This window comes from Stutzerimonas degradans, assembly GCF_024448505.1.
Classification (GTDB): domain Bacteria; phylum Pseudomonadota; class Gammaproteobacteria; order Pseudomonadales; family Pseudomonadaceae; genus Stutzerimonas; species Stutzerimonas degradans.
Window position 1 is genome coordinate 55802 of sequence record NZ_JAMOHV010000011.1, and the last position, 57463, is coordinate 113264.

The 57463-nt window shown below is 66.2% G+C and carries 50 protein-coding genes (1 of these 50 only partly in view); 33 read left to right on the forward strand and 17 right to left on the reverse strand.

Translation table 11 applies throughout. The features are described 5' to 3' along the window. From NAV27_RS14450 to NAV27_RS14465, 4 genes are all read left to right on the forward strand, one after another. On the forward strand, positions 1 to 1005 hold the 3' portion of the coding sequence (locus tag NAV27_RS14450; protein ID WP_102828756.1) for an OprD family porin. The gene continues 252 nt to the left of window position 1, outside the view; the window shows 1005 of its 1257 coding nt (coding positions 253-1257); its start codon lies off the left edge, out of view; its stop codon occupies positions 1003 to 1005. A gap of 162 nt (positions 1006 to 1167) precedes the next feature. After that, positions 1168 to 2883, forward strand: a complete 1716-nt coding sequence (locus NAV27_RS14455) for a proline--tRNA ligase (RefSeq protein WP_008567666.1) — start codon at positions 1168 to 1170, stop codon at positions 2881 to 2883. Between the two features lie 9 nt (positions 2884 to 2892). After that, positions 2893 to 3843, forward strand: a complete 951-nt coding sequence (locus tag NAV27_RS14460) for a hypothetical protein (protein WP_008567667.1) — start codon at positions 2893 to 2895, stop codon at positions 3841 to 3843. Positions 3844 to 3847: 4 nt separating this feature from the next. Further along, positions 3848 to 4420 (forward strand): lytic transglycosylase domain-containing protein, encoded by a 573-nt coding sequence (locus tag NAV27_RS14465; RefSeq protein WP_008567668.1) that lies wholly within the window; start codon positions 3848 to 3850, stop codon positions 4418 to 4420. 11 nt (positions 4421 to 4431) lie between these two features. Here the strand turns inward: NAV27_RS14465 and NAV27_RS14470 are convergent, their stop codons facing one another. Continuing rightward, complete coding sequence (locus NAV27_RS14470) at positions 4432 to 4863, reverse strand: TlpA family protein disulfide reductase (RefSeq protein ID WP_102828958.1); 432 nt, start codon at positions 4861 to 4863, stop codon at positions 4432 to 4434. Between the two features lie 256 nt (positions 4864 to 5119). Here NAV27_RS14470 and NAV27_RS14475 point away from each other — a divergent pair, with 256 nt between their 5' ends. After that, positions 5120 to 5512, forward strand: a complete 393-nt coding sequence (locus tag NAV27_RS14475; protein ID WP_102828755.1) for a hypothetical protein — start codon at positions 5120 to 5122, stop codon at positions 5510 to 5512. A 2-nt stretch (positions 5513 to 5514) separates the two neighbouring features. Here the strand turns inward: NAV27_RS14475 and NAV27_RS14480 are convergent, their stop codons facing one another. Next, the gene (locus tag NAV27_RS14480; protein WP_102828754.1) at positions 5515 to 5697 is read right to left on the reverse strand and encodes a hypothetical protein; all 183 of its coding nucleotides are present in this window, start codon (positions 5695 to 5697) and stop codon (positions 5515 to 5517) included. 143 nt (positions 5698 to 5840) lie between these two features. After that, the gene (locus NAV27_RS14485; protein ID WP_008567672.1) at positions 5841 to 7073 is read right to left on the reverse strand and encodes a virulence factor BrkB family protein; all 1233 of its coding nucleotides are present in this window, start codon (positions 7071 to 7073) and stop codon (positions 5841 to 5843) included. A gap of 86 nt (positions 7074 to 7159) precedes the next feature. Here NAV27_RS14485 and arsC point away from each other — a divergent pair, with 86 nt between their 5' ends. The 9 genes from arsC (at position 7160) to guaD (ending at position 17315) form a co-directional block, all read left to right on the forward strand. Next, positions 7160 to 7513 (forward strand): arsenate reductase (glutaredoxin), encoded by a 354-nt coding sequence (gene arsC, locus NAV27_RS14490; protein WP_102828957.1) that lies wholly within the window; start codon positions 7160 to 7162, stop codon positions 7511 to 7513. Then, entirely contained in the window at positions 7510 to 8115 is a 606-nt protein-coding gene (gene wrbA / locus NAV27_RS14495) for an NAD(P)H:quinone oxidoreductase (protein ID WP_102828753.1), read from the forward strand. Before arsC ends, wrbA begins: the two co-directional genes overlap by 4 nt. Further along, positions 8108 to 8518: a DUF2069 domain-containing protein gene (locus NAV27_RS14500; protein ID WP_003290101.1), complete on the forward strand. Its 411-nt coding sequence runs from the start codon at positions 8108 to 8110 to the stop codon at positions 8516 to 8518. Before wrbA ends, NAV27_RS14500 begins: the two co-directional genes overlap by 8 nt. A 90-nt stretch (positions 8519 to 8608) precedes the next feature. Then, positions 8609 to 9289 (forward strand): SDR family oxidoreductase, encoded by a 681-nt coding sequence (locus tag NAV27_RS14505; RefSeq protein ID WP_008567678.1) that lies wholly within the window; start codon positions 8609 to 8611, stop codon positions 9287 to 9289. Positions 9290 to 9475: 186 nt separating this feature from the next. Continuing rightward, positions 9476 to 10831 (forward strand): 8-oxoguanine deaminase, encoded by a 1356-nt coding sequence (locus tag NAV27_RS14510; RefSeq protein ID WP_102828752.1) that lies wholly within the window; start codon positions 9476 to 9478, stop codon positions 10829 to 10831. 266 nt (positions 10832 to 11097) lie between these two features. Beyond that, the gene (gene xdhA, locus NAV27_RS14515) at positions 11098 to 12546 is read left to right on the forward strand and encodes a xanthine dehydrogenase small subunit (protein ID WP_102828751.1); all 1449 of its coding nucleotides are present in this window, start codon (positions 11098 to 11100) and stop codon (positions 12544 to 12546) included. After that, on the forward strand, positions 12539 to 14938 hold the full coding sequence (xdhB, locus tag NAV27_RS14520) for a xanthine dehydrogenase molybdopterin binding subunit (RefSeq protein ID WP_102828750.1): 2400 nt from the start codon (positions 12539 to 12541) through the stop codon (positions 14936 to 14938). The genes xdhA and xdhB overlap by 8 nt, the downstream gene beginning before the upstream one ends. A gap of 114 nt (positions 14939 to 15052) precedes the next feature. Then, on the forward strand, positions 15053 to 15904 hold the full coding sequence (xdhC, locus tag NAV27_RS14525; RefSeq protein ID WP_102828749.1) for a xanthine dehydrogenase accessory protein XdhC: 852 nt from the start codon (positions 15053 to 15055) through the stop codon (positions 15902 to 15904). Positions 15905 to 16010: 106 nt separating this feature from the next. Further along, on the forward strand, positions 16011 to 17315 hold the full coding sequence (gene guaD / locus NAV27_RS14530; protein ID WP_102828956.1) for a guanine deaminase: 1305 nt from the start codon (positions 16011 to 16013) through the stop codon (positions 17313 to 17315). Positions 17316 to 17441: 126 nt separating this feature from the next. Here the strand turns inward: guaD and putP are convergent, their stop codons facing one another. The 3 genes from putP to NAV27_RS14545 all read right to left on the reverse strand — a co-directional run bounded on the left by putP (position 17442) and on the right by NAV27_RS14545 (position 23357). Continuing rightward, positions 17442 to 18926: a sodium/proline symporter PutP gene (gene putP / locus NAV27_RS14535; protein WP_102828748.1), complete on the reverse strand. Its 1485-nt coding sequence runs from the start codon at positions 18924 to 18926 to the stop codon at positions 17442 to 17444. A gap of 252 nt (positions 18927 to 19178) precedes the next feature. Continuing rightward, positions 19179 to 22340 (reverse strand): bifunctional proline dehydrogenase/L-glutamate gamma-semialdehyde dehydrogenase PutA, encoded by a 3162-nt coding sequence (gene putA / locus NAV27_RS14540; RefSeq protein ID WP_102828747.1) that lies wholly within the window; start codon positions 22338 to 22340, stop codon positions 19179 to 19181. Between the two features lie 261 nt (positions 22341 to 22601). Continuing rightward, the gene (locus NAV27_RS14545; protein ID WP_003290113.1) at positions 22602 to 23357 is read right to left on the reverse strand and encodes an AraC family transcriptional regulator; all 756 of its coding nucleotides are present in this window, start codon (positions 23355 to 23357) and stop codon (positions 22602 to 22604) included. Positions 23358 to 23558: 201 nt separating this feature from the next. Here NAV27_RS14545 and lon point away from each other — a divergent pair, with 201 nt between their 5' ends. Further along, positions 23559 to 25946 (forward strand): endopeptidase La, encoded by a 2388-nt coding sequence (lon, locus tag NAV27_RS14550; RefSeq protein WP_102828746.1) that lies wholly within the window; start codon positions 23559 to 23561, stop codon positions 25944 to 25946. Positions 25947 to 26011: 65 nt separating this feature from the next. On the opposite strand, the gene NAV27_RS14555 is transcribed toward lon, so the two are convergent. The 4 genes from NAV27_RS14555 to NAV27_RS14570 all read right to left on the reverse strand — a co-directional run bounded on the left by NAV27_RS14555 (position 26012) and on the right by NAV27_RS14570 (position 29449). Beyond that, on the reverse strand, positions 26012 to 26464 hold the full coding sequence (locus NAV27_RS14555; RefSeq protein WP_102828745.1) for a PA2169 family four-helix-bundle protein: 453 nt from the start codon (positions 26462 to 26464) through the stop codon (positions 26012 to 26014). 85 nt (positions 26465 to 26549) lie between these two features. After that, positions 26550 to 27347, reverse strand: coding sequence for an exodeoxyribonuclease III (gene xth, locus NAV27_RS14560; protein ID WP_102828744.1), 798 nt, complete (start codon positions 27345 to 27347; stop codon positions 26550 to 26552). A 63-nt stretch (positions 27348 to 27410) separates the two neighbouring features. Further along, a complete protein-coding gene (locus NAV27_RS14565; RefSeq protein ID WP_102828743.1) occupies positions 27411 to 28778 on the reverse strand; it encodes a heavy metal sensor histidine kinase in 1368 nt (455 codons plus the stop codon). Further along, positions 28775 to 29449 (reverse strand): heavy metal response regulator transcription factor, encoded by a 675-nt coding sequence (locus NAV27_RS14570; RefSeq protein ID WP_102828742.1) that lies wholly within the window; start codon positions 29447 to 29449, stop codon positions 28775 to 28777. The genes NAV27_RS14565 and NAV27_RS14570 overlap by 4 nt, the downstream gene beginning before the upstream one ends. 141 nt (positions 29450 to 29590) lie before the next feature. On the opposite strand from NAV27_RS14570, the gene NAV27_RS14575 reads away from it, so the two are divergent. Both NAV27_RS14575 and uraH read left to right on the forward strand, forming a co-directional pair. Further along, a complete protein-coding gene (locus NAV27_RS14575) occupies positions 29591 to 30079 on the forward strand; it encodes a GlcG/HbpS family heme-binding protein (protein ID WP_054095004.1) in 489 nt (162 codons plus the stop codon). An 18-nt stretch (positions 30080 to 30097) separates the two neighbouring features. Then, on the forward strand, positions 30098 to 30508 hold the full coding sequence (gene uraH / locus NAV27_RS14580) for a hydroxyisourate hydrolase (protein WP_043297546.1): 411 nt from the start codon (positions 30098 to 30100) through the stop codon (positions 30506 to 30508). Positions 30509 to 30513: 5 nt separating this feature from the next. On the opposite strand, the gene NAV27_RS14585 is transcribed toward uraH, so the two are convergent. After that, complete coding sequence (locus NAV27_RS14585) at positions 30514 to 31422, reverse strand: LysR family transcriptional regulator (RefSeq protein ID WP_008567695.1); 909 nt, start codon at positions 31420 to 31422, stop codon at positions 30514 to 30516. A 315-nt stretch (positions 31423 to 31737) separates the two neighbouring features. Here NAV27_RS14585 and gcl point away from each other — a divergent pair, with 315 nt between their 5' ends. From gcl to NAV27_RS14615, 6 genes are all read left to right on the forward strand, one after another. Continuing rightward, entirely contained in the window at positions 31738 to 33519 is a 1782-nt protein-coding gene (gcl, locus tag NAV27_RS14590; RefSeq protein WP_102828741.1) for a glyoxylate carboligase, read from the forward strand. A gap of 179 nt (positions 33520 to 33698) precedes the next feature. After that, a complete protein-coding gene (gene hyi, locus NAV27_RS14595) occupies positions 33699 to 34481 on the forward strand; it encodes a hydroxypyruvate isomerase (protein ID WP_102828740.1) in 783 nt (260 codons plus the stop codon). 26 nt (positions 34482 to 34507) lie between these two features. Next, on the forward strand, positions 34508 to 35395 hold the full coding sequence (locus tag NAV27_RS14600; protein ID WP_008567699.1) for a 2-hydroxy-3-oxopropionate reductase: 888 nt from the start codon (positions 34508 to 34510) through the stop codon (positions 35393 to 35395). 333 nt (positions 35396 to 35728) lie between these two features. Next, a complete protein-coding gene (locus tag NAV27_RS14605; protein WP_102828739.1) occupies positions 35729 to 37000 on the forward strand; it encodes a glycerate kinase type-2 family protein in 1272 nt (423 codons plus the stop codon). A gap of 23 nt (positions 37001 to 37023) precedes the next feature. Continuing rightward, positions 37024 to 38439, forward strand: a complete 1416-nt coding sequence (pyk, locus tag NAV27_RS14610; protein ID WP_102828738.1) for a pyruvate kinase — start codon at positions 37024 to 37026, stop codon at positions 38437 to 38439. 95 nt (positions 38440 to 38534) lie between these two features. Beyond that, a complete protein-coding gene (locus NAV27_RS14615) occupies positions 38535 to 39401 on the forward strand; it encodes an urea transporter (RefSeq protein ID WP_102828737.1) in 867 nt (288 codons plus the stop codon). A gap of 2 nt (positions 39402 to 39403) precedes the next feature. Here NAV27_RS14615 and NAV27_RS14620 read toward each other — a convergent pair whose 3' ends face one another. After that, positions 39404 to 39628, reverse strand: a complete 225-nt coding sequence (locus NAV27_RS14620) for a DUF2188 domain-containing protein (RefSeq protein ID WP_102828736.1) — start codon at positions 39626 to 39628, stop codon at positions 39404 to 39406. A gap of 256 nt (positions 39629 to 39884) precedes the next feature. Between NAV27_RS14620 and hmpA the strand changes: the two genes are divergently transcribed. The 4 genes from hmpA (at position 39885) to pncB (ending at position 43234) form a co-directional block, all read left to right on the forward strand. Beyond that, complete coding sequence (gene hmpA / locus NAV27_RS14625) at positions 39885 to 41063, forward strand: NO-inducible flavohemoprotein (RefSeq protein WP_102828735.1); 1179 nt, start codon at positions 39885 to 39887, stop codon at positions 41061 to 41063. Positions 41064 to 41119: 56 nt separating this feature from the next. Then, positions 41120 to 41353, forward strand: coding sequence for a hypothetical protein (locus NAV27_RS14630; RefSeq protein ID WP_102828734.1), 234 nt, complete (start codon positions 41120 to 41122; stop codon positions 41351 to 41353). Positions 41354 to 41561: 208 nt separating this feature from the next. Then, positions 41562 to 41732 carry a con-10 family general stress protein gene (locus tag NAV27_RS14635; RefSeq protein ID WP_003290130.1) on the forward strand — a complete coding sequence of 57 codons (171 nt, stop codon included), beginning with the start codon at positions 41562 to 41564 and terminating at the stop codon, positions 41730 to 41732. Positions 41733 to 42022: 290 nt separating this feature from the next. Next, positions 42023 to 43234 (forward strand): nicotinate phosphoribosyltransferase, encoded by a 1212-nt coding sequence (pncB, locus tag NAV27_RS14640; protein ID WP_102828733.1) that lies wholly within the window; start codon positions 42023 to 42025, stop codon positions 43232 to 43234. Here the strand turns inward: pncB and NAV27_RS14645 are convergent. Beyond that, on the reverse strand, positions 43231 to 44427 hold the full coding sequence (locus NAV27_RS14645) for a GGDEF domain-containing protein (protein ID WP_102828732.1): 1197 nt from the start codon (positions 44425 to 44427) through the stop codon (positions 43231 to 43233). The genes pncB and NAV27_RS14645 overlap by 4 nt on opposite strands. Before the next feature lie 305 nt (positions 44428 to 44732). Between NAV27_RS14645 and NAV27_RS14650 the strand changes: the two genes are divergently transcribed. After that, positions 44733 to 46640: an autotransporter domain-containing SGNH/GDSL hydrolase family protein gene (locus NAV27_RS14650; protein WP_102828731.1), complete on the forward strand. Its 1908-nt coding sequence runs from the start codon at positions 44733 to 44735 to the stop codon at positions 46638 to 46640. A gap of 39 nt (positions 46641 to 46679) precedes the next feature. Here the strand turns inward: NAV27_RS14650 and NAV27_RS14655 are convergent, their stop codons facing one another. Then, complete coding sequence (locus tag NAV27_RS14655; protein ID WP_102828730.1) at positions 46680 to 47558, reverse strand: ATPase; 879 nt, start codon at positions 47556 to 47558, stop codon at positions 46680 to 46682. Between the two features lie 454 nt (positions 47559 to 48012). After that, on the reverse strand, positions 48013 to 48903 hold the full coding sequence (locus tag NAV27_RS14660; RefSeq protein ID WP_043297528.1) for a LysR family transcriptional regulator ArgP: 891 nt from the start codon (positions 48901 to 48903) through the stop codon (positions 48013 to 48015). A gap of 92 nt (positions 48904 to 48995) precedes the next feature. On the opposite strand from NAV27_RS14660, the gene NAV27_RS14665 reads away from it, so the two are divergent. From NAV27_RS14665 to NAV27_RS14675, 3 genes are all read left to right on the forward strand, one after another. Then, complete coding sequence (locus tag NAV27_RS14665) at positions 48996 to 49607, forward strand: LysE/ArgO family amino acid transporter (protein WP_077683765.1); 612 nt, start codon at positions 48996 to 48998, stop codon at positions 49605 to 49607. 355 nt (positions 49608 to 49962) lie between these two features. Next, the gene (locus NAV27_RS14670) at positions 49963 to 50544 is read left to right on the forward strand and encodes a superoxide dismutase (protein WP_102828729.1); all 582 of its coding nucleotides are present in this window, start codon (positions 49963 to 49965) and stop codon (positions 50542 to 50544) included. 279 nt (positions 50545 to 50823) lie between these two features. After that, the gene (locus NAV27_RS14675; RefSeq protein WP_102828728.1) at positions 50824 to 52881 is read left to right on the forward strand and encodes a putative bifunctional diguanylate cyclase/phosphodiesterase; all 2058 of its coding nucleotides are present in this window, start codon (positions 50824 to 50826) and stop codon (positions 52879 to 52881) included. A gap of 4 nt (positions 52882 to 52885) precedes the next feature. On the opposite strand, the gene NAV27_RS14680 is transcribed toward NAV27_RS14675, so the two are convergent. Beyond that, positions 52886 to 53779: a GIDE domain-containing protein gene (locus NAV27_RS14680; protein WP_102828727.1), complete on the reverse strand. Its 894-nt coding sequence runs from the start codon at positions 53777 to 53779 to the stop codon at positions 52886 to 52888. Positions 53780 to 53784: 5 nt separating this feature from the next. Then, positions 53785 to 54357, reverse strand: a complete 573-nt coding sequence (locus NAV27_RS14685) for a LemA family protein (RefSeq protein WP_008567718.1) — start codon at positions 54355 to 54357, stop codon at positions 53785 to 53787. Positions 54358 to 54552: 195 nt separating this feature from the next. Here NAV27_RS14685 and NAV27_RS14690 point away from each other — a divergent pair, with 195 nt between their 5' ends. Beyond that, a complete protein-coding gene (locus NAV27_RS14690) occupies positions 54553 to 55890 on the forward strand; it encodes an imelysin family protein (RefSeq protein WP_102828726.1) in 1338 nt (445 codons plus the stop codon). Between the two features lie 156 nt (positions 55891 to 56046). Beyond that, positions 56047 to 57462 (forward strand): di-heme oxidoreductase family protein, encoded by a 1416-nt coding sequence (locus NAV27_RS14695; protein ID WP_102828725.1) that lies wholly within the window; start codon positions 56047 to 56049, stop codon positions 57460 to 57462. Position 57463 lies beyond the last annotated feature (1 nt).

Below are 57463 nucleotides of genomic sequence, written 5' to 3' on the forward strand. Positions count from 1 at the left end.
TACGGCATTCTTGGTGTTCGTTTGGACGGTGGCCGCGGCCATACCTACGGCGCCATGTTCGAGCGCGACTCTAATGGCGACCCTGAACGCGACCTGTCCCAGGCTGGCGCCGCGGTAAAACTGCAGTTCTCCAATACCGTGATCAAGTACGGCAACCAGTTCCCGTCGCTGCCGGTTCTCGCCTATGACGATTCCCGTCTGCTGCCCGAGTCCTTCACCGGCACACTGATCACCAGTAACGAGATTGAAGGCCTGGAACTGAACGCCGGCCGCTTCACTGCCGATAGTGCAATGCAGTCCTCGAGCCGCGATTCGCTCAACTACCTCGACCTGACGCTCAAGAGCATCGATGTTGTCGGCGGAACCTATGCGTTCACCGACAACCTGAGCGCCTCGCTCTACTACGCCGACAACGAAGATATCGCCAAGAAGAAGTACGCTAACGTTAATTACGTAATGCCTCTGACGGCCGATCAATCGCTTGCCTTCGACTTCAACATCTACGACAACAAGTACGACAAGCGGGCTTTTGGCGAGACACAGGACACCACGATCTGGAGCCTGTCGGCCAAGTACTCTGTTGGCTCGCATGCCTTTATCCTCGCCCACCAGCGCGTGACCGGCGACGGCAACTACGAGTACGACATCGGCGATGGCGGCAGCTCTATCTGGGTAGCCAACTCCTACTATTCCGACTTCAACTCCAAGGACGAGCGCTCCTGGCAAGCCAGCTACGAGCTGGACTTCAGCGATTACGGTGTTCCGGGGCTGTTCTGGAAAACTGCGTATGTCTACGGCGACAACGTCGATACCGGCACCGGCGAAGGCAAGGAAACCGAGTTCTTCAACCAGGTCCAGTACGTAGTCCAGAGCGGCCCGGCGAAGGATCTGTCGCTGAAACTACGCAACTCCATCTACCGCTCCAACAGCGACATGCGTAACTACTACAGCGAGGACCTGAACGAGATCCGCGCATTCATCGAATACCCGCTGAGCATCCTGTAACCCAGGCGCCCAGAGGTATCGATGCAAAGACAGAGCCCGGCACATGCCGGGCTCTGTCGTTTCGTCATCCTGTCAAGCGCCTCTCCGCATTCTGTACGCCGCTCCCCGCGCGCCTTACAATGCCGGGCCAAATTCCAGCCTCTGCAAGGACATAACGGCCACATGCGCACCAGTCAGTTCCTGCTCTCGACCCTCAAAGAAACCCCATCCGATGCCGTGGTGATCAGTCACCAGCTGATGCTGCGCGCCGGGATGATCCGCAAGCTGGCTTCTGGGCTCTACACCTGGATGCCGATGGGACTGCGCGCGCTGCGCAAGGCCGAGGCCATCGTGCGTGACGAGATGAACAAGGCCGGAGCCCTGGAAGTGCTGATGCCGGCGATCCAGCCAGCCGAGCTGTGGCAGGAATCCGGGCGCTGGGAGCAGTACGGCCCCGAGCTGCTGCGCCTCAAGGATCGTCATGGGCGCGAGTTCTGCGTCGGCCCGACTCACGAAGAAGTCATCACCGACCTGGCGCGCAACGAGCTGAACAGCTACAAGCAGCTGCCGATCAACTTCTTCCAGATCCAGACCAAGTTCCGCGACGAGATCCGCCCACGCTTCGGCCTGATGCGTGGCCGCGAATTCCTGATGAAGGACGCCTACTCCTTCCACCTGAGCCAGGAATCGCTGCAGGAAACGTACGACCGTATGCACCAAGCATACTGCAACATCTTCACCCGTCTGGGCCTGAACTTCCGCCCGGTGCAGGCCGATACCGGCTCCATCGGCGGCACGGGCTCGCACGAGTTCCACGTGCTGGCCGAATCCGGCGAAGACGATATCGCCTTCAGCGACACCTCCGACTACGCCGCCAACATCGAGAAGGCTGAGGCCATCCCGCGCGAGAGCGAGCGCGCCGCACCCACCGAAGAGCTGCGGCTGGTCGACACGCCGAATGCCAAGACCATCGCCGAGCTGGTCGAGCAGTTCGGCCTGGCCATCGAGAAGACCGTCAAGACACTGGTCGTGCATGGTCTCGAGAAGGGCCAGCTGATCGCCCTGATCGTGCGTGGCGATCACGAACTCAACGAGATCAAGGCCGCGAACCTGGCGCAGGTCGCCAGCCCGCTGGTATTCGCCTCGGAAGCCGAGATCCGCGCCGCCATCGGTGCCGGCCCCGGCTCGCTGGGCCCGCTGAACCTGCCGATTCCGTGCGTCATCGACCGTTCGGTCGCGCTGATGAGCGACTTCGGCGCTGGCGCCAACGTCGACGACAAGCACCACTTCGGTCTGAACTGGGAGCGCGATCTGCCGCTGCCGGAGGTCGCCGACCTGCGCAACGTGGTTGCCGGCGACCCGAGCCCGGATGGCCACGGCACCTTAGTGATCAAGCGCGGCATCGAGGTCGGCCACATCTTCCAGCTGGGCACCAAGTACAGCGAGGCCATGAGCTGCCAGGTGATGGGCGAGAACGGCAAGCCGGCCACGCTGATCATGGGCTGCTACGGCATCGGCGTGTCCCGCGTCGTCGCTGCGGCCATCGAGCAGAACTACGACGATCGCGGCATTCGCTGGCCGGACGCCCTGGCGCCGTTCCAGATCGCTCTCGTGCCGATGAAGTATGAGAACGAAGCCGTGCGCGAGGCGACCGACAAGCTCTACGCCGAGCTGACTGCCGCCGGTTACGAGGTGCTGCTCGACGACCGTGACAAGAAGACCAGTCCGGGCGTCAAATTCGCCGACATGGAGCTGATCGGCATTCCGCATCGCATCGTCATCGGCGATCGCGGCCTGGCCGACGGCACCCTGGAGTACAAGCACCGTCGCGATGCCGAACCGCAGGCGGTCGCTGCCGCTGACATCCTGTCTTTCATCAATTCGCGTGTCGCACGCTGATCGGAAACCATGCTCAACCGACGTGTTGTAGTTTCAACCGGCGCCGCGCTCTGCGCGGCGCTACTGCTTGGCGGCTGCGCCAACCATCTGCCGCAGCGCAGCGAGCACGAGGCCAGGACCGAGCGCAAACCGCTCGACCACAGCCTGCGCATCGAGGTCGGCGAGCCGCCGGTGCTGGAGTTGCCGCAACGGCGCGTCCGCATCCAGGAACAGCGGACCTTCGAGGTTACCGATTTCGAGGTCACCCGCCGTTACGATCGCTACACGCCCTACCAAGCCTGGCGCGAGCTGTACGAGATACCGCTCGGGGCGGTCGCCGTGGTAGCCGGCATCGGCGCCAACGTGGTCAACGTCGTACTGTTGGGCAACGTGCCGGAAAGCGCAACGCGCGGCTGGATCAGCTACGGTTTCGCCGGCCTCAACCCTTTCCTCAACGTTGAGTCCAACGGGCGCTCGCAGCAGAACCTCGCCAGCCTCGACGAACAGCGCCGCGATTCCCGCCTGGAATACACCAGCCTGCCCTGGGCCGAACGCCCGGTGCGGGTCAGCGCAGGCGAACAGCTCCACGAGCTGAACACCGACCGCAACGGCGTGTTGCACCTCAACCTGCTCGACGGACCGTTTGCCGAGCAGGACATCGGTCCCATCGGCAAGCTGCTGCTGAGCGTCGAGGATGAGCAGGACGGCACGCGCGCCGACGCCGTATTGCTGGTCAGCCACAACTTGCGCGGCAAGCTGCTGGAAGCCCACGACCTGATCTTCGACGATCTCGAAGGTGACGACGTGGCGCAGTGGGTTCACCGCGTCAAACGCCTGTCCGAGCTGGGGCTGGAGGAAGAAGCCAGCGAGCTGGAGCAGAGCCTGATCGAGCTGACGCGGCATGATCCCGAACTGCAGCAGGAGTTTCTCCAGCGCCTGATGCAGGACGCCGGGCGCACCGCCTCATCGGTGGACAACTGACACCATGCCGTGGCGCTGCTGGCTACTGTCGGCGCTGCTGCTCCTGGCATGTCCGCTCCAGGCCAGCATCCGCCAGGCTCCGGAACCCGAACTGCGCGAACTGATGCAGCGCACGGTCGACGAGGCGGACAGCTTTCAGGACCGCTTCGAGGCCGAGGTCTGGCTGCTCGACATGTCCACCCGTCTCAAGCGCTACATCGCCGACACCGAGGAACGCCTCACCCTGCTGCGCCTGGTACATCGCGAGGCGACCAAGGCCGGGCTGCGTCCCGATCTGGTCATGGCGCTGATCCACGCCGAGAGCCGCTTCGATCGCTTCGCGATTTCCAGCGTCGGCGCTCAGGGCATGATGCAGGTGATGCCGTTCTGGAAAGCCGAACTCGGGCGCCCGCAGGACAACCTCACCGACAACGCCACCAACCTGCGCTACGGCTGCACGATCCTCAGCTACTACCTGCGCAAGGAGAAGGGCGACATCAGCCGTGCGCTCGCCCGCTACAACGGCAGCCTCGGCCAGCAGCGCTACCCGGCGAAAGTGATCGGCTTCTGGCAGGACTTCTGGTACGTGCGCCCCTGAGCGCCGGCGCTCTACTGGTCGCGCAGTTGCTCGAGTCGGGCCAACAGCTTGTCAGCAGTCTGCTCGCCAACCAGTTGCTCGCGCACCTTACCCGTCTCGTCGACCAGATAGGTCACCGGCAGTACCGCGCTGCGTGACAGCTGCAGCCGCTCGGCCGGATCCTCGCTGAGCACGCGAAAGCGGATTCCCAGCGCCTCGGCCGCTTGCGCCAGCTCTTCACCACGCAGCTCGTCGAAGTTGACGCCAAGCACGTGCAGATCCGTACGGGACTCGGCCAGACGATTCAGCTCGGGAATTTCGGTACGACACGGGCCGCACCACTCCGCCCAGTAGTTGATCAGCAGCCAGCGTCCCTGCAATTGCTCAGCAGCCACCAGTTGCCCGTGCTGATCCACACCCCAGTCCTGCTCGCAGCCGCTGATCAGCAGGCTGCCCAGCAGCATCAACAACAGGCCTCTGAACTTGCCCACGTCGGTACCCCGCCAGATGTTCGATGCCGCTAGCCTGACCCAAGCAACTGCCGCAAGGCAACCACGCGCGCCGCCTTTATGTCGGCTCAGCTGAGCGCTGCCAGCGAACCGACGTCTTCGCCGAACTGGGAGCCTAGTCACGCCTGGCGTCGGCAACGTGCACAGTTTTGCCGCCAGGGTGCCGCCTATAATTTCGCACCTACCATCCTCCCCTGCCTGCAGCGAAGCCATGTCCCAGACCCATGACAAACTGATCGGCCCTGTCCCCTCTCACATCGTCGACCAGGCGCCTCTCGCGCTCACGGCCTACGAGGGTCGCGTCGCCGAATTCAACATCGCCAGCTGGCTGCAGCTGCACGGGCAGGCCGGATTGGGCGTTTCGCTGGTGATGAAATACCGCGATGGTCAACAGCGGCGCGAAGCCGCCGTGGATCACGGGCGTACCGATGGCAACGGCAGGATTTTGCTGTCCGGCGTCGCGCGTCTGACGGTCAGAAGCCGGATCGAAGATCTGCAGGTGTACCTGCGCACCGGCGTGGTGATCGAGCAAATGAAGGTCGAGGAACTCTTCGTGCAGGCCGCGGAACGGATCGAAGCACCCGCACAGCTAGTACAGGCGTAGATTCAGCGAGCCAGCTTTTCCGCAGCAGGCGACTCCCGCTCGACGGGCTCGTCCTGCTGGCACAGGGGCACGAGCGATTCGGGCCAGCGGCTGAAGGTCAGTCCAGTCAGACGGTTGAGCGACTGCAGCGCCACCTCCGGAGCCCGTTGGTGCAGATGGATGACAGTATTGCGTTCGGTCTTCACGGCCTCTTCCTTCCTTCGCCTCGGTGCAAGCCTCAGCTAGAAACGTGCCAGCCTGGCCCTGCCTTGCTCCACCGCCGCGCATTCGCACCGCTCAACACCACCGGGATGCCAAAGTGCCATGGCACGAAGGCGGAATCGCTCAGCTACTGACCGTTTTTGTCACCACCGACGCTCAGCCAGTCGGCCAGACTGCCGCCAAACAGATTGAGCTGCTCCTGCTGCAGCAGTTCCAGCGAGCGCCGCAGCGTCGGATACCAGGCTTCCGACAACGTCTCGGGCAGCCGCTCCAGCCCGGACAACGGCCACGGGTTGTGGCGCAGCAACTGGTCGAGGCTGTAATGACTGAGGTCGCGACACAGCACCCAACCGCCCGAACCTGTGCGGCAGACCAACTGTTCGCGCTCGAAGAATTCCAGTAGCTCGTCCCACTCGTCTTCGGGCAGGTGCCAGCCGGCGCGGTGCATGTCACGCAGCGCAAGCTCGCGCCCTTCCTGCTGGCGGTCGTAGAGCAAGCGCAGCAGCACCAGCATCACCAGCAGGCGCGGCAGGCGGCGACGGCGCCACTGTTGCGACGAGGACAGGCCGCAAACCAGCTCGGCGCCGAACAGCACGATCATCCACGACAGATAGATCCACAGCAGGAACAGCGGCACCGCCGCGAAGGCACCGTAGATCAGCTGGTAACTCGGAAAATAGCTGACATACAGGCCGAACAGTTGCTTGGCCGCCTCGAACAACACCGCGGCGAACAGCCCGCCCGCCAGCGCATGGCGCAGCGGCACCCGGGTGTTCGGTACTGCCGCATAGAGCAAGGTGAAGGCCAGAATGCTGAGTACCAGCGGCATCGCCTTCAGCAGCGTGCCCGCGCCGAGCAACGCATGCGGCCCGGAGATAAATGTCAGCGAGGCGAGGTAGGTACTGGTCGCAAACCCCGCACCGAGCAGCAACGGGCCGAGGCTGAGAATCGCCCAGTACAGCAGGAAGCTCGACACCCCGCGCCGCGGCTGGCGCACGCGCCAGATGGTGTTGAACGCCTTCTCGATGGTCAGCAGCATCATCAGCGCGGTGACCATCAGGAAACCGACCCCGAACCAGGTCAGCTGGCGTGCCTGGCTGGTGAACGCGATCAGGTACTCCTGAATCGTCGCTCCGGTGGAGGGAATGAAGTTCTTGAAGATATACAGCTGGATCTGTTCGCCGACGCCCTGGAACGCCGGAATCGCCGAAAGCATGGCGAAGGTGACGGTCATCATCGGCACCACTGCGAACAGCGTGGTGTAGGTCAGCGCCGCCGCGCTGTTCGGGCCGCGGTCGGCGAGGAAACGCTGCACCAGAAAGCGACAGAACTCCACCAGATTGTCGATGCGCTGCTGCATCCCCGCTCCTTAGCCAACCGGTCGTTTCGAACCGTCCCCCCGGGAGGGTTAGAATGGCCGCCTTCATCGGCGAGGCGCAACCCAAAATGACCGAACTTACCCTCTATCACAACCCGCGCTGCTCGAAATCGCGCGGCGCGCTGGAACTGCTCGAAGCCCGCGGACTCGAGCCGCACATCGTGCGCTACCTGGAAAACCCGCCCAGCGCCACCGAACTGCAGGCCCTGCTGGCCAAGCTCGGACTGAGCGCGCGGCAACTGCTGCGCAGCGGCGAAGAGGAATACCAGAGCCTCGGCCTGGCCGACCCGAACCTCAGCGATGCGCAGCTGATCGAGGCGATGGTCGCTCATCCGCGGCTGATCGAGCGACCGATCCTCATCGCCGGCGACAAGGCGGTAGTCGGACGCCCACCGGAACGCGTGCTGGAGATCCTGCCGTGAGTGCGTCTTACATCCTGGTGCTCTATTACAGCCGCCACGGCGCCACCGCCGAGATGGCCCGGCAGATCGCCCGCGGTATCGAGATGGCCGGACTCGAGGCGCGCCTGCGCACGGTGCCGGCGGTATCCAGCGAATGCGAGGCGGTGGCGCCGAGCATTCCGCAGGATGGCGCGCTCTACGCCACGCTGGACGACCTGAAGCACTGCGCCGGCGTGGCGCTTGGCAGTCCGACGCGTTTCGGCAACATGGCCGCCCCGCTCAAGTACTTCCTCGACGGCACCAGCAGCCTGTGGCTAACCGGCGAGCTGGTCGGCAAACCCGCTGCGGTATTCACCTCCACCGCCAGCCTGCACGGCGGCCAGGAGAGCACACTGCTGTCGATGCTGCTGCCGCTGCTGCATCACGGCATGCTGGTTCTGGGCCTGCCCTACAGCGAGAACGCCCTGCTGGAAACCCGTGGCGGCGGCACGCCGTATGGCGCCAGTCACCATGCCGGCGCCGACGGCAAGCGGGCCCTCGATATGCATGAAACCGCCCTTTGCCGCGCACTCGGCCAGCGCCTGGCGCAGACCGCGCAGCGTCTGGAGGCAGCCCGTGGCTAAAGCACGCAAGCCCCTGCCGTCCCTCGATTGGCTGGCGCCACGATTGAAGTTCGCCCGCGTCGCCAGTCTTGCCAGCTTTGTCGCCCTCGCAGTACTGCTGACGACCTGGAACCTCGTCTTCGCCGACCTGCACGGTGCGCGCACCTGGGTGGTGATCGGCATTCAGCTGGTCCCGCTGCTGCTGGTAGCACCGGGCATGATCCTCGGCAGTCCACGGGCGCACGCCTGGACCTGCTTCATCGTCAATATCTACTTCCTCCAGGGTGTGCTGGCGGCGATCGATCCGAATCGCATGCTCTACGGCTGGCTGGAGGCACTGCTCAGTCTGGTGTTGTTCACCTCAGCGCTGCTGTACACGCGCTGGGCCTACCAGTACCAGCGCAAGCTGGCCGGCGAACACTGACAGGCTGCGGTGGGCGGGTGCCGCATGGCACTCGCCATCGGCGCGGCGGCGCGCCAGACTGCAAATTCCCTCAATCGCCCGGAGCATTCCATGAGCAGAACCATTCTCATCGTCGGCGCCTCGCGCGGCCTCGGTCTCGGCCTGGCGCGGCAGTTCTCCAGCCAGGGCTGGCAGGTGATCGCCACCGTGCGCGACCCGGCACGCGCCGATGCGCTCAAGGCGCTCGCCGGCGTGCGGATCGAAGCGCTGGAGCTGGATGATGCCGACAGTCTCGAACGACTGGCGCAGCGCCTGGCGGGCACGCAGCTCGATGTGCTCTACGTCAATGCCGGTATCGCCGGTCCGCAGGACAAACCCGCGACCGCGGCCAGCCAGATGGAAGTCGGCCAGCTGTTCTTCACCAATGCGGTCGCACCGGTGCGCCTGGCCGAGCGGCTGCTGCCGCTGGTGGAGCAGAAACAGGGCGTCATCGTCTTCATGAGTTCCATCCTCGGCAGCGTCGAAACCGGCCCCGGCATGGGCATGCCGCTGTATGGCGCCAGCAAGGCCGCACTCAACCACCTGACGCGTTCCTTCGTCGCCGGCCTGGGCGAAAGCACGCTGACGGTGCTGTCGATGCATCCGGGCTGGGTGAAGACCGACATGGGCGGCAGCGAGGCGCCGCTGGATGTCGAGACCAGCACGCGCGGCATGACCGAGCAGGTAATCCGCGCCATCGGCCAGGGCGGTCATCGCTACCTCGACTTCCAGGGCAATCCGCTACCCTGGTGATTCGCTCGCGACCGGGCGTGCTCCGGTCGCAGCCTCCCCTACCCTGGCACCGACGGTCGACAAGCCCGTACACCGCGGCTATCGTTCGCCCCCGGATGCTCGCCACGGCGACACCCCCCTGGATCAGCAGACAGGGCATAACTGAGCTGGCTACTCTGAACTCAACCCTTCAGGAGAAAGCCGGCCATGCCTGCTGACCGTATCTGGATCAAGAATCCCCTCGCCCTGTTCACCGCCAACGATAGCCACGCCCCCGGCGGACTGGTGATCGAAAATGGCGTCATCGTCGAAATGCTCGCCGCCGGGGCCTCGCCGGCGCAGCCAGTGAGCGAGACCTTCGATGCCCGCGAGCACGTCGTGCTGCCGGGGCTGGTCAACACCCATCACCACTTCTACCAGACGCTCACCCGTGCCTGGGGGCCGGTGGTCAACGAGCCGCTGTTCAACTGGCTGCTGACGCTCTACCCGGTCTGGGCCCGGCTCACGCCGCGGGCGCTGGAGCTGGCAAGCAAGGTGGCGCTGGCCGAACTGCTGCTGTCGGGCTGCACCACCGCCGCCGACCACCACTACCTGTTCCCGGCGGGGCTCGAGGAGGCGATCGACATCCAGGTCGAGGCCGTGCGCGAGCTGGGCATGCGCGCCATGCTGACGCGCGGCTCGATGAACCTGTCCAAGGAGAACGGCGGCCTGCCGTGCAAGAGCGTGGTGCAGGATGCCGAAACGATCCTCGCCGACAGCGAGCGACTGATCGAGCACTACCACGAGCGCGGCGACGGTGCGCAGATCCAGATCGCCCTGGCGCCCTGCTCGCCGTTCTCGGTGACCACCGACATCATGCGCACCTGCGCCGAGCTGGCCGAAGCGCGCGACGTGCGCCTGCACACCCACCTGGCCGAAACGCTGGACGAGCAGGAGTTCTGCGCGCAGCGCTTCGGCATGCGCACCGTCGACTACCTGCAGAGCGTCGGCTGGCTCGGCCCGCGGACCTGGCTGGCGCACGGCATCCATTTCAATCAGGTGGAAATCCATCGTCTGGGCACGGCCGGCGTCGGCATCTGCCATTGCCCGAGCTCGAACATGCGCCTGGCCTCGGGCATCTGCCACACGCTGGAGCTGGAGGACAAGGGCGCGATCATCGGCCTGGGCGTCGACGGCTCTGCCTCGAACGATGCCTCAAACATGATGCTCGAGGCGCGCCAGGCGCTGTTCATCCAGCGCTTGCGCTACGGCGCCGAGAAGATCACGCCAGAGAAGGTTCTCGGCTGGGCGACCCGCGGTTCAGCGCGGCTGCTCGGACGCAGCGACATCGGCGAGCTGGCGGTCGGCAAACAGGCCGACCTCGCGCTGTTCAAGCTCGACGAACTGCGCTTCTCCGGCAGCCACGATCCCATCGCCGCGCTGCTCCTGTGCGCCGCCGACCGCGCCGACCGGGTGATGGTCGGCGGCCGCTGGCGGGTGATCGAGGGGCAGATCGAAGGTCTGGATGTCGCCGGGTTGATCGCCGATCACCGCCAGGCGGCGCGCCAGCTGATCGCCGGCTGAGCACGCCCTCCGCAACCGGGACGACGTCTGCACGGCGTCGCTCGCGGTTGCGGACCTGCCGTCAAAAGCCGCCACCGACGTGGCGCAGACGGCTTTACTTTCTATTAGTAACGCTCGTTCACTGCCGTATGGCTGTTGGCTGCCAGGTGCGCTCGTCCGTCACATTGACTTTCCAGTCAATTTTTCTTGACCGAGAAGTCAGTTAATACTAATTTTTCGCTCCAGGCGCTATCCGAGAGCCAAGAACAAGAAAGCGGAGGTCTACCTTGATCCAGTTTCTGCTCAACCGCGAGCTGCGCAGCGAGCGCACGCTCGACCCCAACACCACGGTGCTGCAGTACCTGCGCGAGCACCGTGGCAAGACCGGCACCAAGGAGGGCTGCGCCTCTGGCGACTGTGGCGCCTGCACCGTGGTGGTCGGCGAACTGGTCGGTGAACGCCTGCGCTACCGCACCCTCAATTCCTGCCTGACCTTCGTTTCCGCGCTGCACAGCAAGCAGCTGATCAGTGTCGAAGACCTCAAGCACCAGGGCCGACTGCACAGCGTGCAGCGGGCGATGGTCGACTGCCACGGCTCGCAGTGCGGCTTCTGTACGCCAGGCTTCGTCATGAGCCTGTTCGCCCTGCAGAAGAACGCCGCCGGAGTGAACGAATACGACCCGCACCAGACCCACGAGGCGCTGGCCGGCAACCTTTGCCGCTGCACCGGCTACCGACCGATCCTCGCCGCCGCCGAGCAGGCCTGCACCCATCCCGAGGCGGATCAGTTCGACGCTGAAGAAGCCGCAACCATCGCCCAGCTCAAGACCATCGCCCCGCGTGAAATGGCCGAACTCAGCGATGGCGACAAGCGTTGCCTGTCGCCGCTGACCGTCGCCGAGCTGGCCGAAGTCTACGCCGCCAACCCGGACGCCCGGCTGGTTGCCGGCGGCACCGATCTGGCGCTGGAAGTCACCCAGTTCCATCGCGCGCTGCCGCTGCTGATCCACGTCGGCCAGGTCGCCGAGATGAAGCAGGTGCTGATCACCGACCGCCATATCGAGATCGGCGCCGCCGCACCGCTGACCGACTGCTACGCCGCGCTGGCCGCCGACTACCCGGACTTCGGCGAGCTGCTGCAGCGCTTCGCCTCGCTGCAGATCCGCAATCAGGGCACGCTGGGCGGCAACATCGGCAACGCCTCGCCCATCGGCGATTCGCCGCCGCTGCTGCTCGCCCTCGGCGCCGAGATCGTCCTGCGCCACGGCACCAGCAGCCGCACCCTGCCGCTGCAGGATTTCTTCATCGACTACAAGGTCACCGCGCGTCAGCCCGGCGAGCTCATCGAGAAGGTGCTGGTGCCGCGCGCGTCACCGCAGCGGCTGTTCCGCGCCTACAAGGTTTCCAAGCGCCTGGACGACGACATTTCCGCCGTCTGCGCCGCCTTCGATCTGCAGATCAGCGACGGCGTGATCGCCGATGCCCGCGTCGCCTTCGGCGGCATGGCGGCGATTCCCAAACGCGCCGCGGCCTGCGAAGCGACGCTCAAGGGCGCGCCGTGGCATCAGCAGACCGTGGAGGCGGCCTGCGATGCGCTGGCCGAGGACTTCACCCCGCTGACCGACTTCCGTGCCAGCCGCGAGTACCGCCTGCTGGTGGCGCAGAACCTGCTGCGCAAATGTTTCCTCGAACAACAAGCGTCCAAGACCGAGACGAGGGTGACCGCATATGTCTAACCACAGCCTTGCCAAGACTCAGGAAGAACTCATCGCCCTGTTCAAGCAGGACCTGGTCACCGGCGTCGGTCGCAGCGTCAAGCACGACAGCGCGCCCAAGCACGTCTCCGGCGAAGCGGTGTACGTCGACGACCGCCTGGAGTTTCCCAATCAGCTGCACGTCTATGCACGCATGAGCGACCGCGCCCATGCCCGCATCGTGCGCATCGACACTGCGCCCTGCTATGCCTTTCCCGGCGTGGCCATCGCCATTACCGCCGAGGACGTGCCCGGTCAGCTGGACATCGGCCCGGTGGTCGCCGGCGACCCGCTGCTGGCCGACGGCAAGGTGGAGTACATCGGCCAGCCGGTGATCGCCGTGGCTGCCGACAGCCTGGAAACCGCGCGCAAGGCGGCCATGGCCGCAATCATCGAATACGAGGATCTGGAGCCGGTGCTCGACGTGGTCGAGGCGCTGCGCAAGAAGCACTTCGTACTGGATAGTCACACCCACCAGCGCGGCGACTCCGCCAGCGCCCTGGCCAGCGCACCGCGCCGGCTGCAGGGCACGCTGCACATCGGCGGTCAGGAGCACTTCTACCTGGAGACGCAGATTTCCTCGGTGATGCCCACCGAGGATGGCGGCATGATCGTCTACACCTCGACGCAGAACCCCACCGAGGTGCAGAAGCTGGTGGCCGAAGTGCTCGGCGTGCCGATGAACAAGATCGTCATCGACATGCGCCGCATGGGCGGCGGCTTCGGCGGCAAGGAAACCCAGGCCTCGATGCCGGCCTGCCTGTGCGCGGTGATCGCGCACCTCACCGGTCGGCCGACCAAGATGCGCCTGCCGCGCATGGAAGACATGACCATGACCGGCAAGCGCCACCCGTTCTACGTCGAATACGACGTCGGCTTCGACGACGACGGCCTGCTGCACGGCATCCAGATCGATCTGGCCGGCAACTGCGGCTACTCGCCGGACCTCTCCGGCTCGATCGTCGACCGCGCCATGTTCCACTCCGACAATGCCTACTACTTGGGCGACGCCACCATCCACGGCCATCGCTGCAAGACCAACCTCGCCTCGAACACCGCCTACCGCGGCTTCGGCGGCCCGCAAGGGATGGTCGCCATCGAGGAGATCATGGACGCCATCGCCCGCGAGCTGGGCAAGGACCCGCTCGACGTGCGCAAGCGCAACTACTACGGCAAGACCGAACGCAACGTTACGCCCTATTACCAGACCGTCGAGCACAACATGCTCGAGGAGATGACCGCCGAGCTGGAGGCCAGCAGCGAGTACACCCGCCGCCGCGAAGAGATCCGCGCGTTCAATGCCACAAGCCCGATCCTCAAGAAGGGCCTGGCGCTGACCCCGGTGAAGTTCGGAATCAGCTTCACCGCGAGCTTCCTCAACCAGGCCGGCGCGCTGGTGCACGTCTACACCGACGGCAGCATCCACCTGAACCACGGCGGCACCGAGATGGGCCAGGGCCTCAACACCAAGGTCGCGCAGGTGGTGGCCGAGGTGTTCCAGGTCGACATCGAGCGCATCCAGATCACCGCCACCAACACCGACAAGGTGCCCAACACCTCGCCGACGGCGGCCTCCAGTGGTGCCGACCTCAACGGCAAGGCGGCGCAGAACGCGGCGCTGACCATCAAGCAGCGGCTGGTCGAATTCGCCGCGCGACACTGGAACGTCACCGAGGAAGACGTCGAATTCCGCAACGGCCAGGTGCGCATCCGCGACCAGTACGTCTCGTTCGAGGAGCTGATCCAGCAGGCCTACTTCGGTCAGGTTTCGCTGTCGTCCACCGGCTTCTACCGCACGCCGAAGATCTACTACGACCGCAGCCAGGCGCGCGGCCGGCCGTTCTACTACTTCGCCTACGGTGCGGCCTGCTCGGAAGTGATCGTCGATACGCTGACCGGCGAGTACAAGATGCTGCGCAGCGACATCCTGCATGACGTCGGCGCCTCGCTGAACCCGGCCATCGACATCGGCCAGGTCGAAGGCGGCTTCGTCCAGGGCATGGGCTGGCTGACCATGGAAGAGCTGGTCTGGAACGACAAGGGCAAGCTGATGACCAACGGCCCGGCCAGCTACAAGATCCCGGCGGTCGCCGACATGCCGCTGGACCTGCGCGTCAAGCTGGTGGAGAACCGCAAGAACCCCGAGGACACGGTGTTCCACTCCAAGGCCGTCGGCGAGCCTCCGTTCATGCTCGGCATCTCGGTCTGGTGCGCGATCAAGGACGCCGTGGCGAGCCTGGCCGACTACAAGGCGCAACCCAGGATCGACGCGCCGGCGACGCCCGAGCGTGTGCTCTGGGGCGTGGAACAGATGCGCAAGTTGAAGCAACAGGCGGTGTCCCTACCGGAGCCCGCCGTGGAAACCGCGCACTGACCCGTTGGGTGGACAACGCTCCGTTTGTCCACCACGGTCGCAATACGAATGTTCCGGTGGAGACGCTCCGCGGTGTTCCACGGGGCGGCCACCCGCACCACGAAGGACAGAACCATGAGCAACACGGTCTGGATCGAAGCCCTCGCCGAGCTGCAACAAAAAGGCGAACCCTGCGTGCTGGTCACCATCGTCGAGGAGCGCGGTTCGACACCGCGCAATGCCGGCTCGAAGATGGTGGTCACCAACGAGCGGCTGTACGACACCATCGGCGGCGGTCACCTGGAATACCGCGTACAGCAGATCGCCCGCGAGATGCTGCAAAGCCGCAGTCGCGAGACGCGCCTGGAGCGCTTCGCCCTCGGCGCCAGTCTTGGCCAGTGCTGCGGCGGCGCGGCGGTCGTGCTGTTCGAACCGATGGGGCAGCCGCAGGCGCACATTGCCGTGTTCGGTGCCGGGCATGTCGGCCGCGCGCTGGTGCCGCTGCTGGCCAGCCTGCCGTGCAAGGTGCGCTGGATCGACTCGCGCGAGAACGAATTCCCCGCCGAAATTCCGCGCGGTGTGGAGAAGGTGGTCAACGACGATGTGGTCGAGGAAGTCGACGACATGCCTCCCGGCAGCTATTTCATCGTCATGACGCATAATCACCAACTCGATCTGGAGCTGACCGCGGCCATCCTCGAACGCAACGATTTCACCTACTACGGGCTGATCGGCTCGCAGAGCAAGCGCGCCAAGTTCGAGCATCGCCTGCGCGACCGCGGCTTCCAGCCGGAAACCGTGCAACGCATGCGCTGCCCGATGGGTATCGCCGAGGTTAAGGGCAAGCTGCCGGTGGAGATCGCCGTGTCCATCGCCGGCGAGGTGATCGCCACCTACAACGCGCATTTCGGTGAAAAGCGCGGCGAGAAGCGCGAAGGCGGCGAAAAACCCATCCCCATGCTGGTCCCGGCCTCGCGCCGCGGCTGAATCCACAAACGCCACCGGCGGCAGCGGACTTGCGCGTGAACAGGCTGGCGCCCGTCACGTCAGGACGCTGCCGCGCGTGCAGAAGAACGACAGCGAAGAGAACACCATGTCCCGCACCCAAGCCTACCGTGCCGCCCTGCTCCACTGCCTCGCCGACCCACGCGAAGTGGGCATCGAGCAATCCCACGAATACTTCGAGGACGGCCTGCTGGTCGTCGAGGACGGCAAGGTCGCGCGCATCGGCGCCGCCAGCGAACTGCTGCCAGCGCTGCCGGCGGGCAGCGAAGTCGTCGAGTACCCGAACGCGCTGATCACCCCGGGCTTCATCGACACCCACATCCACTACCCGCAGACCGGCATGATCGCCTCCTACGGCGAGCAGCTGCTGGACTGGCTCGAGACCTACACCTTCCCCACCGAGCGCGCGTTTGCCGACCCGGCTCACGCCGGCGAGGTCGCCGAGGTCTTCCTGAACGAACTGCTGCGCAACGGCACCACCACCGCGCTGGTGTTCGGCAGCGTGCACAAGCAGTCGGTGGACGCCTTCTTCGCGGCCTGCGAGAAGCGCAACCTGCGGATGATCGCCGGCAAGGTGCTGATGGACCGCAACGCCCCGGACTACCTGACCGACACCGCTGAAAGCGGCTACGCCGACAGCCGCGAGCTGATCGAGCGCTGGCATGGCAAGGGCCGCCTGCACTACGCCGTCACCCCGCGCTTCGCGCCGACTAGCACGCCGCAGCAACTGGCACTGGCCGGCCAGCTGTTCAAGGAATACCCGAACCTCTACATGCACACCCACCTATCCGAGAACCGCAAGGAGATCGAATGGGTGCGCGAGCTGTTCCCGGCGCGCAAGGGCTACCTGGACGTCTACGACCACCACGGCCTGATCGGCGCACGCTCGGTGTTCGCCCACGGCGTGCACCTGTGCGACGACGAGTGCCGGCGCCTGGGCGAAACCGGCTCGGCAGTGGCGTTCTGCCCGACGTCCAACCTGTTCCTCGGCAGCGGCCTGTTCGATCTGGAAAAGGTCGAGGGCTTCGGCGTGCGCGTCGGCCTGGGCACCGATGTCGGCGCCGGCACCAGCTTCTCGCAGCTGCAGTCGCTGAACGAGGCCTACAAGGTGATGCAGCTGCAGGGCAAGAAGCTCGATCCGTTCAAGTCCCTGTATCTCGCCACCCTCGGCGGCGCGCGGGCACTGTATCTGGACGACCAGATCGGCAACCTGCAACCGGGCAAGGACGCCGACTTCGTGGTGCTCGATTATCAGGCCACGCCGCTGATCGACTACCGCCTGCGCCAGGCCAAGACGCTGGAAGAAAAACTCTTCGCCCTGATGATGCTCGGCGACGACCGCGCCGTGAAGGCAACCTACGCCGCCGGCGTTTCGGTGCACCGCAAAGCCTGAAGCGAAAAAGCCGCTCTGCATTGCGCAAGAGCGGCCATTTATCCGTGGTGGAAAACGCGCATAGCGATTTTCCACCAGCACGCGCCAGAAGATGGATGGCTGCGGCCATCCACCCTACCGGCTCACTCAACCGGCGTGGTAATCCGCGTCGGCTTCCTCGAAGCGCTTGACGATGCTCGGCGCAGGCTCGGCGCCCATCAGGCTGACCACGAAGATGGCCAGGCTGGCGAGGATGAAGCCGGGGATGATTTCGTACAGTCCCAGACCGATGAATTCCTTCCACACCACCACGGTAATGGCGCCGACCAGCATGCCGACCAGCGCGCCGTTACGGGTCATGCGCTTCCACAGCAGCGAGATCAGCACCACCGGGCCGAACGCCGCGCCGAAGCCGGCCCACGCGTAGGACACCAGGCCCAGCACCTTGCTGTCCGGGTTGGAGGCGATGCCGATGGCGATCAGCGCGATCAGCAGCACCATGGCGCGGCCGACCCAGACCAACTCGGTCTGCGAGGCGTTCTTGCGCAACATCGCCTTGTAGAAGTCCTGGGTCAGCGCGCTGGAGCTGACCAGCAGCTGTGCGCTCAGCGTGCTCATCACCGCCGCCAGCACGCCGGACAGAATCAGGCCGGCGACCCACGGGTTGAACAGAATCTTCACCAGTTCGAGGAACACCCGCTCACCGTTCTCGCTCACCGGTCCGGCCAGCTCCGGGTGCCCGGCGAAGTAGGCGATACCGAAGAAGCCCACCGCCACCGCGCCGCCCAGGCACAGAATCATCCAGGCCATGCCGATGCGACGGGCGTTGGGGATGGTCTTGACCGAGTCGGCGGCCATGAAGCGCACCAGAATGTGCGGCTGGCCGAAGTAGCCCAGGCCCCAGGCCAGCAGCGAGATGATCGCGACGAAGCTGAGCCCGCGGAACATGTCGAAGTTGGCCGGATTCTGCGCCTCGATGGTGGCCATCACGCTGCCCATGTCGCCCAGCGCCAGGATGACGAACAGCGGCGTGACCAGCAGCGCGAAGATCATCAGCGTGGCCTGCACGGTGTCGGTCCAGCTCACCGCGAGGAAGCCGCCGATGAACACATAGAGAATGGTCGCCGCCGCCCCGATCCACAGCGCCAGGTCATAGGGCACGCCGAAGGTGGACTCGAACAGCCGGGCACCGGCCACCACGCCGGAGGCGCAGTAGATGGTGAAGAACACCAGGATCACCAGCGCCGAGAAGATGCGCAGCAGGCGGCTGGTGTCCTCGAAGCGGTGGGTGAAGTAGTCCGGCAGGGTCAGCGCGTTGTGGTTGTGCTCGGTGTGCACGCGCAGCCGCCCGGCGACGAACAGCCAGTTGAGCCAGGCGCCGATGATCAGGCCGATGGCGATCCAGCTCTCCGACAGGCCGGCGACGAAGATCGCCCCCGGCAGGCCCATCAGCAGCCAGCCGCTCATGTCCGAGGCGCCAGCCGACAAGGCGGTGACGAAACTGCCGAGGCTGCGGCCGCCGAGGATGTAGTCGTCGAAGTTCTTGGTGGCGCGATAGGCGACGAAACCGATGAAGATCATCGCCGCGATGTAGACCACGAACGTGATCAGGGTGGGTGTACTGGCGCTCATTGTGTATCCCTCGTTAGTTGTTGTCCGGCGCACCGCGAGCAGCTCGCGTCGCGCCCTTGGCAGAGGGCGATGGCACTGGCGCCATCACCTGCGACAGGTCCGAAACCGGCCCGTCAGTGGCGGAAGAGCGTCCGCCATCTGTCCGTTATTGTTGTGCCCCGGCTGCCAAAGCCGCCGAGGGTACCGCTGGTGCCCGTCACATGGAAAATCGCCGTGCGGTTTGCGGCGGCGATTGCCATGCGCTCACCGTACTCAGTCGTCGCCGAGCGACAGCAGCGAGGCGTTACCGCCCACCGCCGTGGTGTTGGTCGAAGTGGTGCGCTCGTTGGTGAAACGCAGCAGGTAGCTCGGCCCGCCGGCCTTCGGCCCGGTGCCGGACAGCCCGCAGCCGCCGAAGGGCTGTACGCCGACCACCGCGCCGATCTGGTTGCGGTTGACGTAGACGTTGCCGACCCGCGCCAGCTGCTCGATGCGTTCGGCGGTTTCCTCGTTGCGGCTGTGCACGCCGAGGGTCAGGCCGTAGCCGGTGCCGTTGATCGCCGCGACGACCTTTTCCAGATCGGCGGCATCGTAGCGCACGACATGCAGAACCGGGCCGAAATGCTCTTTCTTGAGCTGTTCGATGCCCTCGATCTCGAAGGCCACCGGCGCTACGAAATGGCCGTTGAGGCCAGCCGGCAGGGTCGCTTCGGCGATCAGCCGCCCTTCGTTCTTCAGCTGCTGGATATGCGCCAGCAGGCCGTCGCGCGCCTCCTCATCGATCACCGGGCCGATATCGTTTTCGCGCAGATGGGTGGGGCCGACCTTCAGCTCGGCCATCGCGCCCTTGAGCAGCTCGATGACGCGGTCGGCGATATCGCGCTGCACGTAGAGCACGCGCAGGGCCGAGCAGCGCTGGCCGGCGCTGGTGAAGGCGGAGCTGACGGCATCCTTGATCACCTGCTCGGGCAGCGCGGTGGAGTCGACGATCATCGCGTTCTGTCCGCCGGTTTCGGCGATCAGCGTGGCGATCGGGCCTTCCTTTTCGGCCAGCTGGCGATTGATGATCCGCGCGGTGTCGGTGGAGCCGGTGAAGCACACGCCGACCACCCGCGGATCGCGGCAGAACACGCCGCCCAGCGTGGCGCCGTCGCCCGGCAGCAGCGCGATGGCGTCCTTCGGCAGGCCGGCCTCGAACATCAGCTCCAGCGCGCGCGCGGCGATCAGGCTGGTCTGCTCGGCCGGCTTGGCCAGCACGGTGTTGCCGGCGATCAGCGCCGCGCTGATCTGGCCGAGGTAGATGGCCAGCGGGAAGTTCCACGGGCTGACGCAGACGAACACGCCGCGGCCTTCATGGAACAGCTCGTTGCGCTCGCCAGTCGGGCCTTTCAGCTCTTCGCGGCCCAGTTTCAGGCGCGCCTGCTGCGCGTAGTAGCGGCAGAAATCCACCGCCTCGCGCACTTCGTCGATGCCGTCCTGTAGCGACTTGCCGGCTTCCACGGTGCACAGTGCCATCAGCTCGGCGCGGTTGCGCTCCAGCAGCTCGGCCAGGCGTTCGAGGATCGCCGCGCGGCTGTCCACCGGCGTCGCGTTCCAGGTCGGCCAGTAGGCCGCCAGCGCGTCGATGGCCTGGCGCGCCTGCTCGGCGCTGGCGAACTGCGCCGTGCCGACGACCTTGTTCAGGTCGTAGGGGCAACGCACTTCGCTGGCGCTACCGCCCAGACGCTGGCCGCCGATCACCGGCATGGCCTGCCACTGGCGGTCGAGGAAGGGTTGGTAGGCGCTGGCCAGTTCGTTCCATTGTTGTTGGATATTCATGTTGATCCCTTGGGAGTTCTTGCGATTGCCATACAGGGCCGGGGGCAGCGGAATGCGCGGGTTGCCGAGCGCCGCAAACTGGCGCAGCTGGCTCACCGGGTGATCGATCAGCGAATCCACCGGCACGCGCGGGTCGACCAGCTGGTGGACGAACGAGGAGTTGGCACCGTTCTCCAGCAGGCGCCGCACCAGATAGGGCAGCAGGTCCTTGTGCGCACCGACCGGCGCGTAGATGCGCACGTTCTTGCGGTACTTTTCGATCACCGTGTCGTACAGCGCATCGCCCATGCCGTGCAGGCGCTGGAACTCGAACTCGCGCGGCGTGGCGGTCTGCTCGGCCATCGCCAGGATGCAGCTGACGGTGTGTGCGTTGTGGCTGGCGAACTGCGGGTAGATCACGCCGCGGGTGTGCTCCGACAGCAGGTAGCGCGCGCAGGCGAGGTACGAGGTGTCGGTACCTTCCTTGCGGGTGAACACCGGGTAGCCCTCCAGGCCCTGCACCTGGCACTGCTTGATCTCGCTGTCCCAGTAGGCGCCCTTGACCAACCGCAGCGGGATGCGCGCGCCCAGCTCGCGGCCGAGCAGGGTCAGCCACACCAGCACCGGCAGGCAGCGCTTGGAATAGGCCTGGATCACCAGACCGAACTCACCCCAGCCGGCGATGGCCGGATCGCGCAGGAGTTTTTCGTACAGTTCCAGCGACAGTTCGAGGCGGTCGGCCTCCTCGGCGTCGATGGTGATGCCGACGTCGCGCTGGCGCGCCAGCACAGCCAGCTCACGGACGTTGGCGAACAGCTCGCTGAGTACGCGCTCGCGCTGGGCGACTTCGTAACGCGGATGCAGCGCCGACAGCTTGATCGACACCGACGGTCGCGGGCCGGGGCCGACCTGCGGCTCGGCGCCGACGGTTTCCACGGCGCGGCGGTAATCGGCCATGTACTTGGCCGCGTCCTCGGCGGTCAGCGCCGCCTCGCCGAGCATGTCGAAGGAATAGGTGTAGCCCTTCTCACGCTCGGGCCGGCCGTTCTTCAGCGCTTCGGCGATGGTGCGGCCGAGCACGAACTGCTTGCCCATCAGCTTCATCGCCTGGTTCATCGCGGCACGGATCACCGGCTCGCCGGAGCGCTTGAGCAGGCGGCCGATGACATTTTTCGGGCGGCCGTCGGCGGTGTCCGGATCGACCACCTTGCCGGTCATCACCAACCCCCAGGCGGCGAAGTTGACCAGTACGTTGTCGCTCTGGCCGAGGTGGCGCTCCCACTCGGCGGCATTGAGCTTGTCGCGGATCAGCGCGTCGGCGGTGGCAGCGTCCGGCACGCGCAGCAGCGCTTCGGCCAGGCACATCAGCATCAGCCCTTCCTGAGTGTCCAGGCTGTACTGGCGCAGCAGCGCATCGAGCGTGTCGACGGCATTCTCGCGGCCGCGCACGGTCTCGATCAGCGTGCGCGCGCGCTCACGAATGGCGGCGATGCCCGCCTCGCCGGGATCGGCCAGCTGCAACAGTTCGGTGAGATAGCCCGCTTCGTCGACGCTGTAGTTGGCGCTGATGGTGGGAAAGAATTCTGCGGCTTTCTGGCTGGCGAAGGCGCCATCCAGCACGTGACCGGCCTTGAACATCGCGCCGCTCCTCTGAGGGTGTGTCTGCTTATTAGGTGTAGTTCACGGCCCGGCCCTCGGCGCGATACACGACGATGGGTCGGGGCGGAGACGGAATGTAGGGGCAGCGCCGGCGCGACTTCTTGCAGGAAACTACGGAAGTTTTACGAAACGCTACGATTGCGGCGCGCTGAAACCGCAGCGTCACGAAGGCGCCGCACACTGGCGCGCGCTTCGCCAGCGGCCAGGCCGCAAGGGCGCAAAGCGGGCGCGGCGTGGGGATCAGTCGTCGGTCTGGCGCAGCTTGCGCGGGGTCAGGCCGAGGTAGCGGCGCGTCGCGGTGGTCAGTGCGCTCTGGCTGGAAAAACCGCACTCCTCGGCGATGCGCACCAGCGGCAGTGGCGATTCACGCAGCAGCCGCGCGGCGCGGTCGAGACGGCTCTTGAGCAGATACTGGTGCGGCGTGAGGCCGACGCTGTCCTTGAACTGCACGTGGAAGTGGCTGGGGCTCAGGCAGGCCACCTGCGCCAGCTCGGCCACCGTGATGCGTCGCGCCAGGTTGTCCTGGATGTGCGCATCCAGCCGCTGCAAATCCAGCGGCCCGCTCGGGCGCTGCGGCGCTTCGCCGAACAGGCGCAGGTGCAGCGCGCGCAGCAGCACGCCGCCAAGCGCACGTGCCAGCAACGGATCGCTGCCATAGCGCGCCAGCTCGGCACCGGCGTAAGCCAGGAGATTCTGGAAATCGGCATCCAGCGCCGGGTAGCGCGGCGCCTCGAACAGCCGGGCGAGCAACGCGGGGTCATCTAGGCAGGCGTCCTGCTCGTCCAGATCGATGATCAGCATGCGGTTGTCGCCCATGCCGGCAAAGCCGTGATCGGCGTCGCCCGGCACCAGGCAGGCGCGCATCCGGCAGACCTCGCCGCCCGAACCATCCACCTCGAATTCGGCGCGGCCCGCCAGCGACAGCACCAGCTGGTGATAGTCGTGGGCGTGCTGGTGAATCTGGTCATCCAGGCGAAGCAAACGGGCGTTGAGCATGACGAGTACCTGAAGCGGGCGCCGATGCGCCGGGCGCCGTTGCGTCGGGCGCCCGGCGCGCTCGTTCGCGACCGCAAGGTGACGCAAACGGCATGCGGCACTCTACCCGAAGCCGGCGGACGCCGCCCAGCCCCGGCCGGCGGGATTGAAATCGGCCGGACGGCCACCATGTATCCCGCAAGTAATCGCAACGGGTGCCGCATGAACGACGACGTCAATCAGGATCATCTCGAGCAGGAATTCATTTCCTCCAACGGTCTGGTGCTGCCGGACCAGCAGCAGCCGGACAAGCTCTACATCATTCCGGTGCATAACCGGCCGTTCTTCCCGGCGCAGGTGCTGCCGGTGATCGTCAACGAAGACCCCTGGGCCGAGACCCTGGCGCGCGTGGCCAAGACGCCGCACCAGCGCGTGGCGCTGTTCTTCGTCGACTCGCCGGTGCTGGATATGGCCACCTTCGACCCCGCCAGCCTGCCCGAGCACGGCACCATGGTGCGCGTGCACCACGCCACCCAGGAGGGCGGCAAGCTGCAGTTCGTCGCCCAGGGTCTGGCGCGCGTACGCATCCGTGGCTGGCTGCGGCGCAAGCCGCCGTATCTGGTGGAGGTCGACTACCCCAAGAGCGACGCCGACCCGCGTGACGAGGTGAAGGCCTACGGCATGGCACTGATCAACGCTATCAAGGAGCTGCTGCCGCTCAACCCGCTGTACAGCGAAGAGCTGAAGAACTACCTCAACCGCTTCAGCCCCAACGACCCGTCGCCCTTGACCGACTTCGCCGCCGCGCTGACCACCGCGCCCGGCACGGAATTGCAGGAGGTGCTCGACTGCGTGCCGGTGCTCAAGCGCATGGAGAAGGTGCTGCCGCTGCTGCGCCGCGAGGTCGAGGTGGCGAAGCTGCAGAAGGAGCTGACCGGCGAGGTGAATCGCAAGATCGGCGAGCGCCAGCGCGAGTTCTTCCTCAAGGAACAGCTGAAGATCATCCAGCGCGAGCTGGGCATCACCAAGGACGACAAGAGCGCCGACGCTGACGAGTTCCGCGCCCGCCTGGAAGGCAAAGTGGTGCCGCCAGCCGCGCAGAAGCGCATCGACGAGGAGCTGAACAAGCTGTCGATCCTCGAAACCGGTTCGCCGGAATACGCCGTCACCCGCAACTACCTGGACTGGGCCACCGCGCTGCCCTGGGGCGTGCACGGTCAGGACAAGCTCGACCTCAAGCGTGCGCGCAAGGTGCTCGACAAGCACCACGCCGGCATGGACGACATCAAGCAGCGGATCATCGAGTTTCTCGCCGTCGGCGCCTTCAAGGGCGAGATCGCCGGCTCCATCGTGCTGCTGGTCGGCCCGCCGGGCGTGGGCAAGACCAGCATCGGCAAGTCCATCGCCGAGTCGCTGGGGCGGCCGTTCTATCGTTTCTCGGTCGGCGGCATGCGCGACGAGGCAGAGATCAAGGGCCACCGCCGCACCTACATCGGCGCCCTGCCCGGCAAGCTGGTGCAGGCGCTGAAGGAAGTCGAGGTGATGAACCCGGTGATCATGCTCGACGAGATCGACAAGCTCGGTGCCAGCTACCAGGGCGACCCGGCCTCGGCGCTGCTGGAAACGCTGGACCCAGAGCAGAACGTCGAATTCCTCGACCACTACCTGGACCTGCGCCTGGACCTGTCCAAGGTGCTGTTCGTCTGCACGGCCAACACGCTGGATTCGATCCCCGGCCCGCTGCTCGACCGCATGGAGGTGATCCGCCTGTCCGGCTACATCGCCGAGGAAAAGCTGGCGATCGCCAAGCGCCACCTGTGGCCCAAGCTACTGGACAAGACCGGCGTGCCGAAAGAGCGCCTGGCCATCAGCGACAGCGCCCTCAAGGCGGTGATCGAGGGTTATGCGCGCGAGGCGGGCGTGCGCCAGCTGGAGAAACAGCTCGGCAAGGTGGTGCGCAAGGCGGTGGTCCAGCTGCTGGAAGACCCGCAGGCCACGCTGAAGATCGTCCCGAAGGACCTTGAGCATTACCTCGGCAAGCCGGTGTTCCGCAGCGAGCAGGTGCTTTCCGGCGTCGGCGTGATCACCGGGCTGGCCTGGACCAGCATGGGCGGCGCCACCCTGCCGATCGAGGCGACGCGCATCCATACGCTCAATCGCGGCTTCAAGCTCACCGGCCAGCTCGGCGAGGTGATGAAGGAATCGGCGGAGATCGCCTACAGCTACGTCAGCTCGCACCTCAAGCAGTTCAAGGGCGATCCGACGTTCTTCGACCAGGCCTTCGTGCACCTGCACGTACCCGAAGGTGCGACGCCCAAGGACGGCCCCAGCGCCGGCATCACCATGGCCAGCGCGCTGCTGTCGCTGGCGCGTAACCAGCCACCGAAGAAAGGCGTGGCGATGACCGGCGAGCTGACGTTGACCGGGCAGGTGCTGCCCATCGGCGGTGTGCGCGAGAAGGTGATTGCCGCGCGGCGGCAGAAGATCTTCGAGCTGATCCTGCCGGAAGCCAACCGTGGCGACTTCGAGGAACTGCCGGACTATCTGAGGGAAGGTCTGACGGTGCACTTCGCCCGGCGTTTCGCCGATGTGGCGAAGGTGCTGTTCTGAGCTGAGAAAGGCCTGCGGGCAGGGAAAACCGGAAGCTCGCACGGAGCTTCCGGCTCGGGCGTCGCTTAGCTGCGCGCGCGCGCGGCGTCGCGCAGCGCCTTGACCTGGTCGTGATTGCGCAGCACGCCCTGGTACTGGCGCTCCACCACCAGCCGTACCTCGGCCGGCAGGTCCTTCTCCAGCGCCTTGCGATAGCTCTTCACCGCGACGTCTTCGCCGCGCTCGCATTCATTGAGGATCGCCTCGTCGTCCTTGCCGGTGATCATCGACTTGAGATCGACCCAGCGCCGGTGCATGTCGGCCGCCATGCTGGTGGTGGTTTCCGGGTCGCCGCCCAGCGAGCGCACCATCTGCTGCAGTTCCGCCGCGGCCGTGGCGCAGTCGCGGGCGCGCTGGCTCATGGTGCTCTTGAGCTGCGGATCGCGCAGATCCTCGGCACACTCCATGAAGCCCTTTTCGCCGTCCTTGCTGGTTTCGATCAGGTCGTTGAGCACCGAAATCGTGTCTTTCGTATCCATTTCTCTCTCCTCGGGATCGACTGAAATGGCCGGAACGCGCGCTGCCCGGCCTCAGTAGGGTCGACTGCCGGGCCGGAAAAAAGGTTCAGCCGGACCGCCCGGAGGCATCCAGCAGCACCCACGCGGGCGCATGGTCGCTGGCGTGTTCCTGCCCGCGAACCCAGCGATCCACGCCGGCGTCGCGCAAGCGCGGCGCGAGGTCCGGGCTGAGCAGCAGGTGGTCGATGCGCAGGCCGGAGTTCTTCTGCCAGTGCTGGCGAAAGTAGTCCCAGAAGGTGAACACCGGTTCATCGGGGTAGCGCGCGCGTAGCGCATCGGTCCAGCCTTGCGCCAGCAGCCGCGCGTAGCAGTCGCGGCTTTCCGGCTGCAGTAACGCGTCCTTGCGCCAGGAGCGCGGGTTGTAGATGTCGGCGTCGGTCGGCACCACGTTGTAGTCGCCGGCCAGCACCACCGGGTGGCCGCTGGCGAGCAATCCGGCGGCGTGCTCGATCAGCCGCTCGAACCAGGCCAGCTTGTAGTCGAACTTCGGCCCGGGCTGCGGATTGCCGTTGGGCAGGTAGAGGCAGGCGACGATCACACCGTGCACCGCCGCTTCGAGGTAGCGGCTGTGGCTGTCGTCCGGGTCACCCGGCAGGCTGCGGCGGATTTCCAGCGGCTCGGCGCCGCGCGCAAGGATCGCCACGCCGTTCCAGGATTTCTGCCCGTGCCAGATCGCGCCATAGCCGGCGGCGCGGATGTCGTCGAGGGGAAAGTCGGCGTCCTGCGCCTTGAGTTCCTGCAGGCAGACCACGTCGGGCTGCTCGCGCGCGAGCCATTCCAGCAGGTTGGGCAGCCGCGCGCGGATGCCGTTGATGTTGAAGGTGGCGATTTTCAGCTGATCCACGGCGGGCCTCGTCGTCATGCGTGCAGTCTTCACCTTAGCTGTGACCGCACCGCACGCCAGGCGTCATTGCCCGCCAGCATCCAGCGCCGGAAAACGCAGCGTGAACCGCGTGGCCTGCGCATCGCTGTGCACCTGCACTTCGCCGCCATGCAGCTGCATGATCGAACGCACGATGGCCAGCCCCAGCCCCCCGGAATCGCCGGGCTCGGCGCGCGCTGGATCGCAGCGGTAGAAGCGGTCGAACAGCCGCGGCCAGTGCGCCTCGGCGATCGGCGCACCCTGATTGACCACGCTGACGCAGCGCCAGCCATCCTCGTGGCCGCTGAGGATGCGCACCGCGCTGCCGGCATCGGCATAGCGCAGCGCGTTGGCGATCAGGTTGGCCAGCGCGCGACGCACCAGCTCGGCATCGGCCATCAGCGTGCCTTCGCTCTCGTCGAGCAGCTGGATGCCGCGTTCCTCGGCGACCCCTTCGAAGTACTCGCACAGCTGCCCGACCAGCTCCGGCAGCGCCAGCGGGTGGCGCTCGATCATCGTCGCCGGCTGCTCGGCGCGGGCGAGGAACAGCATGTTGTCGATCATCCGCGCCAGCCGTTCGTACTCTTCCTGGCTGGACTCCAGCAGCGCCCGGTACGCCTCCTCGCTGCGCGGCCGGCTCAGGTGCTGCTGGGTCTGCCCCATGAGGTTACCCAGCGGCGTGCGCATCTCGTGGGCGAGGTCCTCGCTGAAGCGCGACAGCCGTGCGAAGCCCTGCTCCAGCCGCGCCAGCATCTGGTTCAGCGCGGCGCGCAGCGGCTCCAGCTCGGCCGGCATGGCATCGCCTTCGAGGCGGCGATGCAGGTTCTGCACGTCGATGCGCAACGCCTGTTCGGTGAGCCGGCGTACCGGACGTAGCGCACGCCGGCTGATCGCCCAGCCGAGCAGCGAGGCCAGCAGCGCGCCGACGCCCAGCGCCAGCCAGAGCCGCAGCCAGTAGGCGGCGAGCATCTGTTCGCGCTCGGCCAGCAGGCGCCCGGCCACCAGCGTCAGGCCGGCTTCGCCCGGCAGCCGGCGCCAGGCCAGCCGCGCCGCGCCGATATCCCGCAACAACGGCTGGTCGCTACCGGCCAGCGGCGGCAGCGCCAGCCGCGGCGGGTTGATCTCGATCAGCGCGCGGCCCTGGGCGTCGAGCAGCCAGAGCAGGCTGTCGCGATTGCCCAGCATGTTTTCGTACAGCTGCGGGCGCTGGCGCAGCGCGTCGACGCTGGCGCTGTCGTCCAGCAGCGCCTGCATGCGCTCCAGCCGGCCGAGCAGCGCCTGGTCGTCGCGCCAGACGATCTCGCGCTCCAGCGAGCGGTACAGGTACAGGCCGATGGCACCGAGCAGCACCCCTGCGACCAGCGCGAAGGCCAGCGCCAGGCGCAGACTCAGCGAGCGTGGCAGCCGGCTCATAGCGTCGGGTCCAGCACATAACCCATGCCGCGCACGGTGTGGATCAGCTTGTGCGGATAGGGATCGTCGACCTTGGCACGCAGGCGGCGGATCGCCACGTCCACCACATTGGTGTCGCTGTCGAAGTTCATCTGCCAGACCTGCGAGGCGATCTGCGCGCGCGAGAGCACCTCGCCCTGACGGCTGAGCAGCAGGTGCAGCAGGGCGAACTCCTTGTTGGTCAGGTTGATGCGCTCGCCCTGACGGGTGACGCGGCGGCGCAGCAGGTCCAGCTCCAGGTCGGCGACGTGGAACTGCTCGACTTCCCGCGGCGGGCCGCGACGCAGCAGCGTGCGCACCCGCGCCAGCAGCTCGGCGTAGGAAAAGGGTTTGATCAGGTAGTCGTCGGCGCCCAGCTCCAGCCCGCGCACTCGGTCTTCCACCGCGTCGCGCGCGGTGAGGAACAGCACCGGCGTGTGCGCCGAGCGCTGGCGAACCACCTGCACCAGCTGCCAGCCATCGAGCCCCGGCAGCATGACGTCGAGGATGACCAGATCGAAGGCCTCCTCCTCGATCAGGTATTTGCCGTCGATGCCGTTGCGCGCGACCTCCACGCGATAGCCGGACTCTTCCAGCCCGCGCTTGAGGTAATCGGCCGTCTTGGCCTCGTCTTCCACCACCAGAATTCGCATCGGCTCGCCTCGTTGAATGCGCCTAGGTTAGGCAGTCGCCGCAGGGCGAGCCATTACAAAAGCGTAATGCGTCGGCAACGTTTCTGACGGTCGCCGGGCGGCAGCATGCGCTCCGACGCTCAACCACCCAAGGAACCCGCCATGCGTATCGCCGCCACCCTGTCATTGCTGACTCTGGCCTTCGGCGCCCACGCCGCCCCGCCGGCACCGCTCAGCCAGCACAACGTCTCGCTGGCCCTGGCCGACGGTCTGATTCAGCAGACCCTGGATGCCTGCCACGCACAGAACCGCACCGCGGTGGTCGCCGTGGTCGATCGCGGCGGCAACCTCGTCGCCCTGCGCCGCGACGACAACGTCGGCCCGCACAACACCCTCGCCGCCCAGCGCAAGGCCTACACCGCGCTGTCGAGCAAGACGCCGACCCGCCTGTTCGCCGAGCGCGCCGCCGCTACGCCGGATGCGGCCAACCTCAACACCCTGGACGAACTGCTGCTGCTCGGCGGTGGCGTGCCGCTGAAGGTCGGCGACGAGGTGATCGGTGCCATCGGCGTGGCCGGCGCCGGCGGTGCCAAGAACGACGAGGCCTGCGCCGTGGCCGCCATCGAAAAACTGCTGCCCTCCTCCCACTGAAGAAAAGGAAAAAACACCATGAAAGCACTACGTTCAATCGCCGCCGGCTTGATGCTCAGCGGCCTGTCCGGTCTCACTCTGGCCGCCGGCAACCCGCTCAGCGTGCATGTGCTCAATCTGGAAAACGGCCTGCCGTCACCGGACGTGCGCGTCACTCTGGAGCAGCGTCAGGGTGACACCTGGAAATCGCTCAACAGCGCCGAGACCAACGCGCAGGGTCGGATCACCGCGCTGTATCCCGAAGGCAAGGCGCTGGAGAAAGGCACCTACCGCGTCACCTTCAAGACCGGCGACTGGTTCGCCGCACACAACGCCAGCACCTTTTTCCCGGAAGTTCCGGTGATCTTCGAAGCCGATGGCAGCGTCGAGCACTATCACATCCCGCTGCTGCTCAGCCCCTACGGCTTCTCCACCTACCGCGGCAACTGAGCCGATCAGCGCGTTTCCCAGTAGCCGGGGGCGTTGTAGATGCCTTTCAGGTAATCGATGAAGAAACGCACCTTGGCCGGCAGGTAGCGCTGCTGCGGATACACCGCCTGGATGTCGTAGGCCGGCAGCGCGTACTCGTCGAGTACCGTGACCAGCTCGCCGCGCTTGAGCTCGGCCTGGATTTCCCAGGTCGAGCGCCAGCCGATGCCCAGGCCTTGCTTGACCCAGTCGAACAGCAGTTCGCCGTCGTTGCAGTCGAGATTGCCGGATACGCGGATCGCCACCTGCTTGCCGTCGCGCAGGAAGGTCCAGCCACGCTGCTGGCCGCCCTGCAAATTGAAGGCCAGGCAATTGTGCCGCGTCAGGTCTTCCAGCACCCGCGGCACGCCCTGGCGATCGAAATAGTACGGCGCGCCACAGACCACGCGGCGGTTGGGGTACAGCTTGACCGCCACGTAGTTGGGGTCGGTGACCTCGCCGATGCGGATGCCCATGTCGTAACCGTGGCGCACCAGATCGACCACGCTGTCGGTGAAGTTGAACGACAGCTGCAGGTCCGGGTAGCGCGCCTGGAATGCCGGCGCGTGCGGGCCGATATGCCGACGACCGAACGCTGCCGGCGCCGACACCACCAGATGCCCACGTACCGAGTTGCGATCATGGCTGATGCTGGCGTCCACCTCGTCGAAGTCCCTCAGCAACCCGCGTGCACGCTCCAGGTACTGCTCGCCCAGATCGGTCAGCGACAGGCCGCGCGTCGAGCGGTGCATCAGCTTCACGCCCAGATGACGCTCCAGCGCATCCAGCCGCCGCCCCATCACCACCGGCGTGACGTTTTCCTTGTGCGCAGCGGCGGCGAAGCTGCCGCAGTCGGCGACCAGCACAAAGCTGCGCAGGCTCGTATAACGGTCCATTCGATACTCCTGATATCGACAGAACTGAAGTCTCGGCCAATTCCGCCATGGAATCCAGGCCGGCATGCTTGGGCCACCTACAAAAACTATCGAACAAAAATAAGGCCACGATCTAGCGAGCTAGAGACCTGCAAGGCGCAACGACCAACGGGAGTAACAGCCGTAGGCTGGCCCGACGGGTGAGCACCAGCGAATCAAAGCAGGCGAGGAAGCGGAGTTTGCTGGTGCAAATGAGCATTCCGAGCCTGGTTTTAACGCAGCAGGGCCGACGCGCAGCAGATCGTGAACAGATTCCAAGAATCAGGAGGAAGACCAATGGCCCGCATGAGAGCAATCGACGCCGCCGTCGCGGTACTGCGCAAGGAGGGCATCGACACCGCCTTCGGCATTCCCGGCGCGGCGATCAACCCGCTGTATTCCGCCCTGCGTGCCGATGGCGGCATTCGCCACATTCTTGCCCGCCACGTCGAGGGCGCCTCGCACATGGCCGAGGGCTACACCCGCACCAAGGCCGGCAACATCGGCGTGTGCATCGGCACCTCGGGGCCGGCCGGCACCGACATGATCACCGGCCTCTACTCGGCCTGGGCCGACTCCATCCCGATCCTCTGCATCACCGGCCAGGCGCCGCGTGCCCGCCTGTACAAAGAAGATTTCCAGGCCGTGGACATCGAGTCCATCGCCAAGCCGGTTACCAAGTGGGCGGTGACCGTGCGCGAGCCGGCGCTGGTGCCGCGCGTGTTCCAGCAGGCCTTCCACGTAATGCGCTCGGGTCGTCCGGGGCCGGTACTGATCGACCTGCCGTTCGACGTACAGATGGCCGAGATCGAATTCGACGTCGATACCTACGAGCCGCTCTCGGTCTACAAGCCGGCGGCAACCCGCAAGCAGATCGAGAAAGCCATCGACATGCTCTGCGCCGCCGAGCGCCCGCTGATCGTCGCCGGTGGCGGCATCTACAACGCCGGCGCCGAAGCCTTGCTGGTGGAGTTCGCCGAGACGGTCGGCGTGCCGGTGATCCCGACGCTGATGGGCTGGGGCTCGATCCCCGATGACCATCCGCTGATGGCCGGCATGTGCGGGCTGCAGACCAGCCATCGCTACGGCAACGCGAACATGCTGGCGTCCGACTTCGTGCTCGGCATCGGCAACCGCTGGGCCAACCGCCACACCGGCTCGATCGACGTCTACACCAAGGACCGCAAGTTCGTGCACGTGGATATCGAACCGACCCAGATCGGCCGGGTGTTCTCGCCGGACTACGGCATCACCTCGGATGCCGGCGCCGCACTGAAGCTGTTCGTCGAAGTGGCGAAAGAGCGCAAGGCCGCCGGCGAGCTGCCGGACCGCAACGCCTGGGCCGCCGACTGCATGGAGCGCAAGCGCACCATGCTGCGCAAGACGCACTTCGACAGCGTGCCGATGAAGCCGCAGCGCGTGTACCAGTGCATGAACAACGCGTTCGGCAAGGACGCCTGCTACGTCAGCACCATCGGTCTGTCGCAGATCGCCGCCGCGCAGTTCCTGCACGTCTACAAGCCGCGCCACTGGATCAACTGCGGCCAGGCCGGCCCGCTCGGCTGGACCATTCCGGCGGCGCTCGGTGTGGTTGCCGCGGACCCGGCGCGCAAGGTGGTGGCGCTGTCGGGCGACTACGACTTCCAGTTCATGATCGAGGAGCTGGCCGTGGGTGCGCAGTTCAAGCTGCCGTACATCCACATCCTGGTGAACAACGCCTACCTCGGGCTGATCCGCCAGGCGCAGCGCGGCTTCGACATGGATTACTGCGTGCAGCTGGGCTTCGAGAACATCAATGCCGACCAGAGCGGCATGGAAGGCTACGGCGTCGATCACGTCGCGGTGGTCGAGGGCCTGGGCTGCAAGGCGCTGCGCGTGTTCAAGCAGGAAGACCTGCGCCCGGCCATCGAGCAGGCCCAGGCCTGGATGGCCGAGCACCAGGTGCCGGTGGTGATCGAGGTGATCCTCGAGCGGGTGACCAACATCGCCATGGGCACCGAGATCGACGCCATCAACGAGTTCGAGCCGCTGGCCGAAGGCCGCGAGGACGCGCCGACCGCGGTTGGATTGCTGGACTGAAGCTATGCACCACGGTGGATAAGCCGCAAGCGGCGTTATCCACCCTACGCCACGCCAGCACAGTGCAACCGTAGGGTGGATATCGCGAAGCATATCCACGCAAGGCAACACCCAGGGCGGTCACCACACCGCCGCCATGCAGAACCGAATTTGATCCCTACAGATCAGGAGAGAGAACCATGCCCCGCTTTGCCGCCAACCTGTCGATGCTGTTCACCGAACAGGACTTCCTCGAACGCTTCGAGGCCGCCGCCAAGGCCGGTTTTACCGGCGTTGAATACCTGTTCCCCTACGACTATGCGGCCGATGAGATCAAGGCCCGGCTGGACGCCAACGGCCTGACCCAGGTGCTGTTCAACCTGCCGGCCGGCGACTGGGCCGGTGGCGAGCGCGGCATCGCCATCCTGCCGGAGCGGGTCGAGGAATTCCGCGCCGGCGTCGATCAGGCCATCGCCTACGCCAAGGTGCTGGGCAATACCCAGGTCAACTGCCTGGCCGGTATCGCGCCGAAGAATGCCGACCTCGGCAAGCTGGAGATCACCCTCATCGAGAACCTGCGCTACGCCGCCGAGAAGCTCGAAGAGGCCGGTGTCCGCCTGGTGATGGAGATGATCAACACCCGCGACATCCCGCGTTTCTTCCTCAACAACACCTCGCAGGCGCTGGAGATTCGCGACAAGGTCGGCCACCCCAACCTGTTCCTGCAGTACGACATCTATCACATGCAGATCATGGAAGGTGACCTGGCCCGGACCATGGAAAGCAACCTGGCGGCGATCAACCACGTACAGCTGGCCGACAACCCCGGCCGCAACGAGCCGGGCACCGGCGAGATCAACTACCGCTTTCTGTTCGAACACCTGGACCGCATCGGCTACCAGGGCTGGGTGGGCTGCGAGTACAAGCCGGCCACCACCACCGAAGCCGGCCTCGGCTGGATGAAAGCGCATAACGCGATCTGACCCGAACGAATTGAAGGAGAACTCTCATGGCTAAAATCGGATTCATCGGCACCGGCATCATGGGTCTGCCCATGGCACTCAACCTGCAGAAAGCCGGTCACGACATCTTCATTTCCACTCACCACGACGCCGCTCCGGCCGCGCTGGTCGAAGGCGGCGCCGTCGCCCTGGCCAACCCCAAGGAAGTCGCCCAGGAAGCCGAGTTCATCATCGTCATGGTGCCGGACACCCCGCATGTCGAGGACGTGCTGTTCCGCGAGAACGGCGTCGCCGAAGGCGTCGGCGCCGGCAAGGTGGTGATCGACATGAGTTCGATCTCGCCGACCGCCACCAAGCAGTTCGCCGAGAAGATCAAGGCCACCGGCGCCGCCTACCTCGACGCCCCGGTCTCCGGCGGTGAAGTGGGCGCCAAGGCGGCCACCCTGTCGATCATGGTCGGCGGCTGCCCGAATGCCTTCGAGCGCGCCCTGCCGCTGTTCCAGGCGATGGGCAAGAACATCACCCGCGTCGGCGGCAACGGCGACGGCCAGACCGCCAAGGTGGCCAACCAGATCATCGTCGCGCTGAACATCCAGGCGGTGGCCGAGGCGCTGCTGTTCGCTGCCAAGAACGGCGCCGACCCAGCCAAGGTGCGCGAAGCGCTGATGGGCGGTTTCGCCGGCTCGAAGATTCTCGAAGTGCACGGCGAGCGCATGATCAAGGGCACCTTCGACCCGGGCTTCCGCATCAGCCTGCACCAGAAGGACCTCAACCTGGCGCTCAACGGCGCGCGTGAACTGGGTCTGAACCTGCCCAATACCGCCAACGCCCAGCAGGTGTTCAGCACCTGCGCGGCCATCGGCGGCAGCGGCTGGGACCACTCGGCGCTGATCAAGGGGCTGGAGCACATGGCCAACTTCTCGATCCGCAAGTAATCAAGCAGCTCCCGAGCCCGCTGCGTCGGGCCATGCGGTACCCACCTTCAGGACAGACAGAACCCCGGGTGGTGGGCCACCGCAGCGTCAGACGAAGCGGCGCTTCGAGAGTTGAACCACGGCGTCGCGGGGCCGGAATCACAGTGTCCCCCCACGACCTCACCTCGCGCCGCCGCGGTTCAACCGCCGTCTTCGGACGGCAACCCTTTCGATTCGCCCGGCAGAAGGAGTCACGGCCCGACCGCCGGGCGGGTCGATTCCAACCCTCAGTGCTTGCCTTATCGAGCCTTGAGGACTGGAATCGGCGCAGACCCAAATAAAAGGAGCCCGCATATGCCCATCGCCCCGCACACCCTGCTGCGCCAACTGTTCGACAGTGCCATCGACGCCGCCCATCCGCGCCAGGTGCTGGCCGATCAACTGCCGGAGGATCGCAGCGGCCGCGCCATCGTCATCGGCGCCGGCAAGGCCGCCGCGGCCATGGCCGAAGCCATCGAACAGGTCTGGGAAGGCGAGATTTCCGGACTGGTGGTGACCCGCTACGAGCACGGCGCCAACTGCCGCAAGATCGAGGTGGTGGAAGCCGCGCACCCGGTGCCGGACGACGCCGGCGAGCGCGTCGCCCGTCGCGTGCTGGAGCTGGTCAGCAATCTCGAGGAAAGCGACCGGGTGATCTTCCTGCTCTCCGGCGGCGGCTCCTCGCTGCTGGCGCTGCCGGCCGAAGGCATCTCGCTGGCCGACAAGCAGGCGATCAACAAGGCGCTGTTGCGCTCCGGCGCGCACATCGGCGAGATGAACTGCGTACGCAAGCACCTCTCGGCGATCAAGGGCGGCCGCCTGGCCCGCGCCTGCTGGCCGGCCAGCGTGTACACCTACGCGATTTCCGACGTGCCCGGCGACGAGGCCACGGTGATCGCCTCCGGGCCGACCGTGGCCGACCCGACCACCTCGGCGCAGGCGCTGGAAATCCTCGCGCGCTACCACATCGAGGTGCCGGCCAACGTGCGCGCCTGGCTCGAGGACCCGCGCTCGGAGACGCTCAAGCCGGGCGACCCGATGCTCTCGCGCAGCCACTTCCAGCTGATCGCCACGCCGCAGCAGTCGCTTGACGCCGCCGCCGAGGTGGCACGCGCCGCGGGTATCACCCCGCTGATCCTCGGCGACCTGGAGGGCGAAGCGCGCGAGGTGGCGAAGGTGCATGCCGGCATCGCCCGTCAGGTGGTGCTGCACGGCCAGCCGATCGCCGCGCCCTGCGTGATTCTCTCCGGTGGGGAAACCACGGTGACCGTGCGCGGCAACGGCCGTGGCGGACGCAACGCCGAGTTCCTGCTCGGCCTCACCGAAGCGCTGCAGGGCCTGCCGAACGTTTACGCGCTGGCCGGCGACACCGACGGCATCGACGGCTCGGAAGACAACGCCGGCGCGCTGATGACCCCGGACAGCTTCGCCCGCGCCGAGGCCCTCGGCCTGCGCGCCGCCGATGCGCTGGCCAACAACGACGGCTACGGCTACTTCGCCGCGCTGGACAGCCTGATCGTCACCGGGCCGACGCGCACCAACGTCAACGATTTCCGCGCCATCCTCATTCTGCCGCCCACTGCCTAGCGGCCCACAGGGAGTATCCGCTCATGACGCCCGACAAGAAGGTCAAGATTCTCGCCACCCTCGGCCCCGCCACGCGCAGCATCGACGACGTGCGCGCCCTGGTGGACGCCGGGGTGAACCTGTTCCGTCTGAACTTCAGCCACGGCGAGCATGCCGACCACGCCGAGCGTTTTCACTGGATTCGCCAGGTCGAGCGCGAGCAGAACCAGGCCATCGGCATCCTCATGGACCTGCAGGGTCCGAAGCTGCGCGTCGGTCGCTTCGCCGGCGGCCGCGTGCAGCTCGAGCGCGGGCAGAAATTCCGCCTGGACCTGGACGAGACGCCGGGCGACCAGCACCGCGTGATGCTGCCGCACCCGGAAATCATCGCCGCGCTGGAACCCGGCATGACCCTGCTGATCGACGACGGCCGCCTGCGCCTGACCGTGCTGTCCAAGCACAACGACGTCATCGAGACCCGCGTGATGGCCGGCGGCGAGCTGTCCGACCGCAAGGGCGTCAATGTGCCGGAGGCGGTATTGGAACTCTCGCCGCTGACCGCCAAGGACCGTCGCGACCTGGCCTTCGGCCTGGAACTGGGCGTGGACTGGGTGGCGCTGTCGTTCGTGCAGCGCCCGCAGGACATCCACGAGGCGCGCGAACTGATCGGCGAGCGTGCGTTCCTCATGGCGAAGATCGAGAAGCCCTCGGCCGTGCAGCACCTGCGCGAGATCGCCCGGTTGTCGGACGCCATCATGGTGGCGCGTGGCGACCTCGGCGTGGAGGTGCCCGCGGAGAATGTGCCGCGCATCCAGAAGAACATCGTGCGCATTTGCCGCCAGCTCGGCCGCCCGGTGGTGGTGGCCACGCAGATGCTGGAATCCATGCGTTTCGCCCCGGCGCCGACCCGTGCCGAAGTCACCGACGTGGCCAACGCGGTGGCCGAGGGCGCCGATGCGGTGATGCTGTCGGCGGAAACCGCCTCCGGCGATTACCCGCTGGAAGCGGTAAGCATGATGAGCAAGATCATCCGTCAGGTGGAAAGCGGCCCGGACTTCCAGGCGCAGCTCGACGTGCACCGGCCGAGCGCCGAGGCCACGCTGTCGGATGCGATCAGCTGCGCGATCCGCCGCATCAGCGGCATCCTGCCGGTCGCGGTGCTGGTCAACTACACCGAGTCCGGCGCCTCCAGCCTGCGCGCCTCGCGCGAGCGGCCGGCGACGCCGATCCTCAGCCTGACGCCGAACCTGGCCACGGCGCGCAAGCTGACCGTCGCCTGGGGCGTGTACTCGCTGATCGAGGCGCCGCTGCGCGACATGGAGCAGGTCTGCGCCCAGGCGCTGGAGCTGGCCCGCGCCCGCGGAATGGCCGGCAGCGGCGATACCGTGCTGGTCACCGCCGGCGTACCGCTGGGCAAGCCGGGCACCACCAATTCGCTGCGTATCGAAACGCTCGCCTGACCGCCTGTCTGCACCCGGCGCAGCGCGCCGGCCTGGGGGCCGGCGCCGCGTCGCTGTAGCATGCACGCCCGCACCAATCCCCCGTCAGGCTTCCGATGCTCCGCCTCCCGCGCCATGTCAGCGCCGTGCTCAACGGCTTCAGCCAGATCTTTCTGCAGGCCCATCCGCTCTGTGGACTGCTGATCGCGCTCGCCATCGCGCTGCACACGCCGGCGCTGCTGGCCGGCGCGCTGGCCGGGGCGCTCGCCGGTACCTTCGGCGCCGCCGCGCTGGGGCGTTCGCGCGCCGATATCGACTGCGGGCTGTACGGCTACAACAGCGCGCTGCTGGGCGTGCTGATCGTGCTGCAACTGGGGCTTTCGGCGTTTTCGCTGGGGTTGATCGCATGCGCTGCGCTGCTCATCGACCCGCTGCAGACGCGCCTGCTCGCCGGCCTGCGCGAGCGCCAGTGGCTGCCCGGATTCACCCTACCCTTCGTGCTGCTCGGCTGGCTTGTGCTGACGCTGCTGCCGGCACCCACTGGCACGCCAGCGTCAGTCGCGCCGATCGATGCGCAGGCGCTGGCGTTCGCCATCGCCACCGGCATCGGCCAGGTGATCTTCCTCGACCAGCCGCTGGCCGGGTTGCTGGTGCTGGTGGCGGTCTGGCTAGCCGATCGACGCGCCGCGCGCTGGCTGCTCGCCGGCTCCGCCGCCGGTCTGGGCATCGACCTGCTGTTTGGCGCTGCGCACGGACCGATCCTCGCGGGCCTGGCCGGCTACAACCCGGCGCTGGCCGCGCTGGCGGTAAGCCAGGTGCAGCGCTCGGCGTGGGCACCGCTGCTGGCAATCGTCGCCGCTGTGCTGGCGCGACTGGCCTTCGATCGGTTGGGCCTGCCGCCGCTGACGATGCCGTTCATCCTCGCCTGCTGGCTGGTGGCGCTGGCGGCGCGACGGGTTCGCCGGCAACCCGAGAACGCCTAGCCTCAGCCGCCGGTCGCGCGCGGATTCTGCTCCTGCGGGTAATGGCGCTCCTCTTCCACTTCGCCGTCGCTGCCGTGGACCTTCACCGTCGCCGTGCGCAGTTTCATGTAGTCACGGGCCTGCTCGAGCGCCGCTTCGCGGCTGGCAGTTTCGATCAGCACGCGTGGGTCGCCTTCCTCGCGCAGCAGCCAGCGATTGGCTTCCCGGGTGATGTGGTAAGTCTCCATGTCGATCTCCCTTGCAGTGGTGGTGGGCTCTTTCCATAGGGCATATGCCGGGCGCGAGGGTTCGCTCCAGGGTTATCTCGACCCTAATGGTGATAAAAACCCTCTAACGCCGAGGTTTTTTGTACCTTCCAGGCATTACAAACCTTGATTTCAGTCAATTCCAGAGCTGGAACGATTGTTGAAAGAACCTAGGTAGAACGTCGCGCCTTTGCCTTAGGCAACGGACGCAGCGACTTTCCCACCAGAGGAGTATTCGATGCTTTGCGCTGAACAAATTGCCCTGATCAAAGCCACCGTGCCGCTGCTGGAAAGCGGCGGGGAGGCACTGACCACGCATTTCTACCACCTGATGCTGAACGAGCACCCGGAGGTGCGCCCGCTGTTCAACCAGGCCCACCAGGCCAGCGGCGAGCAGCCGCGCGCGCTGGCCAACGGCGTGCTGATGTATGCCCGCCACATCGACCGGCTGGAGGCGCTCGGCCCGCTGGTCGGCCAGATCATCAACAAGCACGTGGCGCTGCAGGTGCTGCCCGAGCATTACCCGATTGTCGGCGGCTGCCTGCTGCGCGCCATTCGCGAAGTACTCGGTGCGGAGATCGCCACCGATGCGGTGATCGATGCCTGGGCCGCCGCCTATCAGCAGCTGGCTGACATCCTCATCGGCAACGAGGAGCAGCTCTACCAGGCCAAGGCCGAGGCACCCGGTGGCTGGCGTGGCGCGCGGCGTTTCCGCATCGCCCGCAAGGTCGCCGAGAGCGAAGAAATCAGCTCGTTCCACCTGCAGCCCGAGGACGGCGGCGCGCTGATGGACTTCCTGCCCGGCCAGTACATCGGCCTGCGCCTGCAGATCGACGGCGAGGAAGTGCGCCGCAACTATTCGCTGTCGGCGGCCAGCAACGGCCGCGAGTACCGCATCAGCGTCAAGCGCGAGCCCGGCGGCGTAGTCTCCAACGCCCTGCATGCGCTGGAGGAAGGCGCGGTAGTGGAGCTGTTCGCCCCGGCTGGCGACTTCACCCTGCAACCCGGCGACAAGCCGTTGGTACTGATCAGCGGTGGCGTCGGCATCACCCCGACCCTCGCCATGCTCGAACAGGCACTGGCCACCTCGCGCCCAGTGCACTTCATCCACTGCGCGCGCAACGCCGGCGTGCATGCGTTTCGTCGCACCGTGGACGCCCTGGCCGAGCGGCATTCGCAGCTGCGGCACTTCTACTGCTATGACGAACACGAAGGCGAAGCCGCCGCGCCCGACGCCGTCGGCCTGCTCACCGAGGACCGCCTGGCCGCGTGGCTGCCGGCGGACCGCGATGTGGACGCCTACTTCCTCGGCCCCAAGCCCTTCATGGCGGCAGTCAAGCGCCAGCTGAAAGCACTCGGCGTACCGGAGCGGCAGACCCGCTACGAGTTCTTCGGCCCGGCCAGCGCCCTCGAATGAACCCACCGAGCCCGCGTATGCGCGGGCTCCCTCTCCTGCCTTGACGGAGGTGAACCATGTTTCAACGCACCTGGGACCCGCAACACCTGCTCCATCTGGCCAACGCGCTGATGTTCGGCGGCGTGCTGCTCCTGCTGCTGGGCGTCAGCGGCGCCTATCTGTTCGACCAGTGGCTGAGCCTGCCGCTGGTGGTCACCTGCCACGCGCTGGTGATCCTCGGCCCCACCGCCCTGAAGATCGGTTACGTCATGCGCCTGCTCGCCCAGCGACAACTCGCCCTGGCCGCCTGACGCGGCGAAGTTCCCTTTTAATTGCAACTACCGTTTCGTTGTAATTGCACGGCGCCATACGCACGAGCGATATAGGGAAAACCATTCGTCCGCCGTTCCTGAAACAGTGAAACTTCCATCGCAGCCCGGTCCTCTGAAACCATGAAGGCTGATGAATCTCTCTCATTGGCCGTTTCCAAAGTCTCTATCCAACTGAGGAGAAAAAGACATGGCAAATAACAACCCGGGCAACTTCGCCAACGATCGAGAGAAAGCATCCGAAGCCGGCCGCAAAGGCGGGCACAACAGCGGCGGCAACTTCGCCAACGACCGCGAGAAGGCCTCCGAGGCAGGCCGCAAGGGTGGCCAGAACAGCCACGGCGGTGGCCGCAGTAGCTGACAAAGCTGCCGACAGCGGTAGTAAAAAGGCAAGAGCTTCGGCTCTTGCCTTTTTTATTGCCGGCAATTTAACCACCCAAACTATCAGTATTTATTGATGGCGCTCGAATATTATTCGGCCAACAGTGCTACTCATAAAATTCACAACTTTTCGACAGAACAAAAAACCGACAGCCGGCCGCACCGTATATCGCCCAGCTAATTAACGCTTTTTGTTTTCCACCGGCATCGTTCTTGCCAGATGTCGTTCCGAGCGGCAAGGTGCATGGCACCGCAGCCAGGAACGCAACCGTGAACAATCCCGCCATCATCCAGAGTCTGCTGGACACCGATTTCTACAAACTGACGATGATGCAGGCCGTGCTGCATCACTACCCCAACGCCGAGGTGGAGTGGGCATTCCGCTGTCGCTCGGAGGAAGACCTCAGCCCGTATCTGGGCGCGGTACGCGAGCAGATCGAGGCGCTTGCCGAGCTGGCGATGAGCGCCGAGGAACTGGCCTTCCTCGAACGCGTCCCCTACATGCAGCCGGACTTCATCCGCTTTCTCGGCCTGTTTCGCTTCGACCTGCGTTACGTGCGCCTGGAGGTCGAAGCGGGCGAGCTGGTGATCCACCTGCGCGGCCCGTGGCTGCACGTGATCCTCTTCGAGGTGCCGCTGCTGGCGATCATCAGCGAGGTGCGCAATCGCGTCCGTTATCCGCAGGTGGGGCCGGAGCAGGCGCTCGAACGGCTGGACGCCAAGTGTGCCTGGCTGCGCGAGCAAGCCACGGTCGAGGAACTGGCCGAGTTCAAGCTGGCGGATTTCGGCACCCGCCGGCGCTTTTCCTATGCGGTGCAGACCGCGGTGGTCGAACGCCTCGCACAAACGTTCCCCGGCGACTTCGTCGGTACCAGCAACGTGCACCTGGCGCGAACGCTCGATCTGCGGCCGATGGGCACGATGGCACACGAATGGATCATGGCGCACCAGCAGCTCGGCCCGCGGCTGATCGACAGCCAGCGCGCGGCACTGGACTGCTGGGTGCGTGAATATCGTGGCGCACTGGGGATCGCGCTGACCGACTGCATCACCATGGACGCCTTCCTGCGCGACTTCGATCTGTACTTCGCCAAGCTATTCGATGGCCTGCGCCATGATTCGGGCGACCCGCTGATCTGGGCGGAGAAAGCCATCGCCCATTACCAAAGCCTGGGCATCGACCCGCGCAGCCGCCAGCTGGTGTTTTCCGACGGCCTGGACTTTCCCCGGGCGCTGGCGATCCTGCGGGCGCTAGCCGGGCGCTGCCGGCCGAGCTTCGGCATCGGCACCGGGCTGACCTGCGACATCGCCGGCGTGGAGCCCACCAACATGGTGATCAAGATGACGGCATGCAACGGCCAGCCGGTGGCGAAGATTTCCGACTCGCCGGGCAAGACCCTGTGCCGCGACCCAGCGTTCGTCAGCTACCTGCGACATGTCTTCGCGGTCGCCGACACCTCGCCCGCCAAAGCCGGGAGTTAGCCCTCCAGCACCGCCGCCACGGGCTGACCCATCGTGTATTCGGCATGGCCGTGCAGGCGGTTGCGGCCGCCGGACTTGGCCTGGTACATGCGCTGGTCGGCGATCTCCAGCAGCTGGCGGTAGTCCTCGGCAACGTCCGCCAGGCGCTCGGAAAGACCGATGCTGGCGGTCAACGGCTGGCCATCCGGGCGTACGCCCAGGCCGTTACCGGCGAGCCGGGCGAGCGCCCGGTGCGCCTGCTGCAGGTCGGTGTCCGGCATGATCAGCAGGAACTCCTCGCCACCCCAGCGCACCAGGCTGTCGGAGCCACGCAGCGTCGCCACCAGGCTGCGCGCGGCATCGCGCAGCACGGCATCGCCGGCCTCGTGGCCGTAGTTGTCGTTGATCGCCTTGAAGTGATCCAGATCGATGAAGGCCAGCGCCAGCGGGCTACCGGTGCGCTGCGCCGAGTCCCACTGCAGGCGCAGGATTTCCTCGCCGCTGCCGCGCGAGAAGATGCCGGTCAGCGGATCGCGGATGGCCTGGCGCACCAGCGCGATCATGAAGGCCAGCTGGCTCATGCCCGCCAGGCTGGCAACGCCGGCGATCAGGATCAGCAGCCAGAAGGCACCGGCGAACGACGGCCAGTTCAACGTCGCCCAGCTCAGGTAGCCGGCCAGCGCCTGCGCCATCAGCAACAGCATGCCGAGCACCAGGCTTTCCACCAGCGTCAACGGGAAGATCGTCAGTCCCGCCATCAGCACGAACGGCAGGAACGCATAGCCGGCACCGACCACCGCCGAGAACTGCGCCAGCTGGTAGGAACCCAGCAGCGTGTGCGAGGCGATGTAGAACACCGTCGGGATGGCGAAGAGGATCGCGATGGCCCGGTAGGCGTCGAACAGGTTGCCGCTCGGCCGGTAGAACAGCAGCAGCCAGGTGAACGCCAGACACGCCAACAGGCGAAAACCCGCCAACCGCGCCCACAGCGGCGTGTCGAAGACCAGCAGGTCGATGATGCTCCACAGCGGCGTGAGCACGGCGAAGAGAAAGGCGAACAGCCGCACGCGGTCGACGATCATCATCGCGCGGCGCTGGCAGAGCAGCATGGGATGGCCGACCGGCGTCAACAGGTGGCGCAGCTCGCTGCTTTTCAGCTCGCTGGGCAGCAGCGTGGTCAGACGTGAGCGAAGCAGATCGATCAGTGCAGTCATTGTTGTTCTATCCACGGCAGGGAACACGCGTTCAGCCCCGGCCATTGCCGCACCCTGTGAAATCCCTGGGTTGCGCATGATGGCTTCCGGCCAGCAGCGCGATCCTAGCGGAGCGAGGAATCGATTCATTGAGCCAGGGCAAGAACCCGAGGGGTTTTCGTGCACCTGTCGCGCTGTCCGTCTTTCGGGCGACAGCCGGCCCCGACGAATCGCCCTTTTGTGCGCTGTCGCCGCCGCTCCGCCGTGGCTAGCTTGAACGGGCGCCCGAGCGCGCAGCAGAACAACAACAAGAAGGGAGACACCCGATGCATTCGACGACAAGACCGCTGGCCGCCCTGCTGCTGGCCATCCTTGCCGGCAGCGCCGCAGCCGCCGACGGCCCGTTCAGCCAGTTCATCAACTTCGGCGACTCGCTCAGCGATGCCGGCAACTTCCCCGACGTCGGCAGCCCGCTGCTGGGCAGCAACCCGACCGGTGGCTTGCGCTTCACCAACCGCACCGGCCCGACCTATGGCGACAACAACGTCGAATACGGTGGTCAGGTCGCCACCCAGCTGCTGGCCGAGCGCCTGGGGCTGACTTCGCTGCCCTCCACGCCACTGCTGCCGCAATTGTTGACCGGCAACCCGGACGGTACCAACTACGCCGTCGGCGGCTACCGCACTGACCAGATCCTCGACTCCATCACCGGCACCTCGACGGTAGCCACCGGCGGCCTGAGTCGCTCGCGTCCCGGCTACCTGGTCGAGAACCCGCAGGCCGACCCGAATGCGCTGTACTACCTCAACGGCGGCGCCAACGACATCTTCCAGCTCGGCAGCCGGCCGATCACCATGGCAGCCGCGGCTAGCGATCTGGTGGCCGGCGTCAGCGCGCTAGCCGAAGCCGGTGCGCGTTACATCATCGTCTCCGACCTGCCCGACGTCGGCAGCACCCCGCTCGGCACCCTCACCGGGAACAGCGCCCAGCTCAATGCGCTCAGCGACCAGTACAACGCCGAACTCGAGGCACAGCTGCGCGGCTCCGGCGCCAACTACGTGCTGCTCAACAGCCGTCTATTGCTGGAAGAAGTACGCGCGGACCTGGCGCAATTCGGCTTCGCCGCCGACATTAACCAGAACGCCGTGTGCTTCTCCGGCGACAGCTGTCTGGCCGACCCGACCTATGGCCGCACCGGTAGCGCCCCCGCCCCGGATCGCCTGCTGTTCAACGATGCCGTGCACCCGACCACCGCTCTGCATCGCATCAGCGCCGACTACCTGTATTCGATCGTCGCGGCGCCCTGGGAGATCTCGCGCCTGCCGGAGATGGGCCAGGCGGCGCTGCGCGCGCAGCTGCAACAGCTCGATCAGGATTTGATGGCCCAGCGCGGCCGCTGGCAGCCTGTCGGCGAATGGCGCATCCAGGCCGGCGGCGGCTATCGCAGCCCGGATTTCGACGGCTACGGCAGTGGCGACGGCGACAGCCAGTCACTGTCGCTGAGCCTGTCCCACCGCCTGAGCGAGCAATGGCTGGCCGGCCTCAGCCTGGCGATCGGAGAGAACGACATCAGCCTCGGCGCTGGCGAATCCGACTACGACATGCGCAGCTACCTGGCGACCGCCTTTGCCCGTTACGAGCAGGATCGTCTGTTTGCCGATTTCACCCTCAGCGGCGGCCATCTGGATTACCACGACCTGCAACGGCGCTTCGCGCTGGGCATCAGCGAGCGCGTCGAAAAGGGCTCCACCGACGGGCAGGTCTGGGCACTCGGCAGCAAGGTCGGCTTCAACCTGATGCAGCCGCAGGATGCGATGCAGTTCGGCCCCTTCATCGGTGCCAACTACCAGCGCGTGGAGGTGGACGGCTATAGCGAGCACGGCGAGCGCTCCACCGCGATGACCTTCGCCGATCAGGAGCGCGACTCGCTGCGCCTGTCGCTCGGTCTGTTCGGCGACCTGGCCCTGAGCGAGCGCACCCGCGTGTACGGCGAAGTGGCTCGTGAAGTGGAGCGTGAAGACGAGGATCCGGAAGACCTGCGCATGTCGCTCAACAGCGTGCCCGGCAACAGCTTCGAGCTACCCGGCGCGGTGCCGAGCGGCGACCAGACGCGCTTCAGTGTTGGCCTGACGCATCAGCTGGCCACTGATCTGGCGCTGCGGGCCAACTACCACTATCGCGGCAACGACAACCGCGATCACGGCCTGAACCTGTCGCTCAGCTGGGATCTGTAAGCCGTTCGGGGCAACCCTTGCGGTTGCCCCTGCTCGCCGTCAGCGCGCGTCGAGCTGGCCCTGCAGGTTGGCGATCTGGCTCTGCAGTGTGGTGATGTTGCGGGTGACCTGAGCACGGAAGGCATCGAATTCGGCCGTGTTGGAGCTGGCCGCCGGACGGTTCTCCAGCTCGCTGCGCAACACCAGCAGATCCTGTTCGAGGCGGCTGATCGCCTGGCTCGGGTTGCCGCGCTGCTGCAGAGCGGCAACATCCTTGCCCAGCGCATCGACGCGACTACGCAGCTGGTCCTGCGTGCCCAGCGCCGTTTTCAGCACGGCCTGTTCGCTGCCCAGCGTCTTGAGGTCCGCGGCCAGCGTCGCGCCCGTCTGTTGCTGGGTGCGCAGCTCGCCATCCAGCCCGTCGAGACGCTTGCCCTGCTCCTGCAGACGCTGATCCTGATTGCCCTGCTTACCGGCCAGACTCTGCTGCTCGGTGGCGAAAGCCTGCTGTTTGCGGGTCAGCTCGATCACCTGTTGTTCGAGCTGCTTGATGCGCAGTTTCACCGCCTCGCTTTCCGTGGTGACGTTGGACTCGGTCGCCACGACCTTGCCGGAAATGTCGCGCAGGCGGCCCGCGGCGTCTTCGCTGATCCGCGCGAAGCTGTCCTGAGTGGCCACCAGCTGCATTTCCAGCGCCGCCATGCGCTGGAAGCTCCACCAGACGAACGCGCCGAGGCAAACCGCGAGCACCACCACCAGCACCCACAGCGGCGCGGTACTGCCCGCGCGACGCTTCTGCCGCGCGCGCCCGGTTTCGCCACGCTCGACGGCAGGCTTGTGGAGCGGCTCCAGATCCGGCGCCGGATAAGGCTCTTCGCGATCCCGGGCCGCAGAGAGGCTGGGGATATGGTCCAGTTCGTCGTGAGCATCGTTGCGCATGGGATACCTTTCAGGATGGCGCGAAGCAAAAAAAACAGCGCGCAGTATAACGATTCGGCCATGCCACAGCAGGCACGGCGGCGCGGTGGCACTGCACCGTCACGAGGCAGCGCGCACCGGCGCTGCGCACGGCTGCACGGGCCAGCCCCGACGGACGCGCCAAGCGTGGCGCTCGCCAACAGCCCGACCCGCACGGATCGCGCCTGCCGGTGCGGTCGCGCGGAAAAATGAGGATGAAACGGCAAGCTGGTACGCCGCTTGCTCATACCTTCCTGCCAGCGGATCGACGCCTGCCGACACGGATGTCGGACCCACAACTCCGGTCAGGCAAACGCCTTAGGCGAGTCCCGCTCGTTTCATTCGCCTGCCGGCCGCGCTACCGCCCGGATGCAAACGGCATGAACCAGCCGATGGTTGCGGTGGTTCTGCGACAGCCTGCCGGGCGCGCGCAATCTCACTCGGTCACCAGCCAGCGTCCGGCACAACGCAACAGGTGACGGGTCAGTTCATCCAACAGCGCGCCGCCGTTGCGCCAGTGATGCCAGTACAACGGCACATCGATGGGCGGGCCGGACAGCACATCGACCAGCTCGCCGCGCGCAAGTTCGCCGCGCACCTGCAACTGCGGCACCAGCCCCCAGCCAAGCCCGCTCTGCAGCATCCGCACGAAGCCTTCGGACGACGGACACAGATGGTGGATGAAGCCGTCCGAACCGCCGATGGAAGCCATGTAGCGATGCTGCAGGCGATCATCGGGGCCGAACACGATGGCCGGCGCGCGCGCCAGCGTCTCGGCGCTCGGCTGGCTGCCGAGGTAGCGCCGCTGGAATGCCGGGCTGGCCAGCGCGCGGTAACGCATCGCGCCCAGATACTGGCTGCGCGCACCGGCCAGCGGGCGCTCGGCCGCGCAGACACAGCCAGCCACCTCGCCGGCGCGCATGCGCTTGAGGCCGACCGCCTGGTCCTCCACCACATGATCGAGCAGCACCGCATGCTCGGTGCAAAACGGCGCGACGGCCTCGGCCCACCAGGTCGCCAGACTGTCGGCATTCAGCGCGATACGCAGTCGCTCGGGCAGACGATTCTCGTCCAGCGTCGGCACCTGGCCCTGCAGGTCACGCTCCAGCAGGCGCACCTGCTGCACATGGTTGAGCAGCCGCTGGCCCAGCTCGGTCGGCCGTGGCGGCACGCCGCGCAGCAGTACCGGCTGGCCGACCCGCGCTTCGAGCAGCTTGATGCGCTGCGACACCGCCGATTGCGAGAGGCCGAGCACTGCGGCGGCGCGCTCGAAGCCGGCCTGTTCGACCACCGCGGCCAGCGCGGCAAGCAGCTTGTAATCGAACATCTGTTTTCCTAATGAGGGTTAACGAAGATTCGTTTCTCTTATATTCCTCCCCGCCCCAGACTGCCAGCCTGGACTTCGACAAGGCGGCGAACATGGGAATCCTCTGGAGCAGTTACCTGAACGGGCTGGCGGTCACCGCCGGGCTGATCGTCGCCATCGGCGCGCAGAACGCCTTCGTTCTCGCGCAGAGCCTGCGCCGTGAGCATCACCTGCCGGTCGCCGCGCTCTGCGTGCTCTGCGATGCGATCCTGATCAGCCTCGGCGTGTTCGGCCTGGCGGCGATCCTGGCGCAGAACCCGACGTTGCTGGCGATCACCCGCTGGGGCGGCGTGGCCTTCCTGCTGTGGTACGGCGTCGCGGCGCTGCGCCGTGCCGTGCGGCCGCAGGCACTGCAGCAACAGGGCAACGGCGAACGGCGTTCGCGGCGCGCGGTGCTGCTCGCCGCGCTGGCGGTGACGCTGCTCAATCCCCACGTCTATCTCGATACCGTGTTGCTGATCGGATCCCTTGGAGCACAGCAGCCTGCTCCGGGCGCCTATACGCTGGGCGCCGCCAGCGCGTCGATGCTGTGGTTTCTCGCCCTCGCCCTCGGCGGCGCCTGGCTCGCGCCGTGGCTGGCGCGCCCGCTGACCTGGCGGCTGATCGACGTCGGCGTCGCCGCGATGATGTTCGCCGTGGCGCTGCAACTGGCCGTACCCGACTGAACGGCTAGACGCGCTCAACGGAAGGAACGACCCCGCTGCAGCGGGGTCCACGCATGGCGACTCCCGCGCGGGCGCGCATCATAAAGCTGCGCCGCAAGGGCCCGGAGCAGGTTTGCCCACACAGTTGCCGCGTGGTTTTGCCGCAGGGTGGGTGCTATGATCCGGCGTTCGCGGGTTGAGCTTCAGCCCGCCTGTCCGGCCGACCGTGAACGGCCAGAGTTCGCGCAAAGATCGCGGTGCGCGAAGGGAGAACAGCCGAGACGAACAGGGTGCGAACAGCATTCGCCTCTGTCCCTACAGCAGCTGCCCCACGCCCGCCGCATCATGTCCTCGACACCTGAGTAGGAGATACATCATGGCTTTCGAATTGCCGCCGCTGCCGTACGCTAAGAATGCTCTCGAGCCGCACATGTCCGCCGAAACCCTGGACTACCACCACGACAAGCACCACGCTGCCTACGTGACCAATCTGAACAACCTGGTTCCGGGCACCGAGTTCGAAGGCAAGGACCTGGAAAGCATCATCAAGTCCTCCTCTGGCGGCATCTTCAACAACGCGGCCCAGGTCTGGAACCACACCTTCTTCTGGAACTGCCTGGCGCCCAACGCCGGCGGCCAGCCGAGCGGCGCACTGGCTGACGCCATCAATGCCTCCTTCGGCTCCTTCGACAAGTTCAAGGAAGAGTTCACCAAGACCGCCATCGGCACCTTCGGCTCCGGCTGGGCCTGGCTGGTGAAGAAGTCCGACGGCAGCCTGGGCCTGGCCAGCACCATCGGCGCCGGCAACCCGATGACCGCAGGCGACAAGCCGCTGCTGACCTGCGACGTGTGGGAACACGCCTACTACATCGACTACCGCAACGCCCGTCCGAAGTTCGTCGAAGCGTTCTGGAACCTGATCAACTGGGATTTCGTCGCGAAAAACTTCGCCGGCTGATCCAGCCGTTCCGGCTGTCCGTGCACGCCTGCGAGCCGGACAGCCAGGCCAGTCACCAGAAAAATGCCCGCTTCGTCAGTTGCGGGCATTTTTCGTTCAAGCCCGGCAAAACCCGGCCGATGTGACACAGGCAGCGCAAGGATCGCCCGGGCGTGCCGTGTGCGCTGCGAGGCATGCCCGACCTTAGCGTCATAGTTCGATCACAAGGTTTTTTGACGACACCGCCATGACTATCAATACTTGCGCAACCAAGCACCGGCACGGAAAAGGGATCTTCTCTTGAAGCTGGAATTGCGCAATAGCCTGTCACGAAGACTCCTGCGAGTGGTTCTGCTGTCCGCACTGGCCGTGGGGCTGGTTCTCAGCTGTGCGCAGATCATCTTCGGGGCCTACAAGACCCGCCATCTCATCGCCGACGATGCGCAACGTATCCTGCGCATGACGCGCGACCCCTCGACGCAGGCGATCTACAGCCTCGACCGGGAAATGGGCAGCCAGGTGATGGAAGGCCTGTTCCAGCACGAATCCATCCGCGAAGCCTCGATCGGCCATGCCGGCGAGGAAGTGCTGGCACACAAGTCGCGTCCGCTGCTGACGCTGTCATCGCGCTGGCTGACCGATCCGATCCTCGGCCGCGATCAGCAGTTCTCCATTCCGCTGATCGGCCGCGAGCCGTACAACGAGCACTATGGCGACCTGCGCATCACCCTCGATACCGCCCGCTATGGCCAGGAGTTCATCAGCGACTCGGTGGTGATCGCCATCATCGGCGTCCTGCGCGCGCTGACCCTCGGCCTGGTGCTGTTCCTCATCTACGAATGGCTGCTGACGCGCCCACTGACCAAGCTGATCGAGCACCTGGCGCGCATCAATCCCGACCGCCCCGGCGCGCACAAACTACCGCTGATCAAGGGCCACGAACGCAACGAACTGGGCCTCTGGGTCGAGACCGCCAACAGTCTGCTCGCCGCCATCGAACACAACATGCAACTGCGCCAACAGGCCGAGAGCAGCCTGCAGCACATGACGCAATACGACCCCCTCACCGGCCTGCCCAACCGCCAGCAGCTGCAGCGCCAGCTCGATCACATCCTCGATGAAGCACGCCGCCTGCAACGACGCGTCGCGGTGCTCTGCCTCGGGCTGGACGACTTCAAGGGCATCAACGAGCAGTTCAGCTATCGCACCGGTGACCACCTGCTGCTGGCGCTGGCCGATCGTTTGCGCTCACTGGGCGGTCGGCTGGACGCCCTGGCACGCCTGGGCGGCGATCAGTTCGTACTGGTCCTCTCGGGAATCGAGCAGCCCTACGAGGCCGCCGAACTGGCACAGACCCTGCTGGATGACCTGGAAACGCCGCTGGAAGTGGACGGCCAGCGCATCCGTCTGCACGGCACCATCGGCGTCACGCTGTACCCGGAAGACGGCGGCGACACCGAGAAGCTGTTGCTGAAGGCCGAGCAGACCATGACGCTGGCCAAGAACCGCTCGCGCAATCGCTATCAGTTCTATGTCGCCAGCATCGACAGCGAAATGCGCGCGCGTCGCGAGCTGGAGAAGGACCTCGGCGAGGCGCTGGCGCATGGCGAGTTCTTCCTCGTCTACCAGCCGCAGGTGGATTACCAGCAGAACTGCATCACCGGTGTCGAAGCGCTGCTGCGCTGGAAACACCAGGGCAAGCTGGTGCCGCCCGACCTGTTCATCCCGGTGGCCGAGCAGAACGGCAGCATCATTCCGATCGGCGCCTGGGTGCTCGACCAGGCCTGCCGCCAGCTGCAGGAATGGCGCGGGCTCGGCTTCACCGGCTTGCGCATGGCCGTCAACCTGTCGACCGTCCAGCTGCACCACAGCGGCCTGCCGCAGATGATCAGCGACCTGCTGCAGAGGCATCAGCTACCGGCCGAAACCCTGGAGCTGGAAGTCACCGAAACTGGGCTGATGGAGGATATCCAGGCGGCCCGGCACAACCTGCTGAGCCTGCGGCGATCCGGTGCGCTGATCGCCATCGACGACTTCGGCACCGGCTATTCCTCGCTCAGCTACCTCAGGAGCCTGCCGCTGGACAAGATCAAGATCGACAAGAGCTTCGTTCAGGACATCGGCCAGGACGAGGGCGCCACCATCGTTCGCGCGGTCATTCAGCTGGGTCGCAGCCTGGGCATGACAGTCATCGCCGAAGGCGTGGAGACGCCGGAGCAGGAAGCCTATCTGATCGTCGAGGGTTGCGAGGAAGGCCAGGGTTATTACTACAGCAAGCCGCTGCCGGCACGAGAAATGACCGCGCTGCTGCAGCAGTCCCGCCACTTCACCCGCACGCTCAGTTCAATCCAGCCGTAGAGCGCTACCAGCCGCTCACGCCCAGCTGCAGGGCCAGCCACAGCGCACCGCCGAGGCAGGCCAGTGCACCAGCCGCGGCCTGCCAGTAGAAGCGCCGGGCGAGCACCTCCTCGCCGTGACTGGAGAGCACGAACGGCTGCGCCTGCTGCGGACGCGCCAGGTGGGCGGTGGCCGGCGCGCTGCTCGCGGTGCGGTGGCGGTCTTCGGCCTCCAGTCCGGCCGCCAGCCTGACGTGGCGCCACTCCTGCTCGTCGAGCTGGCCATCGCCATTGCGGTCGAAACGCTGCAGCAGGCCGGCAAAATCGCCTTTCCACTGACGAATCACCTCCGCCTGCGCCCGCTCCTGGTCGAGCCCCTGACGGCCACCACCGACGGTACGAAACTCACCGATGGCATAGAGCGGCTCGCCCGCATGCAGGCGCTCCTCGACGTAGCGGTACTGCCGCCCGCCGTTCAGCCAATCCAGCCAGCCGTGCGCCGGCAGCCCGCGCGGATGGCGCTGATCGCCGGTCCAGACGCGGCGCCAGGCCGGCAGCACTTCAGCGCCGCGCGGATCGATCAGGCACTCGCCGCTGGCATCCGCCAGGCGCAGCCAGGCTTCGCTGGTGCCGCGCTCGATCACCCGCCAGCTGCGCCGCTCGCTGGCCCCGCCGTATTCCTCGATGCGGTAGCGCCACCACAGGCACGGCTGGCCGCTCAACGGTGCCGTCAGCGGAGTCGCGCCGCTCTCGCGCAGAACCCCGACCAGCTCCACATACCCCTGCGCAGCCGAACGAATGCGCGAGGTCGGCGTGTCCTGCAGATGGCGAATCCGCGACCAGCGACTCACCCATACCCAGCCGCCCGCCACGCACAGCCCAGCGGCTGCGACGAAGGCGAGCAACGTAGCGAAATCCACGCGAATCAGCCGAACAGGGCACGCAGATCGACATCGGCCTTCTGCGCCTCGTCGAACTGCAGCAGCGCAGCCGGGCCGAAGGCGAACGCACGTGCCAGCAGCACGTCCGGAAACTGCTCGATGCGCACGTTGTTCAGGTTGACGGCCTCGTTGTACAGCTCGCGCCGATCGGCGATACCGCTTTCCAGCCCGCTGATGCGCTGCTGCAGGTGACGAAAGCTCTCATCGGCCTTGAGCTGCGGGTAGTTCTCGGCGAGCGCGAACAACTGGCCGAGACCGGCGCGCAGGCCCGTTTCCGCCGCCCCGAGCGCGGCGATGTCACCCTGTGCGCGCGCGTCGGCCACCGCGCCGCGCGCGCGGATCACCCGCTCGAGCGTACTGCGCTCGTGTTGCATGTACTGCTTGCAGGCCTCAACCAGCTTGGGCAGTTCCTCGTGGCGCTGGCGCAGCAGCACGTCGATGTTCGCCCAGGCCTTGCCGACCCCGTGCTTGAGGCGCACCAGCCCGTTGTAGAGGGTCACCGCATAGGCAACGACGAGGAACGTCAGCACTGCAACAACCACGAGCGTCAGGTTCATCTGGGCTTCTCCATGAAAGTCCGGCGATTCAAAAGTGCCAGCATTCTATCGGCCAGCGCCATTTCGAAGAGAGAGCCGGCGCACGCATTGCCTTTGCACAAAATGCAAATCTTTCGCATTATTAAAGGCCGTCACGGCGGTGCAGGCGTCGCCAGCCGGATCGATCATCGTTCGAACGCAAAAAGGAACCCGCTCATGCTACGCACCCCCTCCTGGGCCACCGCGACCTTGCTGGCCGTTGCCGTCTCTCTTGCCGGCTGCGGCGAGGACCAGAAAACCGCCGAGCAGGCCGCCACTGCGCCGGCCACCAGCCAGGCCCAGCCCGCCGCGAGCGCCCCGAAACTGGACGAACAGGCTGCCAAAGCAGTGGTCAGCCACTACGCCGACCTCGCCCTGGCGGTGTTCAGTGACGCCCATGCCACCGGCGTCAAACTGCAGCAGGCCGTCGACGCGCTGCTCGCCAACCCCAGCGATGCCACGCTGCAGGCAGCCAGGGAAGCCTGGCTGGCGGCGCGCGTACCCTACATGCAGACCGAAGTGTTCCGCTTCGGCAACAGCGTGGTCGATGACTGGGAGGGCCAGCTCAACGCCTGGCCGCTGGACGAGGGCCTGATCGACTACGTCAAGGGCGATTATCAGCACGCCCTCGGTAACCCCGGCGCGACCGCCAACATCATCGCCAACCGTGAAGTGCAGGTCGGCGAGGACAAGCTCGACGTCAGCGAAATCACCGGCGAGAAACTGGCCAGCCTGAACGAACTGGCCGGTTCCGAAGCGAACGTCGCCACCGGCTACCACGCCATCGAGTTCCTGCTCTGGGGCCAGGACCTCAACGGCAGCAACCCCGGTGCCGGCCAGCGCCCGGCCAGCGACTTCATCGACGGCGAAGGCTGCACCGGCGGCAACTGCGACCGCCGCCGCACCTACTTGAAGGCCGTCACCGACCTGCTGGTCAGCGATCTGGCCGAGATGGTCGGGCAGTGGCAGGCCGGCGTCGCCGACAACTATCGCGCGACCCTGGAAGCCGAGTCGGCCCAGAACGGCGTACGCAAGATGCTGTTCGGCATGGGCAGCCTCTCGCTCGGCGAGCTGGCCGGCGAACGCATGAAGGTGGCGCTGGAGGCCAACTCCACCGAAGACGAGCACGACTGTTTCAGCGACAACACCCACAACTCGCACTTCTACAACGCCAAGGGCATCCGCAACATCTACCTGGGCGAGTACCAGCGCGTGGATGGCAGCACCCTCAAGGGCGCGAGCCTGGCTTCGCTGGTGCAGGCGGTCGATCCGCAAGTCGACAGCACCTTGAAGACCGATCTGGAAACCACCGAAGCCAAGCTGCAGGTACTGGTGCAGAGTGCCGCGGACGGCGAAGCCTTCGACCAGTTGATCGCCGCGGACAACAGTGCCGGACAGGAAAAGGTCCGTGCGGCCATCGCCGCCCTGGTCAAGCAGACCGCCGCCATCGAGCAGGCTGCCGCCACACTGGGGATCAGCGATCTCAACCCGGATACCGCCGACCACCAGTTCTGATCGGCGTAACGCGGGCACGGCGTCAGGCCGTGTCCGCCCCTCCCACCTCGGCGCACATCAGGCAATCGCCGCCCGCCCAAATGAAAATACCTCTTATTCGAAGCCGGTCGGGCTGGTAAGCTGGCGCCCCGCTTTTTTCTGCACACCGGTAGCCTGATGCGCCTCTCGCTTCGTATTTCCGCCCTCGCATTGCTGATGCTCGGCCTACCTGGCTGCGACGAAGCTCCACGCTTCGAGCATGCCGAACCCGGCGAAGCGCTGTCGGCTGGCAGTGCGACCGTGATGAAATTCGACCAGAACGCTTTCTCCCAGCCGGCGGCGAATCTGTCGCCACTGCGTCGCCTGGACTTCAGCGTCGGCAACAGCTTCTTCCGTAATCCCTGGGTCATCGCACCCGCCTCGACCACTGCACGCGACGGCCTCGGCCCGCTGTTCAACACCAACGCCTGCCAGAACTGCCACATCAAGGATGGCCGCGGCCATCCGCCGGAAAGCGACAGCGACAACGCGGTATCGCTGCTGGTGCGCCTGTCGATTCCCGCTGGCGCCGAGCATGCGCAGGCGTTGCGCGAGCGCGGCATCGTCCCGGAGCCGATCTATGGCGGCCAGCTGCAGGACATGGCCATCCCCGGGGTGGCGCCGGAAGGCCGGGTTCGCCTGAATTACAGCACCCAGTTCGTACGCTTCGCCGACGGCGAGGAGGTGGAACTGCGCAAGCCCGAACTGCACCTGAGCGAACTGGGTTACGGCGCGCTGCACCCGCAGACGCAGTTTTCCATACGGATCGCACCGCCGATGATCGGTCTCGGCCTGCTCGAGGCGATCCCGCAGGACGCGCTGCTGGCCAACGCCGACCCGGACGACCGCGATGGCGACGGCATCTCCGGGCGCGCCAACCGCGTCTTCGACCAAGTCAGCCGGCAGACCGTGATCGGCCGTTTCGGCTGGAAGGCCGGCCAGCCGAACCTCAACCAGCAGAACGCCGACGCCTTCTTCAACGACATGGGCCTGAGCAGTCGCCTGTTCAGCCGCAGCAGCTGCACCGAGCGACAGCATGAATGCCTCGCCCTGCCGCATGGCGGCGAGCCGGAAGTAAGCGACCCGATCCTCGCCCAGGTGCTGTTCTACACGCGCAACCTCGGCGTGCCGGCGCGCCGCGCGGTCGACGACCCCGAGGTGCTGGCCGGCAAGACCCTGTTCCACCGCGCCGGCTGCCAGAAATGCCACACCCCGCAGTTCACCACCGGCGCCGACGCCGCCGAGCCGGAGCTGGCCAAACAGCTGATCCGTCCCTACAGCGACCTGCTGCTGCACGATATGGGCGACGGCCTGGCCGACAATCGCCCCGAGTTCGAGGCCAGCGGCCGCGAATGGCGCACCCCGCCGCTGTGGGGCATCGGCCTGACCGCCACCGTCGGCGGCGTGACGCGTCTGCTGCACGATGGCCGCGCCCGCACACTGCTCGAAGCCGTGCTCTGGCATGGCGGCGAAGCCGAGGCGGCACGCCAGACGGTGCTGACCTTCGATAGCGGGGAACGCGCCGCGCTGCTGCGCTTTCTCGAATCACTCTGAC

Excerpts from the sequence above, each read along its gene's own strand:
- NAV27_RS14455 (WP_008567666.1), top strand. The coding sequence starts at position 1,168 with ATGCGCACCAGTCAGTTCCTGCTCTCGACCCTCAAAGAAACCCCATCC.
- NAV27_RS14460 (WP_008567667.1), top strand. The coding sequence starts at position 2,893 with ATGCTCAACCGACGTGTTGTAGTTTCAACCGGCGCCGCGCTCTGCGCG.
- NAV27_RS14465 (WP_008567668.1), top strand. The coding sequence starts at position 3,848 with ATGCCGTGGCGCTGCTGGCTACTGTCGGCGCTGCTGCTCCTGGCATGT.
- NAV27_RS14470 (WP_102828958.1), bottom strand. The coding sequence starts at position 4,863 with ATGCTGCTGGGCAGCCTGCTGATCAGCGGCTGCGAGCAGGACTGGGGT.
- NAV27_RS14475 (WP_102828755.1), top strand. The coding sequence starts at position 5,120 with ATGTCCCAGACCCATGACAAACTGATCGGCCCTGTCCCCTCTCACATC.
- NAV27_RS14485 (WP_008567672.1), bottom strand. The coding sequence starts at position 7,073 with ATGCAGCAGCGCATCGACAATCTGGTGGAGTTCTGTCGCTTTCTGGTG.
- arsC (WP_102828957.1), top strand. The coding sequence starts at position 7,160 with ATGACCGAACTTACCCTCTATCACAACCCGCGCTGCTCGAAATCGCGC.
- NAV27_RS14505 (WP_008567678.1), top strand. The coding sequence starts at position 8,609 with ATGAGCAGAACCATTCTCATCGTCGGCGCCTCGCGCGGCCTCGGTCTC.
- NAV27_RS14510 (WP_102828752.1), top strand. The coding sequence starts at position 9,476 with ATGCCTGCTGACCGTATCTGGATCAAGAATCCCCTCGCCCTGTTCACC.
- xdhB (WP_102828750.1), top strand. The coding sequence starts at position 12,539 with ATGTCTAACCACAGCCTTGCCAAGACTCAGGAAGAACTCATCGCCCTG.
- xdhC (WP_102828749.1), top strand. The coding sequence starts at position 15,053 with ATGAGCAACACGGTCTGGATCGAAGCCCTCGCCGAGCTGCAACAAAAA.
- guaD (WP_102828956.1), top strand. The coding sequence starts at position 16,011 with ATGTCCCGCACCCAAGCCTACCGTGCCGCCCTGCTCCACTGCCTCGCC.
- putP (WP_102828748.1), bottom strand. The coding sequence starts at position 18,926 with ATGAGCGCCAGTACACCCACCCTGATCACGTTCGTGGTCTACATCGCG.
- putA (WP_102828747.1), bottom strand. The coding sequence starts at position 22,340 with ATGTTCAAGGCCGGTCACGTGCTGGATGGCGCCTTCGCCAGCCAGAAA.
- NAV27_RS14545 (WP_003290113.1), bottom strand. The coding sequence starts at position 23,357 with ATGCTCAACGCCCGTTTGCTTCGCCTGGATGACCAGATTCACCAGCAC.
- lon (WP_102828746.1), top strand. The coding sequence starts at position 23,559 with ATGAACGACGACGTCAATCAGGATCATCTCGAGCAGGAATTCATTTCC.
- NAV27_RS14555 (WP_102828745.1), bottom strand. The coding sequence starts at position 26,464 with ATGGATACGAAAGACACGATTTCGGTGCTCAACGACCTGATCGAAACC.
- NAV27_RS14565 (WP_102828743.1), bottom strand. The coding sequence starts at position 28,778 with ATGAGCCGGCTGCCACGCTCGCTGAGTCTGCGCCTGGCGCTGGCCTTC.
- NAV27_RS14570 (WP_102828742.1), bottom strand. The coding sequence starts at position 29,449 with ATGCGAATTCTGGTGGTGGAAGACGAGGCCAAGACGGCCGATTACCTC.
- NAV27_RS14575 (WP_054095004.1), top strand. The coding sequence starts at position 29,591 with ATGCGTATCGCCGCCACCCTGTCATTGCTGACTCTGGCCTTCGGCGCC.
- uraH (WP_043297546.1), top strand. The coding sequence starts at position 30,098 with ATGAAAGCACTACGTTCAATCGCCGCCGGCTTGATGCTCAGCGGCCTG.
- NAV27_RS14585 (WP_008567695.1), bottom strand. The coding sequence starts at position 31,422 with ATGGACCGTTATACGAGCCTGCGCAGCTTTGTGCTGGTCGCCGACTGC.
- gcl (WP_102828741.1), top strand. The coding sequence starts at position 31,738 with ATGGCCCGCATGAGAGCAATCGACGCCGCCGTCGCGGTACTGCGCAAG.
- hyi (WP_102828740.1), top strand. The coding sequence starts at position 33,699 with ATGCCCCGCTTTGCCGCCAACCTGTCGATGCTGTTCACCGAACAGGAC.
- NAV27_RS14600 (WP_008567699.1), top strand. The coding sequence starts at position 34,508 with ATGGCTAAAATCGGATTCATCGGCACCGGCATCATGGGTCTGCCCATG.
- NAV27_RS14605 (WP_102828739.1), top strand. The coding sequence starts at position 35,729 with ATGCCCATCGCCCCGCACACCCTGCTGCGCCAACTGTTCGACAGTGCC.
- pyk (WP_102828738.1), top strand. The coding sequence starts at position 37,024 with ATGACGCCCGACAAGAAGGTCAAGATTCTCGCCACCCTCGGCCCCGCC.
- NAV27_RS14615 (WP_102828737.1), top strand. The coding sequence starts at position 38,535 with ATGCTCCGCCTCCCGCGCCATGTCAGCGCCGTGCTCAACGGCTTCAGC.
- NAV27_RS14620 (WP_102828736.1), bottom strand. The coding sequence starts at position 39,628 with ATGGAGACTTACCACATCACCCGGGAAGCCAATCGCTGGCTGCTGCGC.
- hmpA (WP_102828735.1), top strand. The coding sequence starts at position 39,885 with ATGCTTTGCGCTGAACAAATTGCCCTGATCAAAGCCACCGTGCCGCTG.
- NAV27_RS14630 (WP_102828734.1), top strand. The coding sequence starts at position 41,120 with ATGTTTCAACGCACCTGGGACCCGCAACACCTGCTCCATCTGGCCAAC.
- NAV27_RS14635 (WP_003290130.1), top strand. The coding sequence starts at position 41,562 with ATGGCAAATAACAACCCGGGCAACTTCGCCAACGATCGAGAGAAAGCA.
- NAV27_RS14645 (WP_102828732.1), bottom strand. The coding sequence starts at position 44,427 with ATGACTGCACTGATCGATCTGCTTCGCTCACGTCTGACCACGCTGCTG.
- NAV27_RS14650 (WP_102828731.1), top strand. The coding sequence starts at position 44,733 with ATGCATTCGACGACAAGACCGCTGGCCGCCCTGCTGCTGGCCATCCTT.
- NAV27_RS14655 (WP_102828730.1), bottom strand. The coding sequence starts at position 47,558 with ATGCGCAACGATGCTCACGACGAACTGGACCATATCCCCAGCCTCTCT.
- NAV27_RS14660 (WP_043297528.1), bottom strand. The coding sequence starts at position 48,903 with ATGTTCGATTACAAGCTGCTTGCCGCGCTGGCCGCGGTGGTCGAACAG.
- NAV27_RS14665 (WP_077683765.1), top strand. The coding sequence starts at position 48,996 with ATGGGAATCCTCTGGAGCAGTTACCTGAACGGGCTGGCGGTCACCGCC.
- NAV27_RS14670 (WP_102828729.1), top strand. The coding sequence starts at position 49,963 with ATGGCTTTCGAATTGCCGCCGCTGCCGTACGCTAAGAATGCTCTCGAG.
- NAV27_RS14685 (WP_008567718.1), bottom strand. The coding sequence starts at position 54,357 with ATGAACCTGACGCTCGTGGTTGTTGCAGTGCTGACGTTCCTCGTCGTT.
- NAV27_RS14690 (WP_102828726.1), top strand. The coding sequence starts at position 54,553 with ATGCTACGCACCCCCTCCTGGGCCACCGCGACCTTGCTGGCCGTTGCC.
- NAV27_RS14695 (WP_102828725.1), top strand. The coding sequence starts at position 56,047 with ATGCGCCTCTCGCTTCGTATTTCCGCCCTCGCATTGCTGATGCTCGGC.